The 57,671-nt window shown below is 35.1% G+C and carries 62 protein-coding genes (2 of these 62 running past the window's edge); 43 read left to right on the top strand and 19 right to left on the bottom strand.

Translation table 11 applies throughout. The features are described 5' to 3' along the window. On the bottom strand, positions 1-989 hold the 5' portion of the coding sequence (locus tag EXIGUO8A_RS16630; RefSeq protein WP_159304026.1) for a PQQ-dependent sugar dehydrogenase. It extends 199 nt beyond the left edge of the window; only the first 989 of its 1,188 coding nucleotides appear in the window; it begins with the start codon at positions 987-989; its stop codon lies off the left edge, out of view. A gap of 134 nt (positions 990-1,123) precedes the next feature. Next, on the bottom strand, positions 1,124-1,753 hold the full coding sequence (locus EXIGUO8A_RS16625) for an SDR family oxidoreductase (protein WP_159304025.1): 630 nt from the start codon (positions 1,751-1,753) through the stop codon (positions 1,124-1,126). Between the two features lie 193 nt (positions 1,754-1,946). On the opposite strand from EXIGUO8A_RS16625, the gene EXIGUO8A_RS16620 reads away from it, so the two are divergent. Continuing rightward, positions 1,947-2,234 carry a hypothetical protein gene (locus EXIGUO8A_RS16620; RefSeq protein ID WP_159304024.1) on the top strand — a complete coding sequence of 96 codons (288 nt, stop codon included), beginning with the start codon at positions 1,947-1,949 and terminating at the stop codon, positions 2,232-2,234. Between the two features lie 65 nt (positions 2,235-2,299). Here the strand turns inward: EXIGUO8A_RS16620 and EXIGUO8A_RS16615 are convergent, their stop codons facing one another. Further along, complete coding sequence (locus tag EXIGUO8A_RS16615; RefSeq protein ID WP_159304023.1) at positions 2,300-2,716, bottom strand: OsmC family protein; 417 nt, start codon at positions 2,714-2,716, stop codon at positions 2,300-2,302. 31 nt (positions 2,717-2,747) lie between these two features. Next, a complete protein-coding gene (locus EXIGUO8A_RS16610) occupies positions 2,748-3,857 on the bottom strand; it encodes an alkene reductase (RefSeq protein WP_159304022.1) in 1,110 nt (369 codons plus the stop codon). A gap of 212 nt (positions 3,858-4,069) precedes the next feature. Between EXIGUO8A_RS16610 and EXIGUO8A_RS16605 the strand changes: the two genes are divergently transcribed. The 5 genes from EXIGUO8A_RS16605 to EXIGUO8A_RS16585 all read left to right on the top strand — a co-directional run bounded on the left by EXIGUO8A_RS16605 (position 4,070) and on the right by EXIGUO8A_RS16585 (position 8,601). Then, on the top strand, positions 4,070-6,319 hold the full coding sequence (locus tag EXIGUO8A_RS16605; RefSeq protein WP_159304021.1) for a TonB-dependent receptor: 2,250 nt from the start codon (positions 4,070-4,072) through the stop codon (positions 6,317-6,319). Positions 6,320-6,398: 79 nt separating this feature from the next. Continuing rightward, positions 6,399-7,241: a helix-turn-helix domain-containing protein gene (locus EXIGUO8A_RS16600; protein ID WP_159304020.1), complete on the top strand. Its 843-nt coding sequence runs from the start codon at positions 6,399-6,401 to the stop codon at positions 7,239-7,241. A 90-nt stretch (positions 7,242-7,331) separates the two neighbouring features. Continuing rightward, a complete protein-coding gene (locus EXIGUO8A_RS16595) occupies positions 7,332-7,508 on the top strand; it encodes a hypothetical protein (protein WP_159304019.1) in 177 nt (58 codons plus the stop codon). A gap of 109 nt (positions 7,509-7,617) precedes the next feature. Continuing rightward, the gene (locus EXIGUO8A_RS16590) at positions 7,618-8,151 is read left to right on the top strand and encodes a carboxymuconolactone decarboxylase family protein (RefSeq protein WP_159304018.1); all 534 of its coding nucleotides are present in this window, start codon (positions 7,618-7,620) and stop codon (positions 8,149-8,151) included. A 63-nt stretch (positions 8,152-8,214) separates the two neighbouring features. Further along, the gene (locus EXIGUO8A_RS16585; RefSeq protein WP_116769036.1) at positions 8,215-8,601 is read left to right on the top strand and encodes a hypothetical protein; all 387 of its coding nucleotides are present in this window, start codon (positions 8,215-8,217) and stop codon (positions 8,599-8,601) included. Between the two features lie 66 nt (positions 8,602-8,667). Here the strand turns inward: EXIGUO8A_RS16585 and EXIGUO8A_RS16580 are convergent, their stop codons facing one another. Beyond that, complete coding sequence (locus tag EXIGUO8A_RS16580) at positions 8,668-10,221, bottom strand: DEAD/DEAH box helicase (RefSeq protein WP_116769035.1); 1,554 nt, start codon at positions 10,219-10,221, stop codon at positions 8,668-8,670. 117 nt (positions 10,222-10,338) lie between these two features. On the opposite strand from EXIGUO8A_RS16580, the gene EXIGUO8A_RS16575 reads away from it, so the two are divergent. Beyond that, complete coding sequence (locus EXIGUO8A_RS16575; RefSeq protein ID WP_159304017.1) at positions 10,339-10,926, top strand: pseudouridine synthase; 588 nt, start codon at positions 10,339-10,341, stop codon at positions 10,924-10,926. Here the strand turns inward: EXIGUO8A_RS16575 and EXIGUO8A_RS16570 are convergent. Both EXIGUO8A_RS16570 and EXIGUO8A_RS16565 read right to left on the bottom strand, forming a co-directional pair. Continuing rightward, positions 10,892-11,854: an EamA family transporter gene (locus tag EXIGUO8A_RS16570; protein ID WP_159304016.1), complete on the bottom strand. Its 963-nt coding sequence runs from the start codon at positions 11,852-11,854 to the stop codon at positions 10,892-10,894. The two genes, EXIGUO8A_RS16575 and EXIGUO8A_RS16570, sit on opposite strands and share 35 nt — an antisense overlap. Positions 11,855-11,869: 15 nt before the next feature. Beyond that, positions 11,870-12,328 carry a cold-shock protein gene (locus tag EXIGUO8A_RS16565; RefSeq protein WP_036154395.1) on the bottom strand — a complete coding sequence of 153 codons (459 nt, stop codon included), beginning with the start codon at positions 12,326-12,328 and terminating at the stop codon, positions 11,870-11,872. 888 nt (positions 12,329-13,216) lie between these two features. Between EXIGUO8A_RS16565 and EXIGUO8A_RS16560 the strand changes: the two genes are divergently transcribed. After that, positions 13,217-13,363: a hypothetical protein gene (locus EXIGUO8A_RS16560; protein ID WP_159304015.1), complete on the top strand. Its 147-nt coding sequence runs from the start codon at positions 13,217-13,219 to the stop codon at positions 13,361-13,363. Between the two features lie 245 nt (positions 13,364-13,608). Here EXIGUO8A_RS16560 and EXIGUO8A_RS16555 read toward each other — a convergent pair whose 3' ends face one another. After that, on the bottom strand, positions 13,609-14,391 hold the full coding sequence (locus EXIGUO8A_RS16555; RefSeq protein ID WP_159304014.1) for a hypothetical protein: 783 nt from the start codon (positions 14,389-14,391) through the stop codon (positions 13,609-13,611). A 151-nt stretch (positions 14,392-14,542) separates the two neighbouring features. Between EXIGUO8A_RS16555 and EXIGUO8A_RS16550 the strand changes: the two genes are divergently transcribed. Continuing rightward, positions 14,543-15,172 (top strand): GntR family transcriptional regulator, encoded by a 630-nt coding sequence (locus tag EXIGUO8A_RS16550; RefSeq protein ID WP_159304013.1) that lies wholly within the window; start codon positions 14,543-14,545, stop codon positions 15,170-15,172. Positions 15,173-15,177: 5 nt separating this feature from the next. Here EXIGUO8A_RS16550 and EXIGUO8A_RS16545 read toward each other — a convergent pair whose 3' ends face one another. Beyond that, positions 15,178-15,777 (bottom strand): hypothetical protein, encoded by a 600-nt coding sequence (locus EXIGUO8A_RS16545; protein WP_159304012.1) that lies wholly within the window; start codon positions 15,775-15,777, stop codon positions 15,178-15,180. Positions 15,778-15,780: 3 nt separating this feature from the next. Continuing rightward, entirely contained in the window at positions 15,781-16,269 is a 489-nt protein-coding gene (locus tag EXIGUO8A_RS16540) for an RNA polymerase sigma factor (protein WP_159304011.1), read from the bottom strand. A gap of 146 nt (positions 16,270-16,415) precedes the next feature. Between EXIGUO8A_RS16540 and EXIGUO8A_RS16535 the strand changes: the two genes are divergently transcribed. Continuing rightward, complete coding sequence (locus EXIGUO8A_RS16535; protein ID WP_164674097.1) at positions 16,416-16,562, top strand: hypothetical protein; 147 nt, start codon at positions 16,416-16,418, stop codon at positions 16,560-16,562. A 3-nt stretch (positions 16,563-16,565) separates the two neighbouring features. Here EXIGUO8A_RS16535 and EXIGUO8A_RS16530 read toward each other — a convergent pair whose 3' ends face one another. The 3 genes from EXIGUO8A_RS16530 to EXIGUO8A_RS16520 are packed head-to-tail and all read right to left on the bottom strand — an operon-like array spanning position 16,566 to position 19,288. Continuing rightward, positions 16,566-17,657: an amidohydrolase family protein gene (locus EXIGUO8A_RS16530; RefSeq protein ID WP_159304010.1), complete on the bottom strand. Its 1,092-nt coding sequence runs from the start codon at positions 17,655-17,657 to the stop codon at positions 16,566-16,568. Between the two features lies 1 nt (position 17,658). Next, positions 17,659-18,276, bottom strand: coding sequence for a nucleotidyltransferase family protein (locus tag EXIGUO8A_RS16525; protein WP_159304009.1), 618 nt, complete (start codon positions 18,274-18,276; stop codon positions 17,659-17,661). A 1-nt stretch (position 18,277) separates the two neighbouring features. Beyond that, entirely contained in the window at positions 18,278-19,288 is a 1,011-nt protein-coding gene (locus EXIGUO8A_RS16520; protein WP_159304008.1) for an XdhC family protein, read from the bottom strand. A gap of 207 nt (positions 19,289-19,495) precedes the next feature. On the opposite strand from EXIGUO8A_RS16520, the gene EXIGUO8A_RS16515 reads away from it, so the two are divergent. Continuing rightward, positions 19,496-20,587 (top strand): vWA domain-containing protein, encoded by a 1,092-nt coding sequence (locus tag EXIGUO8A_RS16515; RefSeq protein WP_159304007.1) that lies wholly within the window; start codon positions 19,496-19,498, stop codon positions 20,585-20,587. A 202-nt stretch (positions 20,588-20,789) separates the two neighbouring features. Then, positions 20,790-21,620: an OmpA/MotB family protein gene (locus EXIGUO8A_RS16510; protein ID WP_159304006.1), complete on the top strand. Its 831-nt coding sequence runs from the start codon at positions 20,790-20,792 to the stop codon at positions 21,618-21,620. Positions 21,621-21,692: 72 nt separating this feature from the next. Here EXIGUO8A_RS16510 and EXIGUO8A_RS16505 read toward each other — a convergent pair whose 3' ends face one another. The 4 genes from EXIGUO8A_RS16505 to EXIGUO8A_RS16490 are packed head-to-tail and all read right to left on the bottom strand — an operon-like array spanning position 21,693 to position 25,783. Continuing rightward, complete coding sequence (locus EXIGUO8A_RS16505; protein ID WP_159304005.1) at positions 21,693-23,156, bottom strand: M14 family metallopeptidase; 1,464 nt, start codon at positions 23,154-23,156, stop codon at positions 21,693-21,695. 13 nt (positions 23,157-23,169) lie between these two features. After that, positions 23,170-23,844 carry an N-acetylmuramoyl-L-alanine amidase gene (locus EXIGUO8A_RS16500; protein ID WP_159304004.1) on the bottom strand — a complete coding sequence of 225 codons (675 nt, stop codon included), beginning with the start codon at positions 23,842-23,844 and terminating at the stop codon, positions 23,170-23,172. Further along, positions 23,841-24,266: a 3D domain-containing protein gene (locus tag EXIGUO8A_RS16495; protein ID WP_159304003.1), complete on the bottom strand. Its 426-nt coding sequence runs from the start codon at positions 24,264-24,266 to the stop codon at positions 23,841-23,843. The genes EXIGUO8A_RS16500 and EXIGUO8A_RS16495 overlap by 4 nt, the downstream gene beginning before the upstream one ends. Positions 24,267-24,271: 5 nt before the next feature. Then, positions 24,272-25,783, bottom strand: a complete 1,512-nt coding sequence (locus EXIGUO8A_RS16490) for an FG-GAP repeat domain-containing protein (protein ID WP_159304002.1) — start codon at positions 25,781-25,783, stop codon at positions 24,272-24,274. Between the two features lie 106 nt (positions 25,784-25,889). On the opposite strand from EXIGUO8A_RS16490, the gene EXIGUO8A_RS16485 reads away from it, so the two are divergent. The 3 genes from EXIGUO8A_RS16485 (at position 25,890) to EXIGUO8A_RS16475 (ending at position 28,490) form a co-directional block, all read left to right on the top strand. After that, positions 25,890-26,291: a DUF2452 domain-containing protein gene (locus EXIGUO8A_RS16485; protein WP_159304001.1), complete on the top strand. Its 402-nt coding sequence runs from the start codon at positions 25,890-25,892 to the stop codon at positions 26,289-26,291. 59 nt (positions 26,292-26,350) lie between these two features. Then, entirely contained in the window at positions 26,351-27,685 is a 1,335-nt protein-coding gene (locus tag EXIGUO8A_RS16480; RefSeq protein WP_159304000.1) for a serine hydrolase domain-containing protein, read from the top strand. Between the two features lie 358 nt (positions 27,686-28,043). Beyond that, complete coding sequence (locus EXIGUO8A_RS16475) at positions 28,044-28,490, top strand: hypothetical protein (RefSeq protein ID WP_159303999.1); 447 nt, start codon at positions 28,044-28,046, stop codon at positions 28,488-28,490. Here EXIGUO8A_RS16475 and EXIGUO8A_RS16470 read toward each other — a convergent pair. Further along, a complete protein-coding gene (locus tag EXIGUO8A_RS16470) occupies positions 28,459-29,301 on the bottom strand; it encodes a 1,4-dihydroxy-2-naphthoyl-CoA synthase (RefSeq protein ID WP_116770107.1) in 843 nt (280 codons plus the stop codon). The two genes, EXIGUO8A_RS16475 and EXIGUO8A_RS16470, sit on opposite strands and share 32 nt — an antisense overlap. Before the next feature lie 184 nt (positions 29,302-29,485). On the opposite strand from EXIGUO8A_RS16470, the gene EXIGUO8A_RS16465 reads away from it, so the two are divergent. The 27 genes from EXIGUO8A_RS16465 (at position 29,486) to EXIGUO8A_RS16335 (ending at position 55,381) form a co-directional block, all read left to right on the top strand. Next, the gene (locus EXIGUO8A_RS16465) at positions 29,486-30,214 is read left to right on the top strand and encodes a phosphatase PAP2 family protein (protein ID WP_159303998.1); all 729 of its coding nucleotides are present in this window, start codon (positions 29,486-29,488) and stop codon (positions 30,212-30,214) included. A 108-nt stretch (positions 30,215-30,322) separates the two neighbouring features. Next, on the top strand, positions 30,323-31,084 hold the full coding sequence (locus EXIGUO8A_RS16460) for an SDR family NAD(P)-dependent oxidoreductase (RefSeq protein ID WP_201304132.1): 762 nt from the start codon (positions 30,323-30,325) through the stop codon (positions 31,082-31,084). A gap of 108 nt (positions 31,085-31,192) precedes the next feature. Further along, positions 31,193-31,756 (top strand): DUF2911 domain-containing protein, encoded by a 564-nt coding sequence (locus tag EXIGUO8A_RS16455; protein ID WP_159303997.1) that lies wholly within the window; start codon positions 31,193-31,195, stop codon positions 31,754-31,756. A 114-nt stretch (positions 31,757-31,870) separates the two neighbouring features. Then, the gene (locus EXIGUO8A_RS16450; protein ID WP_159303996.1) at positions 31,871-33,205 is read left to right on the top strand and encodes a carboxypeptidase-like regulatory domain-containing protein; all 1,335 of its coding nucleotides are present in this window, start codon (positions 31,871-31,873) and stop codon (positions 33,203-33,205) included. Positions 33,206-33,291: 86 nt separating this feature from the next. Continuing rightward, positions 33,292-34,155: a helix-turn-helix domain-containing protein gene (locus EXIGUO8A_RS16445; protein ID WP_159303995.1), complete on the top strand. Its 864-nt coding sequence runs from the start codon at positions 33,292-33,294 to the stop codon at positions 34,153-34,155. Between the two features lie 107 nt (positions 34,156-34,262). Continuing rightward, the gene (locus EXIGUO8A_RS18820; RefSeq protein ID WP_236564506.1) at positions 34,263-35,717 is read left to right on the top strand and encodes a nuclear transport factor 2 family protein; all 1,455 of its coding nucleotides are present in this window, start codon (positions 34,263-34,265) and stop codon (positions 35,715-35,717) included. A 172-nt stretch (positions 35,718-35,889) separates the two neighbouring features. Further along, positions 35,890-36,513, top strand: coding sequence for an O-methyltransferase (locus EXIGUO8A_RS16435; RefSeq protein WP_201304131.1), 624 nt, complete (start codon positions 35,890-35,892; stop codon positions 36,511-36,513). A 1-nt stretch (position 36,514) separates the two neighbouring features. Then, positions 36,515-36,712 (top strand): hypothetical protein, encoded by a 198-nt coding sequence (locus EXIGUO8A_RS16430; protein WP_159303994.1) that lies wholly within the window; start codon positions 36,515-36,517, stop codon positions 36,710-36,712. Between the two features lies 1 nt (position 36,713). Further along, the gene (locus tag EXIGUO8A_RS16425; protein ID WP_159303993.1) at positions 36,714-37,340 is read left to right on the top strand and encodes a ferric reductase-like transmembrane domain-containing protein; all 627 of its coding nucleotides are present in this window, start codon (positions 36,714-36,716) and stop codon (positions 37,338-37,340) included. An 89-nt stretch (positions 37,341-37,429) separates the two neighbouring features. After that, on the top strand, positions 37,430-38,278 hold the full coding sequence (locus EXIGUO8A_RS16420) for an SDR family oxidoreductase (RefSeq protein WP_159303992.1): 849 nt from the start codon (positions 37,430-37,432) through the stop codon (positions 38,276-38,278). A 73-nt stretch (positions 38,279-38,351) separates the two neighbouring features. Beyond that, a complete protein-coding gene (locus tag EXIGUO8A_RS16415; protein WP_159303991.1) occupies positions 38,352-39,077 on the top strand; it encodes a siderophore-interacting protein in 726 nt (241 codons plus the stop codon). A gap of 51 nt (positions 39,078-39,128) precedes the next feature. Further along, entirely contained in the window at positions 39,129-40,118 is a 990-nt protein-coding gene (locus tag EXIGUO8A_RS16410; protein WP_159303990.1) for a 2-hydroxyacid dehydrogenase, read from the top strand. Between the two features lie 21 nt (positions 40,119-40,139). Continuing rightward, the gene (locus tag EXIGUO8A_RS16405; protein ID WP_159303989.1) at positions 40,140-41,099 is read left to right on the top strand and encodes an NAD(P)-dependent alcohol dehydrogenase; all 960 of its coding nucleotides are present in this window, start codon (positions 40,140-40,142) and stop codon (positions 41,097-41,099) included. Between the two features lie 144 nt (positions 41,100-41,243). After that, positions 41,244-42,290: a hypothetical protein gene (locus EXIGUO8A_RS16400; protein WP_159303988.1), complete on the top strand. Its 1,047-nt coding sequence runs from the start codon at positions 41,244-41,246 to the stop codon at positions 42,288-42,290. A 99-nt stretch (positions 42,291-42,389) separates the two neighbouring features. After that, complete coding sequence (locus EXIGUO8A_RS16395) at positions 42,390-43,490, top strand: polysaccharide lyase family 7 protein (RefSeq protein WP_159303987.1); 1,101 nt, start codon at positions 42,390-42,392, stop codon at positions 43,488-43,490. Between the two features lie 138 nt (positions 43,491-43,628). Then, positions 43,629-44,420 (top strand): hydroxyethylthiazole kinase, encoded by a 792-nt coding sequence (thiM, locus tag EXIGUO8A_RS16390; RefSeq protein ID WP_159303986.1) that lies wholly within the window; start codon positions 43,629-43,631, stop codon positions 44,418-44,420. Further along, a complete protein-coding gene (gene thiE / locus EXIGUO8A_RS16385; protein WP_159303985.1) occupies positions 44,413-45,054 on the top strand; it encodes a thiamine phosphate synthase in 642 nt (213 codons plus the stop codon). The genes thiM and thiE overlap by 8 nt, the downstream gene beginning before the upstream one ends. Then, positions 45,033-45,686: a thiaminase II gene (gene tenA, locus EXIGUO8A_RS16380; RefSeq protein ID WP_159303984.1), complete on the top strand. Its 654-nt coding sequence runs from the start codon at positions 45,033-45,035 to the stop codon at positions 45,684-45,686. Before thiE ends, tenA begins: the two co-directional genes overlap by 22 nt. Then, a complete protein-coding gene (thiD, locus tag EXIGUO8A_RS16375; RefSeq protein WP_159303983.1) occupies positions 45,674-46,486 on the top strand; it encodes a bifunctional hydroxymethylpyrimidine kinase/phosphomethylpyrimidine kinase in 813 nt (270 codons plus the stop codon). The genes tenA and thiD overlap by 13 nt, the downstream gene beginning before the upstream one ends. A gap of 55 nt (positions 46,487-46,541) precedes the next feature. Beyond that, entirely contained in the window at positions 46,542-47,114 is a 573-nt protein-coding gene (locus EXIGUO8A_RS16370; protein ID WP_159303982.1) for a Crp/Fnr family transcriptional regulator, read from the top strand. Between the two features lie 157 nt (positions 47,115-47,271). Further along, a complete protein-coding gene (locus EXIGUO8A_RS16365; RefSeq protein WP_159303981.1) occupies positions 47,272-47,703 on the top strand; it encodes a hypothetical protein in 432 nt (143 codons plus the stop codon). Between the two features lie 51 nt (positions 47,704-47,754). Then, positions 47,755-48,333: a Crp/Fnr family transcriptional regulator gene (locus EXIGUO8A_RS16360; RefSeq protein WP_159303980.1), complete on the top strand. Its 579-nt coding sequence runs from the start codon at positions 47,755-47,757 to the stop codon at positions 48,331-48,333. 76 nt (positions 48,334-48,409) lie between these two features. Beyond that, a complete protein-coding gene (locus EXIGUO8A_RS16355; protein WP_159303979.1) occupies positions 48,410-48,853 on the top strand; it encodes a DUF1569 domain-containing protein in 444 nt (147 codons plus the stop codon). Positions 48,854-48,862: 9 nt separating this feature from the next. Next, positions 48,863-49,510, top strand: a complete 648-nt coding sequence (locus tag EXIGUO8A_RS16350) for a hypothetical protein (RefSeq protein ID WP_159303978.1) — start codon at positions 48,863-48,865, stop codon at positions 49,508-49,510. 158 nt (positions 49,511-49,668) lie between these two features. Beyond that, positions 49,669-50,856, top strand: coding sequence for a M24 family metallopeptidase (locus EXIGUO8A_RS16345; protein ID WP_159303977.1), 1,188 nt, complete (start codon positions 49,669-49,671; stop codon positions 50,854-50,856). A 353-nt stretch (positions 50,857-51,209) separates the two neighbouring features. Further along, positions 51,210-53,393: a T9SS type B sorting domain-containing protein gene (locus tag EXIGUO8A_RS16340; protein WP_159303976.1), complete on the top strand. Its 2,184-nt coding sequence runs from the start codon at positions 51,210-51,212 to the stop codon at positions 53,391-53,393. Between the two features lie 1,007 nt (positions 53,394-54,400). Further along, positions 54,401-55,381 carry a PLP-dependent cysteine synthase family protein gene (locus tag EXIGUO8A_RS16335; RefSeq protein WP_159303975.1) on the top strand — a complete coding sequence of 327 codons (981 nt, stop codon included), beginning with the start codon at positions 54,401-54,403 and terminating at the stop codon, positions 55,379-55,381. A 17-nt stretch (positions 55,382-55,398) separates the two neighbouring features. On the opposite strand, the gene EXIGUO8A_RS16330 is transcribed toward EXIGUO8A_RS16335, so the two are convergent. Next, complete coding sequence (locus EXIGUO8A_RS16330; protein WP_159303974.1) at positions 55,399-57,243, bottom strand: PLP-dependent aminotransferase family protein; 1,845 nt, start codon at positions 57,241-57,243, stop codon at positions 55,399-55,401. A 267-nt stretch (positions 57,244-57,510) separates the two neighbouring features. On the opposite strand from EXIGUO8A_RS16330, the gene EXIGUO8A_RS16325 reads away from it, so the two are divergent. After that, on the top strand, positions 57,511-57,671 hold the 5' portion of the coding sequence (locus EXIGUO8A_RS16325; protein WP_159303973.1) for an AraC family transcriptional regulator. It continues 709 nt past the right edge of the window; 161 of the gene's 870 nt are visible here — the first part of the coding sequence; its start codon is at positions 57,511-57,513; the stop codon falls past the right edge of the window.

The following is a 57,671-nucleotide window of genomic DNA, read 5'->3' as shown; positions in this document are numbered from 1 at the left end:
ATTATTCGGTAACCTACTTTTTTACTTCTGTTCCAAGATCCATGTTCGGCAATAAATGCTTTTCCTTTATATTCTGCTGGAAACATATTTCCGGTATAGAATTTAATACCTAATGGAGCAACATGGGCATCTAATTGTAATGCCGGTTCCACAAAATCAGAACAAGGATGTAAATCTCCGAATTCTGGGTCTTTAACTATACCACCATGACAAAAAGGATAGCCAAAATGCTGTCCTGCTTCGGTTACTGTATTCAATTCGCATGGAGGGATATCATCGCCCAACATATCACGACCGTTATCTGTAAACCACATTTGTTTAGTGTCAGGATGCCACGTGAAACCAACAGAGTTACGTACGCCTCTAGCATAAATTTCACGGTTAGTTCCATCAGGATTCATTCTTGAAATAGTAGCGAACCGATCATCTTCATCCGTTCTATTACAAATATTACAAGGTGCACCTACCGGTACATATAATTTATCATCAGGTCCAAAGGCAATATACTTCCATCCGTGGTGAAATTCCGTCGGAAAATCATCATATATTAATTCCTTTTCTAATTCTCCGTCCAATTGATCCTCAATATTTGGATATTTCCACAGATTACCTACCTGTGCCACATATAGATCTCCGTTTCTCATGGCAATACCATTAGGTACTTCCATAGTATCTAAAACCATTACATTATCAGCTTTAAAATCTCCATTGGTATCTTGTATGGCGTAAATATTATTTTCTGTTCTGGTACCAACAAAAAGGGTGCCTTCATCACCCATAGCCATAGAGCGTGCGCCATCTACTCCCCTTGCATAGACTTCTATTTGAAATCCTTCCGGTAGGTTTAATTCTAATAATGCCAAATCCATACTGTCCAATGCTACATTTTCAGCATTGTTCTGTGTATTTTCTTTCTTAGCTTCTTTACAAGAATGCAATGAAATTACCACCGTAATCGCCATTGCAAATTTTAAAAACGAAATTTTCATATTCTGGTTGTTTAGTATGGTGCAAAGATACGCATCGTTAATTGTATAAAGATGTTGAAAATTATAACACAAAAAAAAGCCAACCCTAATTAAATTAGAATTGGCTTAACATTCAACCAAACAACTTCTTTTTATTATGAATTTGCATCCATAGCCTTTGCTATTAAAGTATCTCCTTCGATAATTTCAAATGTGCGATTTATAGCAGCATCGTCATGTAAAGATCTTACTAAAGTTTGTGCTACATCATCTCTGGTAATAGATCCTCTTTTATTCAATTTATGCTCTAATTCAATTTTACCAGTACCCGAATCATTAGTCAATGAACCAGGTCTAACTATAGTGTACATAATGTTGGCAGATTTTAAATATTCATCTGCATTATGTTTAGCTTCCAAATATTGCTTTAATTCATCGCTCTCTTCGGGGTTATCTGCTCCCATAGAGCTCAGCATAACAAATTTCTTTACGTGAGCTTGTTTTGAGGCGTCAATAAGGCTCTTGGCTCCTTCTTGATCTACTTCCACTACTTTTTTACCGCCCGATCCAGCTGCAAATACTACTTTATCTATATTTTCTACCGTATGTGAAAGGTCTTTTTCCAAATCGCCCAAAACGGTCTTTATATTATCTTTTTTAAACTGCTCTTGTTGTTCTTCTTTTCTTACCATAGCAATAGGCTCAAAATATTGAGAACTTTTTAAAAGGTTAACTATTTTTTTTCCTGTGGTACCGTTAGCACCAGCAACTAATACATTTTCCATTGTCATTTCTTTATATGCAAGTTAGCTAAATTCAATATGGGCTATTAACGTGTTAACCCAATTTGTTAATCCAAAAAAAGTGTTGAATTTTTCAGTAATACTATTACCGAAATGAGCACACATAACACTGCTTTGTGTTAAATGGTGAAGGATAGAAATACTAGCTTACAAACAACTTATTAAAATGTTATTTATGAAAAGTGAAGATAAAAATACAAGCTATAATTCTGATGTAACTGCAGATGACTTGCAGGCTTTAGGAGAAAAGGTTAAGAATACAAGAACAGACAAAGGTGATGATAGCCAACTTAACGATAGAGAAAAGGATGTAGATTTTGCTGGAAAAGATTTGGACATACCCGGAAGAGAATTACCGCAAAGTAAAACTCAAGAAACGTTAAAAGATGAGGAAAACCAATTGTATAGTCAAGGTGGACCTGGTAATGAAGATTTAGAGCGGAATAGAGATCACATAAAATAGTAATCAACACCTATAAAAATAAAAAAGCAGCCAATGGCTGCTTTTTTTATACTGTAAACAGCATTTTAACTTAAATGAGATTTCAGCTCGATTTCAGCCTTTAACAATTTTGAAATAGGACAAACCTCTTTCGCTTTTTCAGCAATTTCATTGAATTTATCGGCTTCTATGTTAGGCACATCACCTTTTAATTCAAGTATAACCTTATTAATTTCGCCGTCTTTAAATTGAACATTTGCCTCAACATTTAGCGAATTCGGTGTAAAACCTTCTTCGCCTAGTAAAAAACTTAATTGCATAGAGAAACAGCCAGCATGTGCTGCAGCTATCAATTCTTCTGGATTTGTGCCTTTACCGTTCTCAAATCTGGTATTGTAGGAGTATTGTGTGTCTTGTAGAACAGTACTTTCTGTAGTTAAGGTTCCTTCTCCTTCTTTTCCGCTACCTTTCCAAGTTGCGAATGCTTTTCTTATAAAATTCATATTAGAATAATTTACTAGTTACAATTTGTTTTTATGCGTGTTCTGGTTGTTGGTTGTATGTTGGATAATCTAAATACCCTTCTTTTCCTCCGGAATAAAAGGTGTCATCGTCCCAATCGGCTAATTCATATCCATTGGCAAAACGCTCTACCAAATCCGGATTGGAAATATATAATTTGCCATATGCAACGAGATCAGCGTTACCTTCTTCAATCACTTTATTACCTGACTCCTGATCAAACCCTGCATTGATCATTAAAGTACCATTGTAAAGTGGTCTAAAATGTTCAGCAATATTTTGTACTGCATACGGTATATTAGATACATCGGTGAAAGGTTCCGATAAGTGAATATATGCCAAGTTATAATCATTTAATTTTTTGATGATATATTCAAATGTTGGTATGGTTTCTTCATCCATGGTAATACCGAACATTCCGTCTAAAGAAGGGTTGAACCTTGCTCCTATTTTTTCTTGTGGTATTACTTCTTTTATGGCTTCTAAAACTTCAAAAAAGAAACGGGTTCTATTTTCTATGGTTCCACCGTATTCATCAGTTCTGTGATTAGAAGTTCCATTAAAAAATTGATGGAATAAATACCCATTGGAAGAATGTATTTCTACACCGTCAAAACCAGCTTCTACGGCATTCTTAGCTGCATTTTTAAAATCTTCAACTGTTTGTTTAATTTCATCTATACTCATGGCTTTAGGGGTAACCGTGTCTTTAAAACCTTCTGGGGTATAGCTTTGAGCGTTTGGGTTAATAGCCGACGGAGCTACAGGTAAGTCACCATTATGGAAATCTGGGTGAGACATACGCCCAACGTGCCATAGTTGAATAAAAATCTTACCCCCTTTATCGTGAACTTCTTTGGTAACTTTTTTCCATCCATCTACCTGTTCTTTGGTGTGAATTCCTGCGGTATTAACATAGCCAACAGCCTGCTTAGAGACTTGTGAGCCTTCCGTAATAATTAATCCTGCAGAGGCTCTTTGTTTATAATATGGTACATGCAAATCTTCTGTAGGTATATTTCCGTCATTGGCAGCTCTACTTCGTGTCATAGGTGCCATCACCACCCTATTTTTTAAGTCCAGATTTTTATGGTAAGGGGTTAATAATACTTGTGTGCTCATATATTTTATATTTTAAAAAATGCATAGTTTAAACCTCAAAGTTCCTACTATTAATGGTAGTATTTTGACTCTTATCGTTAAAACATTGTTATAAAGCGTAAAAAGAGGGAATTCTTTTTTACTAAGGCATATTTTTGATTTTAAAATTTTTAAAACCTTCTAAGTTTTTTGTCGTAAGTATTTTCAAAGACAACCTTTCTAAAACTAATTTTATGAATTCAAGTAGCAGGGTATTTAAACTGTTCAATCTCATTTTATTTTTCAGTATTATAACAAGCGCCAGTGCACAGAGCTTAAAAGGTAAAGTGACAGATAATAATGGTGTAGCCTTAGAAAATGTGGGCATTTTTAATCAGACTAGCGGGCAACATAGTCATACCAATTTATCAGGGTCATTTTCACTTCCTTCAACACAGGTAAACGATTCTGTATATTTTTCAAACTTAGGATTCAAAACCTTTGTGTTGGTGGTTGAACCAAAACATTTCAATGAAAATGTACAAATTGCTTTAGAGGAATCAAGTATCAATTTAGATCAAGTAGAAGTAATTTCTAAAGTTGATGCCATGAGTAGAATTGTAAATATTGATATACAGAATGATCCGGTAAAGTCATCACAGGAAATTTTGAGAAAAGTACCTGGATTATTAATTGGTCAGCACGCAGGTGGTGGAAAAGCTGAACAGATTTTCTTAAGAGGTTTTGATATTGACCACGGTACAGATGTAGCTATTAGTGTTGATGGTATGCCAGTGAATATGGTATCACATGCACATGGTCAAGGATATGCCGATTTACACTTTGTAATACCGGAAACTATAAACAACATAAATTTTGGTAAGGGATTGTATTACGCTGATCAAGGTAATTTTAATACTGCTGGCTATGTAGATTTAAGCTTGAAGAAAAGTATAGATGAAAGCATGGTGTCTTATGAAGCCGGACAGTTTAATACCAATAGATTCGTGGGGCTTTTTAAGGTATTGGAAGAAGGTAAAAGCGATGCATACCTAGCCTCTGAAATATATCTCACGGACGGACCATTTGATTCGCCTCAAAATTTCAATAGAATAAATGTATTAGGTCGATATAATTATAGGGATATAGGCAAGGAAGAACTTACGTTAACGGCTTCTCATTTTCAAAGTAAATGGGATGCTTCGGGTCAAATTCCACAAAGAGCAGTAGATCAAAACCTCATAGGGCGGTTTGGTGCCATTGACGATACTGAAGGAGGACAAACCAGTAGAACCAATGTAATGTTGAACCACACAAAATTTTTGGGTGAAGACCAATTCTTAAAAACTAGGGCTTTTATAAGCAAGTATGATTTTGAATTGTTCTCCAATTTCACTTTCTTTTTAGAAGACCCAGTAAATGGCGATCAAATACGACAGTATGAAGATCGAACGATTATGGGAGCTGAAACTGTTTTTGAACAGATCAATATAACTGTAAGAGAAGATGATATCTTTACCTATTCTGCTGGTGTAGGCTTTAGAAATGATAATGTAGATGATGTAACACTAGAGCATACGTTAAATAGAAAAACTGTGTTGGAGCAATATGCATTTGGCGACGTAGATGAAACAAATATGTACGGTTTTGTTGATGCGGAATATAAAACAGGAAACTGGACCTTTAATCCGTCTGTACGATTAGATTATTTCAATTTCGATTATGAGAACAAACTAAGCGAACTTTACGACAATAAAAGTGAAAGTAAGGCTAAAGTGAGTCCTAAGTTGAATACACTATACTCGGTAAATAGAAATTGGCAGCTATTCTTAAAAACAGGATTAGGATTTCATTCTAACGATACACGTGTAGTTACGGCAAACGAAGGTAGGGATGTATTACCGAACGCTTATGGTGTAGATTTAGGAACCATTATTAAACCTACAGATAAGTTGGTTTTAAATGCCACTTTATGGGGACTGTTATTAGATCAAGAATTTGTTTACGTAGGTGATGCAGGTATTGTTGAGCCAAGTGGTAAAACCCGTAGATTAGGACTTGAGCTTGGTGGTCGTTATCAAGTATTGAATTGGTTGTATCTATATAGTGACGTCAACTACACCTATGCAAGAAGTACAGAAGAAACGAGCGGTGAAGACTATATTCCCCTAGCACCCGATTTCACGGCAGTAGGCGGACTATCAATTACCGATTTAGACAATTTTTCTGGGAATTTGAATTATCGATATTTGGGCGATAGGGCTGCGAACGAAGACAATAGTATTGTTGCAGAAGGATATTTTGTAACGGACTTAAACCTGAACTACAATATTAAAAACTGGACGGTTGGTGTAATCGTAGAAAACTTATTTGATACAGAGTGGAACGAAACACAGTTCGCTACTGAAAGTAGATTGTTCAATGAAACAGCATCGGTTGAAGAAATTCATTTCACTCCCGGAACTCCGTTTTACTTAAGAGGAAAGGTTTCTGTGAGGTTTTAAAGAAGTTGTTGTTTAAAGGTTTTAAAAGGATGATTTGTTACTTCTGTAATGAATCATCCTTTTTTTAGACCAAAACTTCATGCAAGAAATTTTTAAAGATTTTAGTACCGGCGGATTACTTAAAGTCGGTAATGAAGTTTTATTGGAAAGGTATAGAAAACCCAAACAAGCTGAGCTCTACATTTTTGTTAGAACTACTAGTAACAAAGCCGAGATTACCGTTGATGGTATACCTTATATAATTTCAGAACATAGTCTACTTGCATTGACCCCAATTCAATTTATTCATTTTGTGGATGGTAAAGATTTGGTTGTTTATCAATTTAACCGTGAGTTTTACTGTATAAAAGATCATGATCATGAGGTAAGCTGCGCAGGACTATTATTTTTTGGCAATGCACATTTTCCATTAATAGATTTAGGAGAAAATGAACAACGAAAGTTTAATACCCTTCACGAGGTTTTTGTAGATGAATTAAATACGGAAGATACGATACAAGCAGAAATGCTACGTTTGCTAATGGCGCGTTTTATGATTATGAGTACAAGGCTGCTAAAGGCAAAAGAAGGATTTGGTAACGCTAACAGTGATGTAAAAATAGATTTGCTAAGAGCATTTAATGTTTTGGTAGAAGTACATTTTAAAGAAGAACATTCGGTTTCCTTTTATGCAAGTAAACTATTTAAGTCTCCAAAAACCCTTTCCAATACTTTTGCAAAATTTAAAACGACTCCGCTACAAATAATACATGAACGCATAGTGCTTGAAGCCAAACGGTTGCTGATCTATACCGATAAAACCGCTAAAGAGATTGCTTACGAGATTGGCTTTGAAGATGCATCGCATTTAAGTCGTTTGTTTAAAAAAATTACAAACCTCTCTCCTTCTCAATTCAAGAAACGCCTAGAAAAAACCAGTTAGGGAAGAATTGACAACTACAAGGGTAAAATTGCCCGTTTTAAGATTCATAATTGCTAGATCTTTGTACTGTAAAATTAAAACAGTAAAGACATGAATTTAAAACACAAATCAATTTTCAATTTAATAGAAATATTTACTTCTAGAAGAATAGAGGTGTCAAACACCGTCAATGTAAAAGAACATTGTGAACACAATCATATATCAGATTTCTATTGTGATTCTGATTCATCATCTAGATTAACACGAGTATTCAATTCATTGTTCTAAAGGAAAAATTGACAAGCCAATGGGAATTTCAAGCATGATAAATACCTGTTAGTCAGTCTACCTTTGTGACAAATTTAATTTCAAAATAAAATAATAAAAAAACATAATCATGAGCACATTTAATGTACCTACCAGAGAAGAAGTAAGCGAAAACAATCAAGCGATTTTCGACAATCTTAAAAAAGCTTTAGGCTTTGTACCAAATTTATATGCAACGTATGCAAATAGTGATACTGCATTAGAAAATTACTTAAATTTTGCAAATGCCAAAACTTCATTATCAGCTAAAGAGAAAGAAGTCGTCAATTTAGCAGTAAGTCAAGTAAACAACTGTATCTATTGTTTATCTGCTCATACGGCTATAGGTAAAATGAACGGATTCAATGACGAGCAAATTCTTGAGTTAAGAGCAGGAAAAGCATCTTTTGACTCTAAGTTGGATGCCTTGGCTCAATTAGCAAAAAACATTTCAGAGAATAGAGGGCGTACAGATGAAAAAGTTTTAGAAAACTATTTTGCTGCTGGTTATACAAAAGCAAACTTAATTGACACCATTTCCTTAGTAGGAGACAAAACAATATCAAACTACATTCACAGTACAACACAAGTACCCGTTGATTTTCCGTTAGCTCCTTCATTATAAACAATTTCACAACTAATTATTAATAAACATTAAAACGGGGTAACACCTATTAAATTTAAACACATGAAAAAAGTATTATCAATTTTAGTAATCGTATTAGCATTTTCTTTCAACGCAAACGCACAAGATAAAATGATGAAACAACCAGTTAAGAAAATTGCTTTAGAGCAAACAACTGGCGAATTCACGCAAAAATCAATTACAGTTAGTGAAGGCACTTATATTTTTGACGTTGCAAATAATAACGTAGGTAAAGATGTGGGTCTGGTTTTAGTAAAGAAAGGTATGGATGCCTCTAAACCAGAAAACCATATTCAAACTGCATATGTAACTGCGGCGGTGAAAAATAATACAGTAGGTCATTCTAAGGCTACAAAACTAGAAAAAGGGGAATATGTTTATTTCTGTCCTTTGAACCCTACACCACAATATAATTTAATTGTAGAGTAAACTAAAAGATCTTTTAAATAAAAAGGGCTGTTCATTTAAGAACAGCCCTTTTGAATTTTGTACTATTTAATCTTCTGGTGGATGACCATGAATTTCTTCAAAGACCTTATCAAAATTTTCGCGTAAGTATGCGTTTAATTTCTTTTGGTAATCGTCTTTTAACCAGCTTAAGAAATTATACGTGCTTTTACTGATACATTTTCCATAAACGTGTATTCTATTATCAATATCTTCTTTTAATAGCTTAGCCAATGCAATGGCATCATACACATCTTCACTATTTTCAATACATATGTAAGCGTGTTGAGCAATAGATCGTTCAAGAACTACTTTAGATGATTCACCCGCAAAAGTAGCTGTCTCGTAAGTCTCTTTTATATCAAAATACGTTTCCTTGGAGTTTTTGAACTCCGCCTTAACTTCTTCAGATAGGTCAAGTTTAAAATCGCTTTCAATGTCTTCATCGTCACGAATACGATCCATGTAGTAATTGGGAGATTTAAAAATGGCTCCCCAATCCAAATCTGCTCCCCAAGGACCAAATCTGTATAGATTGTTACCTAAATCAATAACCGTAAATTTAGATTTATTGTTCAATACCCTAGAACCTCTACCGATCATTTGGTAGTACAGCGTCAATGATTTTGTTGCCCTGTTAAGAATAATAGTATCAATAGTAGGTTCATCAAAACCAGTGGTTAAAATACTTACTGACGTTAAAATAGCATCAGGTGTTTCTTTAAACCATTTTAATATTTGCTTTCGCTGTTTCTTTGTAGCGGTATTATCAAGGTGCATAATGTTTAAACCTGCAGCTTGAAAAGTATGGTAAACCTGAATAGAGGTTTCAATACCATTATTAAAAATCAATGTTTTTTTACCTTTTGAATGTTTGGTATAAGCTTCTAAAAGCTTACTTAACATTGCCGGACTCGTATATAAATCAGCAGATGATTTAACGGTATAATCACCATTAGAACCAATTTCCAAAGAAGTTAGTCCCATATCATAATGAAACACTTCTGCCCTTGCCAAGAAATCATTGGCAATTAAGTTTTCTATAGTTTCGCCAGGTATAAGTTCATCATAGTTTTTGTTCATTGGTAAGTCCTTATTAGAACTTAACGGCGTAGCTGTTACGCCAAGAACAAACGAATTTTCGAAGAACTTAAATAACTTGGTAAAAGAATTGTAGTGAGCCTCATCTATAATAACCAAACCGACATCAGAAATATCTAATTGGTCATCGTTTAATCTATTGTTCAACGTTTCAACCATAGCAACATAACAGCTATAGCGCTCTTGATCATCAAGATTGGCTTTACTGTTTACCACTTTATTGACAACGCCAAAACTGGTTAACATGGCAGATGTTTGGTTGCACAGTTCAATACGGTGGGTCATTACCAAAACCTTTTTGTTATGGTTTTTAAGGTACTGACGTACTATTTCCGAAAAAATTACGGTTTTACCACCACCTGTAGGTAATTGGTATAGAAGGTGATAATCATCTCGTTCTGAATCGAACTTGTCAAATATTTGTTGAATTGCTCCTTGTTGGTAGCTGTAAAGTTCTTTATCTGTTTTTCTGTCCTGTAGTTCAAAAACTGTCTCTTGCATAAAATCTTCTCTGGAGTGTGCAAAGGTAACAATCTCGCTAGTTTATTACTAATTCATGGGTTAAAAAGGGTATCTTTTGCGACCATATGTAATAGAAATTAATTGTAATAGGTAAAATTGAAGGAACATTTTCATTTTAAAATATACAAACCAGTGGGTATGCTAAGCCAAATATCTTCCGGTGAAGACCGTCAACTCCGTAAAAAGCGATTTTTAAGTGAGCTTTTTAGTTTTCCTGAAGGAATAATGCCCATAGGTAGATTGGATGAGAAGTCGGAAGGATTGTTATTAATGACTACCGATGGGAAATTGAGCGATACCATTAATAGGTTGGGTATTGAAAAAGAGTACCTAGCCCAATTAGATGGCATCATTAATTCTGATGCGATTGAAAAAATCACAAAAGGCATTAACATTGGAGTCTTTGGCAAGAAATATACCACCAAACCTTGTTCCGTAGTATTGTTAAAAGAACCACCTACACTACCCGATGCACATTCTTCATTGAGAATAGGCAGGCATAGACCTACAAGTTGGATCAGCATAACTATTAATGAAGGTAAATTTCGTCAAGTACGTAAAATGACTGCTGCAGTGGGGTTTCCAACCCTTCGTTTAGTACGAGTACGAATAGGTACTATAAGGTTAGAACATATGAACCCCACAGAAGTTAATGAGGTAACTCTTGATCCGATATCTTTTTAGGAATACGTTTCCCTGAGAATCTAGAAAGAATAGTAAGGCTTTTTTTAGTGTTTATAAAATACACGCCAGTTAGTAAAACAACCGAAGCCATAACAGATTGTACGGTGATGGTTTCATTTAAAAAATACCATCCTAAAATCATAGCTACTATGGGATTTATATACGTAGATGTTGCTACTTTCTCTGGAGAAACAATACGAAGTAAATAATTGAACGCCGTAAAAGTAATGATACTGCCAAATGTAACTAAGAGTAGCATTGACCATAACACTTTTGGACTCCAAGTAACTGGTGATGTCCAGTTTTCTCCAAATAGTGTACTGATAACGAGTAGAGATAATCCGCTTGTTAGCATTTGATAACCGGTATTGACAAAGAAATTTTTGGGCAAGACAGCTTTACCAACAAATAGGCTACCATAAGACCAGCTAAGCATACAAATAAATATTAGTACCATACCCAATATGGCTCCTTCTTGAGCAATAACCTCTTTTTGACTTACTAATAGAAAAATACCGGTAATGCCTAGAATAACCCCAATGATTGACATGGGTTGAATTTTTTTGCCCTGCAAAACACGCATCATGAGCAATACCACTAAAGGTTGTGCCGATACTTCAAGTGCTGCAAACCCACTGTCCACATATTTTAAAGCCCAAACCACTACTCCATTCCCAAATGTAAGAAACAGAAAACCGGCAATAAAAGTGTTTTTAAATTGTTGCTTGGTGATTTTTAGTGAGAAGCCTAATAGTTTTGAAATAATAAAAATTAAGCTTCCGGCAGTCACAAAACGAATACCTGCCAACATAAAGGCAGGTAATTCGGTTACTGCAATTTTATTCCACAAATAGGTAGATCCCCAAATGAAATATATGGCAAAAAATGACAATACGACCAGAACGGTGTTACGTTGCATTTTTGCCATTGAAAATTTTGTGTACTAGATTTTCTTTACACGAACTGCGTTCATGCCTTTCATGCCTTTTTCCAGCTCGTAAGAAACCTTGTCGTTTTCCATGATTTCATCAATAAGTCCGCTAACGTGAACAAAATATTTCTCGTTATTTTCAGCGTCGATAATGAAACCAAAACCTTTGGTAGTATCAAAGAAAGAAACTTTACCGTTTCTTACCGGATCAAACTCTTCTACATCTCCTTCTTCTTTCTTTGGAATACCTAGAACGATATCTTCTGCTTCAATTTCTACTTTCATAGCAGGATCTGGCGGTGTATCTACCAGGTTTCCATTGAAGTCTACATAAGCAAGAGGAATACCAGAAGTACCATTTTCTTTTGCAGCCGCTTTACGGGCTAGCATTTTTTTCTTCTTTTCTTCGCGCTTCTTTAAGCGTTTTTTTTCTTTTTCAGTTTTATTAAATGTTTGTTGCGATTTTGCCATTCGTAATTTTAATGATAATAATAGATTTTACTGTAAAGGGATTGAAATACGCAGTGACGTTGATAACCAATGGAAAGCTTATGGGTTAACTACGATGTCATTTGTTGTAAGGTCATTGCAGATATTATATGCATCCCTCTAAAGTTCTACAAAGATATGATTTGTATTTCAATTATTTAGCATTACTGGCACTCAAACTGCCAAAGTTTTAAAAGACTTAAAGTTAAATTCAATTTTAAGATACATTATAATGAATGATTTTACTTTTTAAGACTTAAAAAGTTCCATTTCACCTGTCCGTCAATTCCTAATTACAATTATAACTGTTAAAATTTAAAATTTAATGATAATTTTAAATGACTGAATATCAATTATTTAGTGTGATATCAGTTTATTAAATTGTTAAAAACAGTACCTTTTTATGCATAGTACTGTAACAAAAATTATTAATGGTCGTCTAGTAAGTATAACAGAATTATTAATCATCAATTAAAAACAATATATCATGAGAACTTTTATTAGAAACACACCAACGGAATCAAGAAGAAATGCCTTTTTAACTGCATTTAAAAACAGTAAACGTGTTCAATGGGTAGCTAGCAGACAGTTTACACATTAATATTCAGCACACATCACATCAAAAAACAATCAATCATCAATCCATCTGACTAATCACCAGATTTAAAAACGAACATCATGAGAACTTTTATTAGAAACACACCAACGGAAACAAGAAGAAACACTTTCTTTTCAAGCTTTAAAACAAGTAAGAGAGTACAATGGGTAGCAAGTAGACAGTTTACACATTAATATTCATCACACATCACATCAAAAAACAATTAATTATCAATCCATCTGACTAATCACCAGATTTAAAATACGAACATCATGAGAACTTTTATTAGAAACACACCAACGGAAACAAGAAGAAACACTTTCTTTTCAAGCTTTAAAACAAGTAAGAGAGTACAATGGGTAGCTAGCAGACAGTTTACACATAAATATTCATCACACATCACATCAAAAAACAATTAATCATCAATCCATCTGACTAATCACCAGATTTAAAATACGAACATCATGAGAACTTTTATTAGAAACACACCAACGGAAACAAGAAGAAACACTTTCTTTTCAAGCTTTAAAGCAAGTAAGAGAGTACAATGGGTTGCAAGTAGACAATACACCCATTAAAAATTTAAAATAATTCTTTGAGTTAGCTAAAAAAAAGGGATAAGACTTACAAGTCTTATCCCTTTTTCAATGTTTATTATTTTGATTTAATCCTCTAATGTAATTTCTTCTTCTACTCCATTTGGGTAGGTAAGCAAGGCAATATTATCACAAGTGCTATCTCCAAAATCAACATTTACTGATAGTCCGTTTTTAGAAACATCCATATCACCACTAGAAACATAAGAACAAGATATTTCACTTGTTAATGCGTTATTAACGTTTACATTATAAGTGTTACCTTCAAAAACAACGGTCCAACTGCCTTCGATACTATATGTAGTGGTATCATTAAATGCAATTGTTGTAGACTTGGTTCCGCTGTCAGCTATAATAGAGCCATCTTCCATTTCTACGGTCATTTCACTGGTAACCTGAAAAGTTATGGCGCTATCACTTGAATTTGTACTGAATGTAAATGATCTGGTTCCATTAATTTTTATTTCACCGACGTAGAAGTCAACATAGCTTGCTGTAAAAGAACCAGTTTCTCCCTGTTGGTCATAAGTAACGCTTAAAGTACCATTTACATTTTCTGTTCCATTTAATACGCAGTTATTAAAGGTTGCCACATAGCCGGAATCTGAATAGACGGCACTATAACATTCATTACTTGTAGATTTACCTGTACTTCCGTTATTTGAAGATAACTCATATAATGCCAGATCAATACCACCGGTAATTTCATCGGTTTCTAGAACCGCTTTTAGTTCAGTTTGGGTTAATGTTACCTCTTCTGCAGTAGTATCATCATCACTACAGCTATAGGCCATTAATAATACTCCGGATAAAAGAATACCCTTTTTTAAATGGGATGTTAGATTTTTCATGTTTAATTGTTTGTAGGGTTGTATAGTCAAAACGATAAAAACGCTTACATAGTATGGTCTAAGGGTACTTTTACAGACTATAATTCCATCATTTATAATAATGTTATCGATATACCAGTTATAACCGTATACGATATACTATATTTAATGTATGCTAGTTAAAATAAATTTGAGGGATCAAGTGCGCGATTACCTTTTGTCTGAAATGATTACCGGCAATTTGAAAATAGGCAAGACCATTAATTTGGCGGCACTTGCCAGGCATTTAAAGGTTAGTGTTACCCCTATTCGCGAGGCATTGACCCAACTTCAACAAGCACATATAATTAAAGCGATACCCAACAGAGGTTTCATAATTGCAGAACTAGACGTAGAAGAAGCGGAAGATTTATATGAATTGGTAGCTAATTTGGAGGTAATGGCGATTGAAAATTCTGAATTTAACGAAGAGCACATCATAAACTTAAAGAAGCAACAAGAGGTTTTTGAAAATGCGCCAAATGCTATAAGTAGAATTCAAGCTGATCTTGAGTTTCACAGGTTGCTCACCAAAGGTTATAAAAACGAGTTGGCATTAAAAATTCTGAATGACCTAAAAACACGTTTGTTCTTCTATGAACATGCTTTTACTAATGATGATTCTTTCTACAACAAATCTGATAACCAGCACGAGGCGATAATTTCTGCCATCGCAGATGATAATGTACCAACCGCCTCTCTCCTATTGAAAATGAATTGGATGCTGATTTTAAATTATATTCAAAAGAAGCTTACCGAATAATTCGCTTACTCCAAATCTTGCAAAAGCTCTTGTGCAGATTGGGTAATCTTTTTATACCCTTTGTATGCCCAATTACAGAAAAAAGCCATGGCAACCAATGTTATGGTCAAAGTAATAATTTGTTCCGTTTTTAAACTATTTAGAAAAACGTTCTTGTTAGAAATTATTTTTGAGGTTACCGGTACAATGAAAAACAAGCCAATAAAACCAACCACAATTCCGATCTGTTGCAACCTGAGCAATCTATTTTTTGTATGCACGTATACTTTAAGGTTCTCTTTGTAAGATCCTTTTAAAATATCGATATTCTTGATTTTTTTTAGAGTTGATAACACTGAAACCGGCAATACAATTAAAAACAAGAGCGTAAATGCACCACATGCCTGCAAATACCAAGTATCTAATTTGTTAAAGTTAAAGATTACAAATAATGCGATTGCGAAACATACCAATGCGCCTAAAGATTCGTACTTGGTAATAGTAGTGAATTTGTTCTGATATTTCTGTTTTGTCATGTCTAATATGATTTTGTTCGTTAATTTCTTTTGTTGGTCTAATTCATTGCTCATTTTTGTCCAAGCAGATTGTAGTTGTTCTAATTCCATGATTTATTTATTTGTCATGTTCGTTTTTAATTTTTTCTTTACTCGAGATATTTTGGTACCCACATTACTGGCACTCAAGCCCGTAATCTGTGCTATTTCATTATAACTTTTACCTTCTAGCAATAGAAAAATGAGTCCTTTTTCTAACGTATTCAGGTGTTTTAGATGCTGATAAAGTAACCGTAATCGTTCTTCGAAAACTTCGTCATGGGTATCAGATTCGTTAATAAAGACTTCAGCAACTGGAACGGAATCTGGTCGTCTCTTTTTCTTTTTTATAAATGTGATAGATGTATTCATTGCCACGCGATACATCCAAGTTGTTATTTTGGCATCATTACGAAACGAATCAAAATATTTCCAAAGTTGAAAGACTACTTCTTGAAAAAGGTCTTCTTGATCTTCCTTATTATCAGTGTAAATTGAAGTTACCTTATACAAAAGTCCTTGATGTTCTCGTATTAAATTTGTGAAGACCACTTCTTTCTGCATCTCTTAAAACTTATTTCCCCATTAGTATGTTGATTTTCTCATTTGTCACACTTTCAGGTAAATTCTTTTTTAAATTAGGGTAAATTAATTCTAACTCGTACAACATGAGACACATATGTACGTTTTATTAAAAAAATATACACGATATGCAGTTTTTAAATCCTGAGATAGAAGCATTGACAAAAAGAAAAAGCACACAAAGCTTGGTCAAGAAACAAGTTTCATGTGGCATTTTTCAAGATGTAAAGGATATTCCTGTAGTTGAAGAAACCGTTGTACTGAAAAAGGTATAGGTTTTACTCTTCGAACAAAGAAGTATCTAAACCGGGAATAAGGTTTAGCGCGTTTTGGTAGTACAATTTCCTCAACACTTTGTCGGGTAAATTTAAACCGTACATTGCCCAAAAAGCATGGTATTTTTTATAGTATGGAAAATACTCGTCATTACTTTCAAGTACCCTAAAATAGGTTGGAAATTCTTCTGGTTTCCAACTATCCTTACCAAATAACACTCTGTCTTGATATTTAACAAAGAAAGCTCTGGCATTCTGTGGTTGCCTACCTAATTCTGCAATTACAGCAGAAATACCTACGTTCATATTAGGCATTTCATCTAATAGTTGACCTAGTTTTTCAAGGTCGTTGGCGTGCCACCCCATATGGGCATTAACAAATTTTGTCTTTGGATGCTTTTTGAACACATTATGCTGCTCTTGAATAATTTGTTCGAACGGAGCAGGGTCTGTTGCGCTACGTTTTCTTCTTGGATGTGTTTTTAATTCTAACCAGCGTTCATTTTTTGCATCCATATCATCCCAAAAGGACTTTGGGTCTGCTGCATGAATTAAAACCGGAACGCCCATTTCTGCACATTTTGCCCAAATAGGGTCTAAACGGGGATCATCTATTGCCAAACGTTCACCATTGGCATCTTTATTTCTTAATCCCAAACTTTTAAAAACCTTTAAGCCTTTTGCTCCATTCTTAATATCCTGTTCCAATTGTTTCGCTGCTTGTTCTCCCCATGCCATATCTTTGGCACCTTCAAAATCTACATTGGCAAATACCACAAATCTATTTGGATAACTTTTGTTGATGTTATCAACTTTCTCTTTTAAACTTTCACCTGATCTACCACTTAAGTTCACCATTATGGCTTCGTTCATAGCATTCATATGCTCAATTAATCCGTCGAGAGCTGCTACAGACATATCTCTTTGGTGACTGTGTATGTCAATGAACGGAAATTTTGCTTTGGTGATTTCAGCTCCTGGAACTATTAATGTTGACGTTGGGTTGTATTCTTCAAAACCCATTTCTTGAGCGAAGAGTGGTGATGTTGCTAGAACTATAATACTATATAGAAGGGTAGTCTTAAGTTTGTTCATATTATATCTTTGTTTTATTGGTATGTGCCATTAATTGTTCATATTCTGCATTAGTATCAATATCAATAATTTGCTTATTTGCTTGCAAGGAAATTATGGATTCGGACTGCTTATTTAAAAATAGCTTAGCTCCGGAATCACCTTTTAGTTTTGACAATTCCGAGAAATATATTTTTGGAAACAAAGCAGGCACCCCTACTCTTTTACCGTAATTTGTACCTATAATTTTTTCAGGATGCTTCTCAAATTCATTAATAACTTTGTTTAGGTATTCATGGGAAAGTAAAGGTTGATCGGCGAGACAAATTAAAATACCGTCATAGGTTTCCTGCTGTTGTAGCTTCACCTTAACTGCATGTGCAATACTATTTCCCAATCCTTCAGCCCAATTGGTATTTGTTATTACATGAACATCCAAATCATTTAGTTGACACTGATTTGATATCAATTCGGCATTAGAACCCAAAACAATAGTAATGTTCAAAACATGACATTTTTGAACAGTTTTTATGGTTTCTAAAAGAAAGTTAGAATCTTTCCAGGGCATCAGTTGCTTAATGCCTTTCATTCGTGTAGAAGCACCGGCAGCCATAATAAGAACAGCAATTTGTAACGGCATTTTAATGATGTATTTCTTTCAATTTATCTTTGAGCATCATAGGTTCGGTCTTTCTAATCACCGTTAATATTTCAGCTAGTATAGATATTGCAATTTCCTGCGGTGTTTCTGCTCCGATGTTCAACCCTGCAGGACCGTGTATACCTTCCACAAAATCAAGGTCAATATCCATATCCAATTCCATTAATTCCGACAATAATTTTTCTCTTCTTCTCGCCGGGCCTAAAACGCCTAAATAAGTTGGTTTACAATCTTTAAGAGTCAATAGATACTTTAAGTCTTTTACATAACTATGCGTCATTAATAGCACAGCGGTATTAGCATCGACAGTTTCTACCGGAAAGTCTTCGGGTTCAAAGTTCAACAACGAATCAATTCCGGGGAAATCTTCTAAGGATTTATCCTCTTTTGGCGTAACGGCAACACTTACCTCCCAGCCCATGCTCAACCCAAAATGCGCTAACTGCACGGCATCATGTTCCCCACCAATTAATAAAAGTCGTTGACAAGGATTCATCGTCTGCGAAAAGTGTAAAGCTGATTTTTGTGCGGTTGTATTTTGATTTAAAGAAAAGTTTTTATCGTTAAGCTTAATAAAAGTACCATAACCACTGAGCTCACCATATGTTTTTTCATACGCCGTTCGTAATTCGAACGATTGTCTATTCTCTATAACTTGGTCAAAAGCATATAAGCAATCATTGTTTGGGGCAAAAGGCTCTAACAATAGGTATAGAATACCTTCGCAACCCAACCTGTACCTGCCATCGTAGGTCATTAATTTTGAGGTGCCATTTTGAAAAACCGATTGAGCCTGAAATAAAACCTCTTTTTCTACACAGCCGCCACTTACCGCACCGATCATTACATCATCTTCACGTATTAGCATTCTAACACCAGGTCTACGATAAGAAGAACCGTCTAAATCGACTACGGTTGCCAAAACGCATTTGATATTAGCCGACTTGGCAATTCTATATTCTTTAAAAATGTTTTTAAACTCGTGGGTCATTCATTACCGCTTTACACCTTCTAATGTAGTAAAATTAAGGCTAATATTCTTATTATTTATTTTGTATAAACCTAATGAAATATAGGTGTTTTGATTATTTGGAACTTACAGGAATACGCTTTAACAATCTTTAACATTAATTTTAAGCTTCACTATAATTTAAATTAACATTGTGCGTTCTGCTAGTTGAACCCGTAATAATTGAATATGAAAAATTTTTTAAAAACATTCAGTGTGTTTTTTATGGTTACCCTACTAGTTTCTTGTGGTAACGCAGATGATGATGTTAGCTTGGATTTGAATACAGGTGACGGACTTGGAGAAGGTACCGTAGTTGATGAATGTTTAGGATTGGAAGAAGGTGAATTAGTACTTTCAATACAAGATCAGTATACAACATTACCAGGTAAGGTATCTGTATTTTTCAAAGTGTCCGATACCAGTGGAAATCCTGTTCCGGGGTTAACGGCAGATCAATTTACTATTTATGAGCAAGGTAGAAATGATGATTGCTTCAATACTATTTCAACCTCAGAATCATCGGCACGTATTTCACCAAATTCACAGATTTTCTCTAACAACACCTTACTTGTTTTAGATTTAAGTAATAGTGTTTTAAGTAGCAGTTTAGAAGAATTAAAATTGGCTTCCACTAGTTTTATTGATGCCGTAATGCCAGCAACGGCTCAAGAATCCGTACAAATGGCTATCTACTGGTTTGATGGAGAAGATGAACTGCATTTGTTAAATGAGTTGACCCCATCAAAAGATGAATTAAAAATAGCTGTTGACGGAATCACCGATGACATTAGTAATGACCCATCAACCGATTTATACGGAGCGGTAATTAAATCGACCGATATAGCGTCTGATCTAATTAACGTATCAACACAAGATGATAAAATTGGCGCTGCATCGGTAGTGATATTTACAGATGGTACCGATCAAGCTTCTCGTTATACCGAAGATGCCGCATTGGATAAAGTGGAAGATGCAAATGCCAACATTTCCTTCTTCAGTATTGGATTAGGAGCAGAAATAGATACAGAAGTACTAACGGCTGTTGGTAAGACTGCCAGCGTATTCGCTACGAACAAAGATGAATTAGAAGCAACCTTTAGAGATATCTCCGACAAAGTATCTGAAAGAGCAAATAGTTTTTACTTATTTGAATATTGCAGCCCTAAAAGAGATGGTAGTGGTGAGAATAATTTAGCCATAGAAATCAATACCGGTTCTAGACAAGGAGCAGTACAAACCAAGTTTAGTGCAAACGGATTTACAGGAGGTTGCGAATAACAAACTCACTTTCAAATTATACAAAGAAGCATGAAAATGCTTCTTTTTTTGCTCTTTAGCGAAATAGCAACCCCTTGAAAATCATTTTGTTGTGCCAGCATTTTATAGGGCTAAACGGATTGAGTTAAAAATTTAAACATCCGTATTTCTGTTTAGGCCGTATATAAAAGCGATTAAACTAATATTAATTAAAAAGAACAAGATGAAAAGATTATCCTTAGTTACTATAGTATCTATAACGCTTTTAACTTCATGTGTTTCTAAAAAGAAATATGTTGCCTTAGAAGATAACTTATCTCAAACCCAAAGTACTTTACAAAAGACTCAAGTTGAAAAAGAAGAGTTAGAATCTCAAATGGCACGTATAGAAGCACGTGTTGAGGAGTACAATTCTAAAATCAATTCATTAAAGGAAATGAACGATAGCCAATTCACAACTGTTGATGATGTTGCCGTAATGAGCAATAACACAAAGGCTAAAATGAGAAATACGTTGAAAAATGTTGATCCTGCAAAATTAGCAGGTGCTAAAACATTACAAGATTCAATGAACTTGGCAGTTTCTTATAAATTGAAGCAATCAATTTCTGATGAAGGTGAAGATATCGACGTTAGTATTGATAAAACTGTAGTAATGATCAATATTTCTGATGAGTTATTGTTTAACACAGCTAGTTATAGAGTTAGTAACAAGGCAGACAATATTCTTAAAAAATTGGCAGATGTAATTAAGTCTGAGCCAAGTATGGAAGTTATGGTAGAAGGTCATACAGATTCTAGAACGATCAACACTCCTATGGTTACAGATAACTGGGATCTAAGTGTAAAACGTGCTACATCAATTGTACGTAAATTACAGAAAGAGTATGATGTTGACCCTTCTCAATTAATAGCTTCAGGTAGAAGTAGTTACTTGCCATTAGTGGAGAACGATACTAAAGAAAACATGGCAAAAAACAGAAGAACCAAGATCGTTATCTTACCTAACTTAGATAAGTTCTTTGCTCTTTTAGATGCTGAAGATACCTTGTAAGAACTTCGGTTCTATATAGATAAAAAGGGAAGCAAATGCTTCCCTTTTTTTATGCTCAAAATATTGAATTGACTATCTAAAGATCATACCATTTGGCACATTGATAGTATTCTCTTTTAAATTGACCAGAAAGCCGTTGATGATGGCATATTCAATGACTCCCGCTTTTTCCAAAAAGAATGTAGGGTTAATACCTGGCATTAAATTAAGTTCTGGAACTTTATATTTTTCACCTATTAAATGAACGGGAAAAGGAGAATTAATATGTTTTGATGGAAATGAAGATAAACGTATATAACCGTAGCCCTGCTTTAATACATCTTTAAAATTTAACGCTTTTACCTCTTCAAATGAATTTAAGGTTTTAGGATAAGCTTTCGCTTGTTTAATGGTATAACCAGATGCATCTAGGGTTTCATATCCGTAATATGTAGAAAGATCACCTTGGTCTAACATTCGGCTACTATACCAAAAAGATTTGTGATCTGGGTAGTCTACTTCAATTTGGTTCATACCCAAATCAATGATATAGTTATTACCCTTTAGCTTATACGTAGCTCCCACAATTTTTAAATCGAACAATTTTCTATCGTTCTCGGGAATTTTCTCATATTCCTCAATAGCTATATTTTCATATGATTTCTTCGCTATCGTATAGATCGCAGATAATATGGAAACGTAGTTCAATTTTCTAATTTCCTGCTTTTCGGTATCTTCAGGATATCCACCAGATTCAATAAGAATTGTACTTGTTCCCCATTTTTGAATGTTATCACCAAAAGCCCTAGGTTCAAAATCATCATTATACCTACCTACTTGACCAGGGGCGTATTTTTGAAGTATTTCGTTCATGAACACAATAATCTTCATGGCATTGCCACGGGTTTCATTAATGTCTTTTTTATAATTATATGCAGGTGCTAAATAAGATATTGTAGCAGGCTTTTCTGTACGTTCTGCATTATAATATGTGCTTTGGTCATGAAGATTGAATCCGAAATCGGCATCAAGACTATCTCGTACTCTTTTTAATGTTTGAGATTCTGGAGACTGTAAGCGCAAAGCATCCCTGTTAATATCTACTCCTAAAAGGTTACGGCGTTGATATAGTTCTGCCCCATCAGGATTCAACATTGGTAAGAAGTGAACGGTCAAATTAGCAAGGATTTCTTCTTTTTCCTTAGAGAAATCCGGACTTTCAAAGAAGTTTAAAATATCGAATATTGCCTGTGTAGCCGTGGATTCATCACCATGCATTTGAGACCAAAGAAAAACATTGGTATCTCCACTGCCGATACTGATTAGGCTTAAGTCTTTTCCACCTATAGATTTTCCAACGGTAGAGACTTTAAATGTTTTGTTCGCAGAAATTTCAGCTATCAATGGCTGAATATCCGCATGCTTTATGCGTCTTTTGCCTATGGTACTTTCCTTATAGTTCTCATAAGTATCATACAATTGTGTGGTAATATTATCGGTTTGGCAAAGAGCCGATAATGAGCAAAGAAAAATAGTTGCTAGTAAAATATGTTTCATTTGGGTCATATAGTTAATTAATTTCGTTCGATGTGTTTGTTGGTACTTCCTTGAAGTTTAAATTCTTTACGGCTTTTCTAACCTTATTCATAAATTCAGGACCTGGGTCGGTTTTTTGGGTACGGTAGCCTTCATCTTGTTCTAACCACAGTGGATGATTTTCAAATAACGTATACTCATAATGACCGATTAAATAGTCAATGTCATATTTATCCTTTAAATATTCCACTAACCAAATATTAGATTTTAACTGTGCTTTTGTTAGCGGCAATTCTTCTGTGCCACCAACATTCTCTATACCAATAGCGCAATGGTTAAGACCAATAACGTGCCGTGCCATAGTAGTTTCTGGCAATAATTGATAAATGGTACCATCTCTATCGACCATAAATTGCGATGAAACATTTAAACCGCTTACATTTTTAATATCGGGTCTCCAATTGGGCAAGGTTGCTGGATCAAAAGCTTCGAAAGACTTTTCAAATGTGGGTATTACCGTCCAATGTAATACGATCATATTTGGGTCGATCTCTGGTGAATCTTGCTGCAATCCGTATCTGTTCTGTAAATATTCTAAAGTTAAAACTTTTCGTTCTTCATTAAAGGTAATGGGGCGTTCAACAATTGGTTTTGTAGTGGAACATGAGCAGAAGCCTAATAACAAGAAGTAATAAAGGTATTTTTTCATTCTAATAGTTGTTCTGTACTGTCTTTTTCAACAGCATATAATATGGTAATTTTTCTTCTACCCCACTCTTTTGCTTTCTTAATGTTCTCGCCCATATAGATATCTATTCGGTTTCGCCAACGTGAGTGCATTTTGTCTTTCACAAGATAGACACCTTCAAAAGTATCGATCTTTACCATTGTATTGTACAAAAGTCCTTTTTTTAGCAAATCGCGAGAAACAGCGATCCATTTTTGACCGGGCTTTATAGAATCTCCCCAAGCTGTTATTGCCGGATGCTCATATGATGTTTGATACGGAAGCGAATTATACGCGGTAGCAGTTACCTCAATTGGCACCCAGTTATATTTATCATCCACGGGTTTATCTACACAACTCAAGGTTATTATGAGGATAAATACAATGGATAACTTTTTTATCATACCTACTAATGTAGGGTATTTTCTAAAATTAGTAAATCGGTATAGCTTTCATTCCATGTTTCTTCTAGATGCTTAGGTACCGGTGTAAAAGAAAAACTAAGTGCACTCAAAACAATATCATCATCACCATCACCGTCGATATCGCCAGCATCCATTAAAAACCATCTGCCTAATTGGGTATTGTTAAAATGCTCTTGTGAAAAGTTATAGGATTCACTGTCTTTATTTTCTAAATACACAAAATTATAGTCCGGATGATTGTCAAAATCTGGAAAAGTAGCTAATAAAGCAAAATCCATATCACCATCTTGATCAAAATCGTTGGCTATAATTCTAGTAGCTCCGTTTAAAGGATGAAAGTAGGTTTCCTTAAAATTATTGTGGCCATCATTTAAATGTATGCGCATGCCGTGGTAAGGCTTGTTTACAAAAGATTTATCGGCATTATCACCGTTAACGGTAATGATATCGTCATATCCGTCATTATTGTAATCAACAAGTTCAAACCAACTAGAGCCATAAACCGGACTGAACCGTAATACCTTTTCCGCTTCAAATTTTAAATTTTCTTGTTGGTATAATATATAGACCGATTCATCACCTTGAGCAAACAGCACTACCAAATCTTCTTTACCATCGTTGTTCATATCTTTAGGTATTACCCTTAATGCACCTGGTAAAGCTAGTAGTACTTGTTTTTCATAAAACCCAAATTCATTTTTCTTCAATAAGGTCAATTGTCCTCTTAGGTCTCCAAACTCGCAAATAACAATTTCCTCACTACCATTTTTATCAAGGTCTAAATATAACGTGTGTACAGGTCTATGTAGGGAATCCTGCAAAATAGCCGTTTCACTTCCCTTTCTTAGAACAGTTTCTCCTCTTGGTATTTCATTGGGGTCCATTTTACCCATATTGGTAACATAAATACTATCATGTAAAAGTCGTACATTGATAATGGCAGAATTAAAGTTTCCTAAAGATGTATAAGATTTTTTATCGAGATTATAACTGTTCAATTCGCCATTTCGAGTACCGGTTACTATGTTCCCTTCTTTTGTATCGATATTTAAATAAGTAATTAAGCTACCTTTTATACTGTCTAAACGAATTGGTGTCGTATTAAAAGTGGTTAACGGTTTGCTTTCAATGATTTCATTGTTATTTATTAGACTATCTGGAGCCAGGTTGATTATATATTCCTGCAGTAATTTCCAATCTTCTAATGGTATTATAGGTATTGAGGGATAGGTGCCGGTCTTAATAACTGCAATTTGCTCATGAAAGGGTAATTTGTAATACGGATGTTTTCCTGCGGTTTTGATTCCCATTCTAGCCCCCATTTCTGGAAGCACCTCATTTTTCCAAATATCTTTCGGTAAAGATGCTATATCCGGAGCAATATGACAACTGGCGCAGTAACTGGTAAATAGGGCTTGTTCCCTAGATGGTTTCTTTGTATTACATGAAAAAAATACACCCAATAAAAACCCGTAAAAGCATAATTTTAAATTCATTAATTAAAATGATTAATTATAGTGAATAATATGAAAATGGAAGATACCTATACCCTTAAAATCCTGCAAGGTATAAATGAAGGCTTTTCTTTAAATTTGTAGTACTATGAAAAAAGAAAAAAAACCCGATAATGTAGTCTTTAACGAAGATTCACAAGAATATCATGGAAAGCTTCTTCCATTTGCAAGTGGTGTAGCTGCCCCAAAAATTACACCTCCCGATGTCACCTCATGGAAAAACACCAATATTATAGGTGCCAATAACCAGTTTAAGGCAAAGTACGAAGCACTACAAGAGGCGTACAACAAATTAATGGACGCCTTTGAATACAATAATTTGGTCTACAATGCTAAATTCAGTTTTGAACCTATTGTTGGTAAGGAATATCATTTATATAGAGCCAAAGATGAAAGTACCTTTCTTTCGTTGATTTTACCACAGGAATGCAATTTTGATCATTTAGGAAGCTTTAAATTATCTGCAGATAAAACTTGGCAGAAATTATAGGTCTAGTTTATAAAATACAAGTACTCTTTCCCCTCAGTTAGAACATTAAAATAATAAGAATGAAAAAAATTAAATTGCTTTTAGGTATTGCATTGGTCGGTATTATTGCTGCGGCATATTTTAATTATCCCAAGCTCAACCTTATTTCCGGTTATGCATCCAAAAGCATGGCGTCTAGTGTTTTTATAGCGGAAAGAGAACCGGTAGATATTATGTTGAACGATCATGAAATGCCTTTAATTAAATTGTCCGACTGTGAGGTTTCTACTGAAGATAACTCAGCTACGGCCAGTGTTTATGGTCTTATGCCAAGAAAAGCGGTATATAAAGAAGGTTTAGGTGCGGTATTGACGAACGAGGAGTTTTCTGAACATAATTTCGATATCGTACCAAATAGAATTAAAGTACAAGATACCCTGCCTTTCCCATTTGGTAATAACGGCATAAAGGATACAGTATTGGCAAATGTTGATTATGATAAGTTAGAGGTTGCTTTTGAAAATGCTTTTAAAGATCCAGAGCAGAGAACACGATCGTTATTGGTAGTTCATAAAAACCAAATTATAGGTGAAAAATATATAAGAGGATTTTCAAAGGATACAAAAATATTAGGATGGTCCATGACCAAGAGTATTTTGGCAACTCTTTACGGAATTTTAGAGTACAAAGGTGACATGAAGATGGATTATAAGCCGTTTGCCGATGAGATACAAATGAAAAATTTAAAGAACAACATTACCATTGACCACCTATTACGCATGCAAAGTGGTTTGGAGTGGGAAGAAAACTATTTTAAAATATCTGATGTTACCCGCATGCTTTTTCTAGCTTCTGACATGACGGTAGCCCAACGCAATAAAAACGTTATTGCTGCCCCAACCGAAGTTTGGAACTATTCTTCGGGCACTACAAACTTATTGTCGGGTATTTTACGTGAGCAGTTTGCTACGCATCAAGAATATTTAGATTTTCCGTACAAAGAATTAATCGACAAAATAGGAATGAATTCGATGGTATTGGAAACCGATTTATCGGGTAACTATGTACTTTCTTCTTATGCATGGGCAACCACGCGAGATTGGGCAAAATTTGGTCTTTTGTATTTAAATAAAGGTATGTGGAACGGTGAACGTATTTTTTCGGAATCGTGGGTGGACTATGTTTCTAAACCAACCGAAAACTCTGACGGAGTATATGGAGCACATTTTTGGCTAAATGCAAATGGTAAATACCCAGACATACCACGAGACCTGTACTCTGTAAACGGATTTCAAGGTCAGCGAATTTTTATTATACCATCTAAAGACCTAGTTGTAGTACGCACTGGTTTGGAAGAACAAACAGATGAGCAATTTAATACGCTGTTAAAGGAAATCATTAGGTCTATTCGTTAAAGGATGTATAGATAAGGGCACTCGTGGGGTAAAACCACAAATCTTAAGGAACTCACAACAGAAAGCGTTAACGTGACAACAATAGTTTCTAAAAACTAGAGATCCTACATACATTTACACTGTTGTTAAAAACGAAATAAAATTTTTTCATTTTCATATAGTGTTCTCGTAAAAGAGTCTGATCTTCATTGATCGGACTCTTTTTAGTTTAGGGTGGTTTTTGTTTTTAGTTTTGAGATAAAAAAGTATGAAGTAAAAAGTACTAAGTATTAAGTACTCCTTAATTAATTCGGAAACGCTTCGCGTTCCAACAATCTCTTTAAGCCTTTAGCCTAAAAAAGTTCATTTTCCCTGGAAAATGAACTTTTTTAATACAACCATCAACGGACAACCATCAACGGACAACCATCAACGGACAACCATCAACGGACAACCATCAACGGACAACCATCAACGGACAACCATCAACGGACAACCATCAACGGACAACCACCATCAACGAACAACCATCAACGAACAACCATCAACGAACAACCATCAACGAACAACCATCAACGAACAACCATCAACGAACAACCATCAACGAACAACCATCAACGAACAACCATCAACGAACAACCATCAACGAACATCAACGGACAACCATCAACGGACAACCATCAACGGACAACCATCAACGGACAACCATCAACGGACAACCATCAACGGACAACCATCAACGGACAACCATCAACGGACAACCATCAACGGACAACCATCAACGGACAACCAACTTACGGTAGCCAATTATCCTTTCCAAAATTAGGTTTACGCTTTTCCAAAAATGCGTTTCTTCCTTCTTTTGCTTCTTCTGTCATATAGGCTAGTCTTGTGGCTTCACCGGCAAAAACTTGTTGACCCACCATACCATCATCGGTTAAGTTCATTGAGAACTTCAGCATTTTTATAGAAGTTGGTGATTTTTCCAATACTTCTTGTGCCCATTGAAAAGCAGTGTCTTCTAACTCCTCATGCGGAATTACGGCATTTACCATACCCATTTCAAAAGCATCTTGCGCAGAATAGTTTCTTCCTAAAAAGAATATTTCACGAGCCTTTTTCTGTCCCACCATTTTTGCTAAATATGCAGAACCGTACCCACCATCAAAACTGGTTACATCGGCATCGGTTTGTTTAAATATAGCGTGTTCCTTACTGGCTAGAGTCATATCACAGACCACGTGCAAACTGTGTCCGCCACCAACGGCCCAACCTGGTACTACGCAAATAACCACTTTCGGCATAAAACGTATCATTCGTTGTACCTCCAGAATATTCAGTCTATGCTGCCCATCTTGCCCTACATAACCTTTCTCTCCCCTAGCCTTTTGATCACCACCGGAACAGAATGACCATATGCCGTCTTTTGTAGATGGTCCTTCCGCAGAAAGCAAAACAACACCTATAGAAGTATCTTCTTGCGCATCATAAAAAGCTTTGATCAACTCGCTAGTGGTATGTGGTCTAAAGGCATTACGAACATTAGGTCTATTAAATGCGATACGTGCCACTCCTTCACACTTTTTATAAGTTATATCATCAAATTCTATGGCAGTTTTCCAATTGGGTGATTTCATATTTTCTAACAATTCTATTATCGCATAAAGATAAGGGTTCAAAGTATACTCGTCCAAATTTGAATGCAACCAAGCTCTACATAAATTCAAGAGGTTAACTCAATCGAGTTAGATATCAATTTGTTTGAAACACTAGTTTTATCCAATAACTATTATGTTTACCCTTAAATTAAGATTCTAGTTCATGAAACAATCACTATTTGCATTTATAAAATCTCTCAGGCAATTCCTTGAGAACAAGCTTAACCAATACAATACTACCTTACCCTATGTTATTACGGTAATTATTGCGCTTGTTATAGTGGTTGGCGGTATAAACTTATTTGTTGAACTAACGGATACGCTAAAAACCGAAATGCTCGCCAATTATGATACCGCTATTACAGATTATGTTATTTCTCATCGAACACCAACATTAACGGCATATTTTAAGTTTATGACCAATGTAGGTGACACTTATGGTTATTTGATAGTGTTGACCATTTTCCTGTTGATTTCCTTATTGGTTTTTAAACGTTGGAAATATGTTGTTCAAGCAACTTTGGTGCTAGCTTTGGCAACCATTTCGAACATGATGTTAAAAAGATTCATTGATCGCGCAAGACCGGGAATTGAACATTTAGTATCAGTAGAGACCTTAAGTTATCCCAGCGGACATGCCATGAGTGCCATGGCATTTTACGGTTTTCTTATTTTTTTAGTGCTAAAATTCAAAATTCAGAAGACCTTTAAATACTTGTTGGTGCTGTTATTGACGGTTCTCATATTAAGTATAGGTATTAGCCGTATTTACTTAGGTGTACATTTTCCATCGGACATTGCAGGTGGATTTATTGCCGGATTTATTTGGGTAGTTTTCTGTGTACTTGTCTTTGATTTGATCCAATTGTTTAGACGCGATCCAAAAACATAATGAATATAACTTTAATGTTAATATAACGTAGCTAAGCTTTTAATCGGTGTTGATTTCAATACCTTAGAGTAAGGCAAAAGCTCAAAAGAATTACAAACAACAAAAATTATGTCGACAACTAAAATAGCATTGGTAACAGGCGGTAGCCGTGGAATAGGAAAGAATATAGCTTTAAAAATCGCCGAAAAAGGATTGGATGTAATCATCACATATCATTCTAAAAAAGCAGCTGCTAATGATGTTGTAAAAGAGATTGAAAAATTAGGACAAAAAGCAAGGGCGTTACAATTAGATACAAGTGATACCTCTAATTTCTCTAGTTTCTTTAAGAGAATTAGCATGTATTTGAATGAAAATTATCGCTCAGCTAAATTTGACTATTTGATAAATAATGCGGGAACAGGAATTTACAAGCCATTTTTAGAAACTACAGAAGCTGATTTTGATGCTATGATGAACATTCATTTAAAAGGTGTTTATTTTTTTACGCAGCATGCAGTTGAACAATTGAATGATGGTGGCGGAATCATTAATATATCTTCTGGTCTGGTACGGGTAACCATACCTGGTTCATCTGCATATGCAAGTATGAAAGGTGGTATTGATGTATTAACAAAGTTTATAGCAAAAGAATTAAGTTCCAAAAAAATAAGAGCAAATGTGGTGGCACCTGGTGCTGTAGGTACCGATTTTGGTGGTGGTGCCAATAAAGACAATGAAGAAAGACGTCAAAAGATAAGCAGTAATACAGCTTTAGGTCGCGTTGGCGAACCAGAGGATATTGGCGGAATTGTAGCTTTTTTATGTACAGAAGATGCCGGTTGGATCAATGGTCAGCGAATTGAAGCAACCGGTGGGTTAATGTTATAGGTAAATACATTTTAGAAATCGCACATATACAAAGTGCTTGCATTTATATAATCGTTAAATTTAAGAACAAACTAAGACACCTAATTTAATGCCTCTAATATAAAAAAAATGATACTGTTTTCTTTTTGCATTGGTCTGTTCACCACTGTAAGCTTGGCGCAAGATTTTAGAGGTTTGGATAAGAGTCCGCTAGACAGAGCCTATTTACCCGACCATTTTGCTCACGACATAAAGTTCGCTCCAGAAAGAAATTTACCTGATTCTCCCATTCTTAAAGTCGATTACAGCAGACCTCAGAAAAAAGGACGACAAGTTTTTGGTGGCATGGTCAAATACAATGAATTATGGCGATTAGGAGCCAATGAAGCTACAGAAATAAAAGTCTACAAAGATGTGCGAATGGATGGTAAATTACTACGAGAAGGCACGTATACCATGTACGCTATACCCACAGAAGAGGTATGGACCATAATTTTCAACAAGGCAGTTGATCAATGGGGACATTATAGCTATGATGAAAAAAATGATGTTTTACGCATTAACGCACATGTGCTACATAATAGTAATCCGGTAGAAGAGTTTTCTATACAATTTGAAGACTCAGAAAACGGAATAGCCTTAATGTATATTGCTTGGGATATGAACCGGGTCGAGATACCAATAAGTTATTAAAATTAATTATTGAAATGTATTTAATACTCAATAAAAAAAGCTAAAACATCAATTAGTTGAAATAACAAGAAACTATAAATCCCCCAATTTTTATTAAAAGAAATTTAAAACAATATGAAATTATCATTAGTCTTATTTTTTACTTTTTTTACAGTTATTGGGCAGAACATTGAAGGGACCATTTTAGATGCAGAAACAAATCAACCCATCGAATTTGTAAATATTTATGTTAAGGAAGGTCAAATTGGCACTACTTCTGATGGAATGGGAAAGTTTAATTTAATATCAAACAGTGAACTTAAATCTACACAAATGGTATTTTTTACCATTTTAGGTTATCATCCTAAATCATATTCCGTATTAGAATTAGAAGAGCGGAATTATGTTGTTTACTTGCAAAAAAAGACCGAAAACCTTAACGAGGTTACCTTGTCTGGTAATCGCAAAAGAAAACCAAGCATAGCCTTTACCAAATTAGCTTCTTTACCAGTTGGCGTTCATAATTTTGGATCTACGATAGTTAATGGTAATATATATATTCATGGAGGTGATAAAACATTTTTTAGACATGAAATTAGAATTGCACTAGAAAATTCACTGACTGCAGAAGAATTTATGCGTAAAATACAAAATAACCAAAATTGGAAAAACCATAGTGACGCTTTACAGATTTATGATATTGAAAATGATTCATGGGACATTTCAGATTTGAAGTTTAGAAAAAGGGCATATCATCGCATTACCACTGTTAAAAATCATTTATATATTATAGGTGGTAAAAGATTGTCAACCAATAGAATGCATGAATATTTAGATGATAAAATAGAAGTTTTAAATCTTAGTGACAGTACAATACAAATAGATCATATCAATCCACATCAAGCATTAAATTTTGCTGCATTTTCTATTGAAGATAACATAATTGTTATGGGAGGTTCAACTAAAAGAAAATTAGATGGTCCTAAAACATATTCTAATCTATCTCGCCTCTATAACACTAAAACGGGCTATTGGTATGATTTACCAAATATGACAACTGCAAAGGAAATTAATGGTGTTACCATAGGTAATAAAATTTACCCTATTGGAGGGTATAAAGAAAAACCATTAAAAGAAATTGAATCATTTAACCTAGAAACTGGTGAGTGGCAAATTGAAAACGAATTACCATTTGGTTTAGCAAACCCAGCTATAACAAGTTATAAAAACACTATCTACATTTTTGATCATGGTAAAATTTATACTTTCAATACACTTTCTAAACGTCTAATAGAATTTAATATAGACCTAAATATTCACGAAGCCCAAATGCTTTATTATGAAAACAAACTATATATTGTTGGAGGCAGGTATGAAGAAAGGTATAAATCAGAACCATTAAACGGTTTATATTCCATACATCTAAATGAATTTGAAAATACCAAGGTTATTCAATCACTTAGCAAATAAGTAGTATTATTGTAGCTTAGTAAAAGACTATGTATACGAGCATTTAATTGTTGTTTGTAAGATTGTAATATTTTCGATCCCTTAAGTTGAAAAACATACCCGACATATCATTTCAAGATGCCGAAAACAAGTATAGTTTCGAATGTTTGAACTTAACACAGTTTTTTGCAAGAATACCTGAAATCGCAGACCACAACCCTACCCAACCACATAGAATTCATTTTTTTGCCTTACTGATCGTTACAGAGGGTAAGGGTACACATCAAGTAGACTTAAAGGATTATGCCGTTAAAAGAGGTTCGGTATTAAAGTTGGCAAAAGGTCAAGTTCATGCCTTTCAAAAAAATGCTGCTTATAAAGGATTTTTGGTGTTGTTTACAGAAGATTTTGTCATGAACCACTTCTCAAAATCCTCAATCAATATGATATCGCATCTGTATAATTATCATGTTACGTCCCCTATTTCACAAAACGAGGAGCTCAACCATTCTTTTTTACAGGAATTGAATACAGAACTTACAAATTCAAACACCTTTGCAAGAAACAATATAGTAGCCTCTTTGATCAATCTCTATTTACTGAGACTTGAACGGGAATATAATCAGCAATCACCTCAAAATAATATTAAGAACTATACGGTTTTTATAGCATTTAAAAATTTAGTAGAGCAAAATTATGCTACTACAAGAAATGTGAAAGACTATGCCGAAATGCTTACCATTACTACCAAACACCTAAATGAAGTGGTTAAGGAGTTTACATTGGATACAGCTAAAACCTTTATTGATGGCTATGTAATTCTTGAGGCCAAAAGATCTATTGTCAGTACAGATAATGGTTTTAAAGAGATAGCGTATGAAACTGGCTTTGACGAGCTGACAAATTTCACCAAATTTTTCAAAAAAAATGTTGGTGTTTCCCCTAAGGCATTTAGAACCAGTTCGGTATAATTACTCACATTTACCATTCTTAGTCTCATATTGATAACGGAATACCGTCATTCCCATTTTAGTTTTGCAGTGTAGAATTACACTTAAAATCAACTAAAATGAAAATTATGAAATCAAAATTATTTGCAATTAGTCTGTTTGCAATGGCAATCGCCAGCTGTAACAGCCCAGAAAAAAAAGTTGAGACTGTTTTAGAGGTCACCAGTTTCAATATCAAAACAACCGTAAGTGAATTGGAGTTTAATGAACTTGATGCTGAAATAGAAGAAACTTTTACAAGTAAGCAGCCTGGTTTTATAAGACGTCAAAGTGGTATTGACGAGCAAGGAAGATATGTGGTATTGGTATATTGGAAATCACTTGCCGATGCAGAAGCTTCAATGAATAAATTTATGTCAGATGAATCTGTTGCCAACTATGCGGGCATGATCGATGGTTCCACAATGAAAATGTCTCGTTTTACAACAACCGATGAATTTACGGCTACGAATAGCACATTTACAGAAGTAATGACCTTTGAATTAAAAGAAGGTGCCAATGTTGAAGCTTTTAATGCAGTAAATGACAGGGTTGGACCAGAATTCAGCGAAAAACAAACCGGATTTTTACAACGAATTACTGGGTTCAATGAAACCGGGGAACAAGTTGCTGTTGCGTATTGGGACACAAAAGCGCATTCAGATGCAGTAATCAATGATTTTATGAACGCTGCAGTAGCTAAAGAATTTATGGGAATGATGGTTCAGTCCACCATAGATATGATCAGATTTCAATCGCTTACTTCTTTGAAGAATGTTGCATTATCGAATAAAGATAAAGTAGTAGCTTTATTGAACAGCTTCAATACAGGTGACCAAACACCTATTTCTTACATTAATCCCAATAAGTACATTCAGCATAACTTAGGTGTGGCAGATGGCTTACAAGGTTTTGGTGAAATAATGCAACATGCCCCGGAAGGCGGATTTAAAGCAAATGTACTACGTGCGTTTCAAGATGGGGATTATGTGTTTACGCACACTGAATATGATTTCTTCGGACCAAAAGCAGGATTTGATATTTTCCGATTCGAAGACGGATTAATTGTTGAGCACTGGGACAACCTATTGCCTATTCAAAAGCCAAACCCAAGTGGAAGAACTCAATTTGACGGTGCAACAACTTTGGCTGATCTAAATAAAACAGAAGCGAATAAAGCCGTAGTTAGAGGTTTTATAGAAAATGTGCTATTAAATCATGAAATGGATAAAGTAGCCAATTACATTAACCCAACAACTTACATTCAACATAATCCCGCAGTAGCAGATGGCTTGGATGGTTTTGGGGCGGCTATGAAATATTTTGCAGAAAACGGATTAGTAATGCAGTATGATGAACTACATATGGTTTTGGGTCAAGGTAACTTTGTACTATGTGTTAGTGAAGGCAAATTCGGTAAGGGTGACCATACCGCTTACTATGATCTGTTTAGATTAGAAGATGGTTTAATAGTAGAACATTGGGATGTTATCGCTACGATACCTGCAAAATCTGAATGGAAAAACGAGAATGGTAAATTCTAATCCGCTCTAGAGAGTAAAACCCTAAAGGACAAGCCCATGAGGCATAAAAAGGAAACAAACTTTTAAATTCGAGGCAAGCCTCGGGGTATTATACCCTTTGGCGGTGCCAATAAAATTAATTGAAAAGGAATAGCCGTTAACACGGTTGTTCCTTTTAAAAGGTTCAAATATTATGATTGTAGCACACCAACAAATAGAATCTACATTGGCAGATTTGTTCGAAGATGCCAAATTTGACGAGATAAGAATAATGAAGGCTTTGGGGAAAAGCATTCTAGGTCCTATTCAACCAATACATTTTAAGGATACCTATCTGGCAATCTCAAAAAAGCAAGGGGAAGATGTAGTACAGCTCATAAAAGAGAATCGTATTAAAAATGTGGTTGAATTTGGTTCTTCATTCGGTATATCTACCTTGTATTTAGCCGAGGGAATTCTAGAAACAAATGGCACTATTGTTACAACCGAACTCATAGATTCTAAAGCAAAAAAAGCCATTGAGAATTTTAAAAATGCAGGTGTTGACCACCTAATAGAAATGAGAATTGGCGATGCTATAAATACATTAAAAGGGTATTCAGAACCTATAGATTTATTATTTCTTGATGGATGGAAAGATCTATACTTGTCCCTTTTTCAGATGCTAGAACCTAATTTTCATAGTAAAACAATAGTATACGTGGATAATGCAGAAATGCACGATACAAAACGATTTTTAAAAGCGATACAACTAACAAACAAATACCATTTAACACCAAAGTATGACGGTAAAGTGGTAATAATTAAATCTAAATAGTATGAGTGATATAAAAATTTGCCCAACATGTGGCAGCAAGTCGAAATTCAAAGAAAAAGATGGTGTAACAACGTACACCGCAGTACAAGATGATGAGGCATTCAAAAAAATTGGTCAAATGAAAAATGCAATGCAAAAATTTAAGGATAAAGCAGAAGCTTTGGAAAAAGAATTGAACGAATTAAAAGCTTCATTATAATATGACATTTTTGAAAAAGAATTATGGCTGGATCATTGTAACCATTCTTGCAATATTGCCAATGTTTATTTTAAGCAATTTGTTTAAAATAGATACTTCTAATGGTTTTGTTTTGACTTTAGCTGAAAATGGTGGTAAAGAAGGCATGTCAACTTTAGAAATGTTATATCATATCACAGGTGAATTTTCAATAAGATGGATGACAGCTGTATTGACCTTTACCCCTTTCTTTATCTTATTTGGTGTTAATAATCTATTTGTAAGACAAGCTATGGGCATTGCTACGGCAGTATGGAGTTTGTTACATTTTGTCATATTTATATGGGCAGAAGGTTTTTCAGAAACCTTTACCCAATTCAATTATGTAGCCGGTTTCATAGCTGTATTAATATTGATTCCGTTAATGTTCACTTCTAATAGAAAGTGGATGAAAAAATTAAAACGGACATGGAAAAAGCTTCAAAGTTGGGCATATGCAGCGATCATACTTAGCCTTTTACACGTAGCCATTTTAGAAAAAACATGGATTATTTATGCGGTTATCGTGGGTATTGGTTTCATAATTAGAATTCCGTCAGTAAAAGAAAAAATTATGAGCAGAAGAAAGAATAAAACTCAAGCAGCTTAAGAAAATTAAGTAGTTATTTATAAAACAGACAGTTGGTTCTGAGATAAGGAATAAATATAATCTCAATTAACGAGTAAAAATAGAATGAAATGAAAATAGCAGTAACATCGGCAAGTGGAAAATTAGGTGCATCAATTGTAAAGCATCTTATCAATTTAATAGGCAAAGAAAATGTCATTGGCATTGCCAGAACACCTGAAAAAGCTACATATTTAGATGTAGAAATCAGAAAAGGAGACTACAATAGCCGCGAAGATTTTAATGAAGCATTACAGAGTGTAGATGCCGTTCTTTTGGTATCTGGCATGGATGAACCTCAAAAACGAATTCAGCAACACAGAAATGTAATTGAAGCTGCAAAACAAAATGGAGTACAAAAAATAGTATACACCAGTATTGTCGGTGATGATGATAAAAATGCCTTTAGCCCTATCGTACAAAGTAATAGGCAAACAGAAAAAGATGTACAGGATTCTGGACTCAATTGGGTAATAGGTAGAAACGGAATTTATATAGAACCAGATTTGGAATATATAGATACCTATGTAAAAGAAGGAAGAATAGAAAACTGTGCGGGTCAAGGAAAATGTACGTATACCAGCAGAGAAGAACTGGGCTATGCGTATGCCAAAATACTCATTGAAGATAAACACAATGGTAATGTTTATAACCTAGTTGGAAAACCTGTTACACAAAGTGAGTTGGCCGAAAACATCAATAAGGTGTATGGCACAGATTTAATTTACAATTCTGTTACCGTTGAAGCCTATGCCGCAGAAAGAAAAGCTGCTCTAGGCGAATTTTTAGGTACCGTTATTGCCGGTATTTATGAAGGTATTAAAAGCGGCGCCAACGATGTACCATCAGATTATGAAAAGGCTGCAGGTAGAGAACATAAATCACTATTTGACATGATTTCTGAGTTTAAAGCACAATAACTAAAGAGTATAAAAGAGCAAAGTACATGTTGTTTAAAACATCTGTACTTTGCTTTTAATTTGAATACAAAATATGGGCATAGTCGAATCCATCATAAAAAAAGTTCTTGAGAAAGGAACCATCATAGAAAATACAAAACTGTCGGAATCTGTATATAAAATCCGGATACAGAGTGAAGACATTGCTTCGTATGATTTTGTGCCAGGGCACTTTATAAGATTAGGCGTGGGCATTGGACAGGATGAAATTTCTATGAAAGATAAAGTTAGGAGTTATAGTGTTTGGGATATCGATAAAGAGAAAAATACCATCGATATAGCCATAGCAACGCATAGCCAAGGTATTGGTGCAAAATGGGTAGAAAGCTGTACCCCTAATGATACTGTATATTTTAAATGGAAAAAAGGTAAGTTTTTGATTGACACCAACGCTGATAGCTATCTATTGATCGGTGATATATCCGCACTCTCCCATCTTTATATCATCAATAGAAACTTGCCGAATTCCAAACAAGTAAAAAGCTTTGTATATAGCCAAAGTAATGAAGATTTTTTCAAAGATATTTCGGATAACAAACCTTTCGATTTCCATGTGCTAAATGAAAATCCTTCCGTAGAAATAATCCAAGAATTAAATTCCATCGTTCCTGAGATGAAAGGTAATAAAATGGTATATATAGCGGGTGATAGTAGAGTTTGTATAGCATTGACCAATTACTTTAGAAAAGAACTGAACTGGAGTGCCAAACAAATAAAAACCAAACCTTTCTGGAATCCTGAGAAAAAGGGATTGGAATAGTAAATTGGTATAGCTAACTTTAAGATATTATTCATCATCAATATTATCTTAATGAACATAGCTGTTTTCAGTACCAAATCTTACGACCAAGAGTATTTTGAAAAGTATAATACCGAATACGATTATAACTTTTCATTTTATGAGACGGCATTAAATGCTGATACCGCAAAACTTTCGGCAGATTGCAATGTGGTATGTGTTTTTGTAAATGATGTGGTCAATGAAGAAACCATTAAAATACTGTCTTCAAATGGTATTCAACTTATAGCACTTCGATGTGCTGGCTATAACAATGTTGATTTAGAAGCTGCAGAGAAAGCAGCTATAAAAGTTGTTCGAGTTCCTGCTTATTCACCAGAAGCTGTTGCCGAACATGCCTTAGCATTAATTTTAACCCTTAACCGTAAAACGCACAAAGCCTACAACAGAGTTAGGGAAGGTAACTTTTCATTAAAGAACCTTATTGGTTTCAATTTAAACAATAAAACCATAGGCGTTATTGGAACGGGAAAAATAGGAACTACGTTCTGTAAATTATTAAAGGGATTCGGTTGTAAGATTATTGCGTACGATATTGCTGAGAATGAAGAACTAGTAGCCGAGGGAGTCGAATTTTTTCCTTTAGAAGAGGTGTTCGGTCAATCGGATATTATATCGCTGCACTGCCCTTTAAACAAGCACACCAAACATATTGTCAATGAAGATTCCATTGCTAAAATGAAAGATGGTGTTATGATTGTCAATACCAGTAGAGGCGCCTTGATCAAAACGGAAGATGCTATCGAAGGACTCAAAAATAGAAAAATAGGCTACTTGGGTATCGATGTTTATGAGCAAGAAGAAAATCTGTTTTTTGAGGACCTTTCTGAACATATTATTCAAGATGATATGATTTTGAGATTATTGAGTTTCCCCAACGTGTTGATAACTTCTCATCAAGCATATTTTACTAAGGAAGCCATGGATCAAATAACCACGATTACTTTAAAAAATATAAAATCATTTGAGACTGACAGTGAGCTAGAGAACGAGGTGAAGTAAATAAAATCAATTACAGATGACATGAAAGCATTTACCAGAAAAGTTTATGGCGGACCAGAAGTGCTACAACTAGAAGAAGTTGCCAAACCTGTTGTAAAGGATCATCATATTTTAGTTAAGGTGATGGCAAATTCGGCGAATCCGGCAGATTGGCATATTCTTCGTGGAAAACCCCTTTTTGCTCGGTTGTCATTCGGACTCTTTAAACCCAAAGAGCCCATTTTGGGTGCTGATTTTGCAGGTATTGTTGAAGAAGTAGGCACTAATGTAACAGCTTTTAATATTGGCGATAAAGTGTTTGGTGAATCAATAGAAGATGGTGCTTTTGCAGAATACCTAAGCGTAAAAAGTAGCGTTTGCGCAAAAATACCAGAGCATATAGATTTCCCAATAATGGCAAGTATTCCTATTGCCGCACAAACTGCTTACCAAGCATTAATTACTCATGGCAACTTACAAAATGGAGAATCTGTCTTGATTAATGGAGCATCAGGAGGTGTTGGTCATTTTGCAGTTCAAATAGCAAAAATTTATGGTGCTAAAGTAACTGCGATTTGCTCCAACAAAAATGTTGATTTTGTAAAGTCGATTGGTGCCGATAATGTCATTGCCTATGATAATGTAAACATTCATGAACACGATGGTAATTATGATGTAATTATTGATACACACGGAAACCTAAAGCATGCCGACTATAAAAGAATGGGTAAAAGAGGCGTAATTGTTGGTTTTACCACTATGAGTCATATGGTTGCTGTTCTTTTTAAAAATACATTAAGTAAGTTCCCTTTAACCCAATTTACGGCTGAAGCCAATACCCAAGATTTAGAAATTTTGGCATCTCTAGTAAAAGACAATAAGATTAAGGTTCATATTGAAAAGATATATCCATATACTCAAATATCAGATGCAATTACACATATAGAGAAAATGCGTACCCGAGGTAAAGTGGTAGTGGATTGGAATTGGAAGGAGGGCTAAACTAATACTAGGTTCCGCTTTTTTAAATATAATCAGCTATAAAAGTAAATGAGTTAGTTACTTGGTTCAAGCCAATTTTATTTTACAATAATAAATTCTATTTATCGTTTAATGTGAGTTTACATTAAACTAAATACTTTAATAATGAGTAGAATACTATTTTCCAGTATATTATTAATAGCTTTTAATATTCAAGCACAAAAGTTACCAAAAGACGCTTTAGATAGCAATACTGTTTTTATCTTTCATCCTCAAGCTTCTATTGATAACAGTGAAGAAACATTAGAACGTTTCAAAGATAATATTATCAAAAATGGATTTAATTTGGTTGGAAAATACATTCATACCAATAGTCAGGTTTCATTGAAGGAAATTGAATTTGATATTCAAAATAAGGACGTTAAATATATTTTTCTATTAACATATCATCATTTCAAAGGTCCAGATTACGACTTATTTTATTTTGAAAATGATTCTAATAAAAATCCTGAAATTTTAAATCCTAAAAAAGAGATTTTACACTTAAAACCTGGTTTCATAAATTCTTCATCAGATTATAGAGGCACAATAATAAAGAAATTAGAGAAAGAAGTAGCAAAACTAAAGTCTAATCATGAAGGTATAGATTCAAAAACTTATGATACAGAGCTTTTGAATAACCTAAGCTTTACTCAAGAAGAGTCAAGCTACCTTCTAGAATTAAATAATATAAATACAATTATTGATGGAATCTCATTTAAAAAAGAAGATCAGAGAATTCCAGATGATTTAGAGACTAGTAGACTTGCCGTTGTGGGTACAACCAAAGAAGAATATCACGCTACTAAAATTTTGAATTTGTATATAAAATCTGCTATTAAAAAATATCCTTTTGAATATGTATATTTTAAGAATTACGAAAATTATAAAGCTGCTGGTGGCGATGAAAATTTTGAATATAAACTTCAAATGACAAAAGGCAGTGCTTCATTCATTAGTTCATCTAAACCTAAATTAACTGGAACAGAAACGTATAGTAGGAATATGGGTAATGACAATGTAAACCCATCATTTAGTTCTGGAGGATCAAATTATGAAAAAGATTTATTTACCATTGTTCTTAGAAAAAATGATACCAATAAAAGATTTATAGTTTCTGAAAGAGATTTTGTAGGTAGAGCTATTAAAAATTTTATTAGTCAATTGAAATAATCTACTACATCGAAATTGACTACAGTACTAAAATAAGTGAGTTTTAAGAATGTATCAACTTAAACTATTCATACCTTATTGGTTCATTCCATAAGAAAAATGAAAAAGCATACAATTACCTTAACCTCATTACTATTCATATTTTGTTTCATAGGCTGTAAAGATGCAAGCAAGAAAGCTAATGATACTACAGAAGAAACTTCCATAGAAAATCAATCCGATGAAACCGTTTACGCAAGTGAAGTAATTCCGTTTTTCGATGATTGGAAATTAATTTTAAGCGATGGTTCTAATGTCGGTATCGCAAATGACTTTGAAAATAAAGATTTTTTCTATACCACAACTGATGGTAAAGATGAATGGGTAGTTTTTAAAGCACCCAACGGCGGTGAAACCCATGGTACATCAAATAATACGAGAACGGAGTTGGCCCAGATTAAAAAATGGTACCCAAAAACGGCAGATGATAAGCTAACCGCAACTTTAAAAGTAATGAACGTTTCATCTACGGGAGATGCCCGTGTTGCTTCAACGCACGCTGTGGTAGTGGGTCAAATTCACAGTGCCGATGCATTTGAGAACGAACCATTAAAAATATTCTATAAAAAATACCCTGGTCATACCAAAGGTTCTGTGTTCTGGCATTATGAGATCAATACTGCTGGGGATGATAATTCTGGCAGGTGGGACTACTCTACTGCCGTTTGGGGCAATGATTTTTCTGTTGTCGGTAAAACGGCAGATACCTACCCTGCAGAACCTGAAGATGGCATAGTGCTAGGTGAAGAATTCAGCTATGAGGTTGTTGTAAAGGACGGAATAATGAGCTTAAAGTTTATGAGTGACGGACACGAAACCAAAACGTTCACCAAAAATTTATTGGAATCAGAATACACTACAAAAGCAGATATACCAGAGCAAACCAAAAAATTATTCTTTCCCATAGGTCAAGACGGTGTAGAACGCAAAGAAGCATACGCTGGCGAAGGCTGCTTTTTTAAATTAGGAGCTTATAATCAAACCAACGGAAAATCACCAAATGAAAATATGAACTGGTGTTCAGGAGCAGAAACCCATGGCGGCGATATTAAAATGCAATATGCTGATGGTAACTACGCAGAGGTTTGGTTCAAAACAGCTAGTATTAGTGTTAGCGATGCAGCTGTATCAAACGAAGGGTATTTTACTAAAAACGATTAAATTGACCCCCAAAAGCGTATTTAAGACTATAGAATACTTCGTTAATAACTTATCAAAAAGGTAATACAGTATTATTTTCTATTTTTTTGAAAATGACGATCTTAGTTGTTCTATAAAATAACCGAATACAATTATTTAATGAGCAATATTTCATCCGTATTAGAACAAGTAAAAACTAAAGGACCATTAGTTCATAACATTACCAATTATGTGGTCATGAACAATACCGCCAATGCATTATTGGCAGTTGGTGCATCTCCTGTAATGGCACATGCTAAAGAAGAGGTCAAAGATATTGTTACTATTTCCTCTTCCTTGGTTATTAATATGGGTACACTTAGTGAAAAATGGGTAGAAAGTATGCTTATGGCTGCTGAACAAGCTAAAGCGACCAACACCCCGTTCGTATTTGATCCCGTCGGTGTTGGTGCGTCTGCATATAGAACAGAAGTTGCCCAAAAAATTATAGAGACAGCTACACCTAATGTAATTCGTGGTAATGCATCCGAGATTATGGCATTGGCAAAACTGACCAATTCCACAAAAGGGGTGGATAGTACTATGGATACCCAAGATGCCATTGAAGGCGCTACCCTACTAGCCAAAAAACTTAACAACACAGTGGTTATCAGTGGTGCCATAGATTATATCATAACTGCAGATACGGTTAGCAAAATTGAAAACGGGAGTCCGCTTATGGCTAAAATCACTGGAATGGGATGTACGGCAACTGCACTGGTAGGTGCCTGTTTGGGTGTGGAAGAAAATGCACATTTGGCTGCCGTTGCGGCAATGGCGATAATGGGCGTAGCCGGAGATATGGCAGATGAAAAGAGCGCCGGACCAGGGAGTTTTCAAATGTATTTTTACGATAGCCTTCACGAACTTTCACCAGAAGTCTTATCTGAAAAAGTAAAAACGAATGCTTAAAGTAGATTACGCTTTAATATTCGTGACGGATGATAGCATTAGGGATGACAATATCTTTTTTGCTATTCTAGAAGCTGCCCTAAAAGGAGGGGCAACCATTATCCAATTACGGGAAAAAAGTTGTGATACCGCTACCTTTTATAGAAGAGCGATTCGTTGCAAAGAATTATGCGACACCTATAAAATTCCATTGATCATCAATGACCGATTGGATATTGCATTAGCGGTATGTACCGATGGCGTGCACATTGGTCAGACGGATATGCCATATGATGTATCACGTAGATTAATGGGCAAAAGTAAGATTATTGGACTATCGGTAAGTAACACGGAACAAGCAGCAAAAAAAGATGCTCAGGCAGCAGATTATATCGGCATCTCCCCTATTTTCTCTACCAATACAAAAACAAATGGCCTAGCACAGCCATTGGGTATAGCGGGACTTAAAGCCATTAGAGAGTTGTATGCAAAACCCATTGTTTGCATTGGCGGCATCAATAAAAACAATACACAAGAAATTATAGAAAACGGTGCCGACGGTATTGCGGTTGTTTCGGCTATATCAAAGGCGGAACACCCAGAAGCGGCAACAAAAGAACTTAAAGAAATAGTATGCAAGACTGGTACAAACTAGCAAGAGAACAGACAGATTATATTCTAGAAGCCATAAAACAGCAACCCTTTATCAGAGAATTGATGAACGGTACTTTACCTTCAGATGTTTTTCAGTTTTACATTAATCAAGATGCTATGTACTTGGCCGAGTATAAAAAGGTACTTGCCACTTTGGGCGTAAAATGCCCACATGAAGACGACACACAGTTTTTTCTAGATTCGGCAACAGGTATTATACATGTAGAGAATGCGCTTCACCAAATTTTCTTGAAAGATAATGAGTTGGCACATGAGTCCTCACCTACTTGTGAACTGTACACCAGTTATTTAACACGAATGGTAGCAAATCGTTCATTGGAGGAAGCATTGGCGGCAGTATTGCCCTGTTTTACGATTTACAAAGAAATTGGAGATTACATACTAGAGCACCAGACCAATAAAGCGGACAATCAGTACCAAGATTGGATCGACACCTATGGCGGAGAAGAGTTCGCTACCTCGGTAAACAATGCTGTGGTAATTACGAATAAATACGCCGCAAACGCTTCGGAAGAAGTATTGCAAAAAATGAAAGCTGCCTTTGTAAAAGCATCAAAATTAGAATGGATGTTTTGGGATAGCGCCTATACCAAAGAAGCATGGAAAATATAAAAACATCATACAAAAGTGTATTGAGCATTGCCGGAAGCGATTCTGGCGGATGTGCCGGTATACAGGCAGATATTAAAAGTATTAGTGCCTGCGGAGCTTATGCCGCTACGGTAATAACGGCCACCACGGCTCAGAATACGCTAGGTGTAACAGATATACACGCTATACCCATTGCTCATTTGGAAAAACAACTGGATGCTGTTTTAAGTGATATTGATTTTGGAGCGATAAAAATAGGTATGCTTCATTCATGCGAGGTAATAAAGGTTGTCCAGGATAAATTAAGCGAATACAAGGCAAAGAATATCGTCTTGGATCCTGTAATGGTCAGTACCTCGGGTCACAAATTAATTGCTGACGATGCCATTGCTTGTTTAAAGGATTTTCTACCAAACGTCAATTTAATTACTCCTAATATTCCTGAAGCAGAATTATTAATTGACGAGAAAATAGTTAGTGATAACATGGAAGCGATGGCACAGAAAATTGGGGAACAATTTCAGGTGTCGGTATTGTTGAAAGGTGGGCATATAGATGATACTTCCTTTATAATGACCGATGTTTTTTATATTTATGAGACTAAAAAAGTTAAGGTAATTACTAACCCAAGGGTCAATACGAATAACATTCACGGTACAGGTTGTAGTCTTTCTTCAAGTATTGCGGCGTATTTGAGTTTGGGGCTATCCATGGAAGAAGCTATTACCAAAGGATGTAACTATGTAAACCAGGCCATTGCTGCAGGTAAAGATAAAATATTAGGTGAAGGTAACGGCCCGATTAATCATTTTGGGATATAAGCGGTATCTTAATTGTTGAAGACAAATTGGAATTGCTTGAATAAACATGCTATAAATGATTTACGATTTACTACTAGCGCATATTAATAACATTGTACGGTTAACCAAAACTGAACAAGAGCAATTCTGTAGTTACTTTCAACCCAAGTCCATAGCTAAAAAAGCGTATTTATTGCAACAAGGTGAAATTTGCAAGTTTGAAGGCTTTGTGCTAGATGGTTGTTTTAGAACTTTTACTTTGGATAAAAAGGGAAATGAGAACACCTTGTTTTTTGCTGCAAAAGATTGGTGGTTAATGGATATTGATAGTTTTATGAATAACAAACCATCTGAACTTAATATTCAAGCACTTGAGGACAGTGAATTGTTGATCATTTCTCAAACTGATAAAGAAAAATTATACGAAGCAATTCCATCAGCGGAGAAACTGTTTCGCATTATGTTCCAAAAATCAGTAGTTGCCTGGCAAAGACGATTGGTACGTAACCAGAGTTTGACAGCTAAAGAAAGATATCTTCACTTTACCTCAAAATACCCAGAAATCGCTTCAAAACTTACAGACAGGCAAACCTCTAGCTACTTGGGTATTACACATGAATTTTTGAGCAAGATTAAAAAGGAGTCCTAACTCCCACAATTTATTTTAACCGTGTAGGTTATTAACTGTTTCGTTAATAAGTTCTTACAAATTTTATAAGATTTATCTTCGGTTAATTAATATAATTTCGATCTTGGGTGCTTATCATAATCATTATGAATAACACATTAACCAAAATTTAAATGTAATGTTAAGAAAAACAATCATTATCCTTTTATTCCTAATAGCAAGTGTTCAAACAGGAAAAGCGCAAGAATTACAAGAGCAAGTTGAAGCTATTAATAGTTTTATAGAAGACCACAGCGAAAGTAATAGAAACTATTACGCAAAAATTAATGCTACGCAGGGAAACATCTATTTTTATAACGGTCTTCAGCATGTTATTGAATTGACTTTTGATGTTACAAAAATCGATGCCGAGAATATTAAAGTTGGAAAAAAAGGATTAACATTTTTTCCGAATGAAAAAGGTGATTTTGTAACTAAAAAATTTGCGACTTCCAAATCGACGATTGGAACAGCTTGGCTAAATGTAATCAAAATGAGTAAAAATGATAAAGCCGAACTCAAATCAATGATGAAGAAGTTTATCTTGGATTATCAAAAGGCAATGAATTAGTTTATTGAAAAGTTCTTTTTTACCTATTCACGTTTATGCTAAATCCATACAATGCAAAAAGACCATTTTTTAAAGAACATTTTTTCTTCGAACGCTTTTACAGAAGATGAAATAGGGCGAATTATTCCTAAATTCAAACAAATTAACTTTTCAAAAAATGATTATTTGTTAAGTGAAGGAACTACTGAAAATTACTATTGGTTCCTGGAGAAAGGTTATTGCCGTTCATATGTAAATGATACAAAGGGTAACGACATCACTACCAATTTTTACGGACAGGGAGATATCGCCATTGATTGGTCGTCATTTTTCTTAAGAAGTCCGACCCGCGAAAATATACAGGCATTAACAGATTGTATTTGTTGGCAACTAGATTTTGAAACTTTTCAACAATTGTTTCATAGTATTGAGGCATTTAGGGAACAGGGGCGTAAAACTTTGGTAGGTTCATATTTTGAACTTAAAAACCAAAGTGTTTCTTTTATAGCAGATGAAGCAAAAGAACGGTATTTACGATTATTAAAAGAAAAACCCCATATTGTTAAAAATGTATCATTACAGCACATTGCAACTTATTTGGGTATAACTAAATTCTCCTTAAGCAGAATACGAAAAGAAATTTCCTCATAACTCATTTTTTTGCCATAGGGCAATTTTTTACTCATTGAATCCGAATACTTTAGTGCTATAACCAATTATAAATAAAATGGATACAATTTTTAATGACACATCAATTACTGTTTTAACAGAACGTATTCAACAATTACAAGAAACTGACCAAGCACAATGGGGTAAGATGAACGCTTATCAAATGCTGAAACATTGCACATTGGGCGAAGAAATGTTTCAAGGAAAAAAGCAATATAAACGTTTGTTCATTGGTAAGCTATTCGGTAAAATGGCCCTAAAAGGAATTCTAAAAAACGGAAAACCTATGAAGAAAAACCAACCTACACATCCAGAATTGATCATTACAGGAATCGGCAATTTTAAAAATGAACAGCAAAATTGGATCAAGCTTTTAAAAGATTATAGTACATATTCAAATACAGAATTTTTACACCCCTTCTTTGGAAATATGTCTAAGCAAGAAATAGGCGTTTTTGTGTATAAACATACTGACCATCACTTAAGGCAATTCGGAAGATAATCTTCTAGTATGATAGCTATCTTATTTTTAATCATAAGCCTTTTATCCCTTCTATTTCTATATCAGGGAACGGGAAGAAATAAAAGGCTTTTATTGTATTTTATCGTATGGCAAATAATAGTAGGTATATTGGCATATCTGCGAGTATTTATGGACTATCCTATACTGTTTCCTTTTGTGATTTTGGTAACATTTTTATTTTTGATATATGGAATTAGAGCCGTGACAATTAAACACATAACAACCAATTACTTATTAGCAAACCATGTATTAAGAATACCCGTAGAATTAATATTATATCAACTTTATTTAGAAGGTGTTATTCCTAAACTTATGACCTATGAAGGATATAATTTTGATATAGTCATAGGGATTAGCGCTCTCATTATTTTAGGATACCTATTGCTTACTAATCGGAAATTAAAACCAAAGTTTATATGGTTGTGGAATATTATTGGAATAGTATTTTTACTTTTTATTGTAACCTTAGCAATTTTATCTTCTCCCCTACCCATACAGCAGTTAGCATTTGATCAACCCAATGTTGCTTTATTAATGTTTCCGTATTGTTTTCTTCCAACATGTGTGGTGCCAATAGTGCTGCTGTCTCACCTATTATGGCTAAAAAAGAATGCTTTAAAAAATACATACCTATAGAATTCAGTTTTTTTGGTTTAGCAAGACGTTAATAACTTGATTATAACTCATTTTAAAGCTGTTTGCTTTCAATTTTAAAAAAACGAACTTCGTTATCATCCGCTAAAAGGAATAATGCTCCTCTTAGTTCCACGTTGACGGTAATTAAAATCTGAAATTTGAAAATAAGTAAATTAGAATACAAGCAGAGAATAGACTCAATTAAAGAGAGGTTAAAGAAAGAAAAACTTGACACTTTAATCATTTCGGAAGAAGAAGATATTTATTATTTAACTGGATTAACTTACAAAAGTCTTGAAAGATTATTTCTATTAATAATTACGGCTAGCGAAATCAGTTTTATTGTTCCAAAAATGGAACTTGCTCATTTAAAAAAAGTGGATAATGTCGATAAAATAAAAAGTTATTGGGAATATCCTGCTCAAAAACCAGAACGTTGGAAGGATGTACTTCTTGAAATAGTAAAAAATAGTAAACTCATAGGAGTTGGGGCTAAAACACCTTTTGAGATTTCAACTTTTTTGAATTCGGTTAATCTTAATGTTGTAGAAAATTCAATATTGGAAGAACATAGATGGATAAAAAGTAATACAGAAATTGAGTTAATAAAACAAGCATCGAGATATTGTGATATTAGTATTGAGAAATTAAATAAAAATGCATATTTCGGAATGTCGGAACTTGAAGTTTTTTCAATTGGACGTTCTATTCAACAAAAAGTAATCAAAGAAACACCTTTTGACTATTTAGCCACAAATATTTTAGTTGCAGCTTGGCCTAGTAGAATTTCTTATCAGCCTCACGGAATACCAAAAGTATCAGATTTATTAGTTGAGGGCTCACATATTAGTTTAGCATTTTTAAGAGTAAATGGATATTCGGCTGAATTGGAAAGAACATTTTTTACAAGTAAACCAACCAAAGAACAGGAAGAAGCATTTGAATTGATGATGGAAGCTAGGAGAAGAAGTTATGCTGTATTAAAAGCAGGTGTTATTGCAGAAGATGTAGATTTAGCTGCGAAACAATTTTTAATTGACCAAGGATTAAAAGAAAACTTAATGCATAGAACAGGTCACGGAATAGGTTTAGGAAATCACGAAGGTCCTTATTTAGCAGAGGGAGACAAAACAGTTCTAAAAGAAAATATGGTGGTTAGCATTGAACCAGGAATTTATATTGAAGGCGTAGGAGGTTTTAGACACTCTGACACAGTATTAGTAACTAAAAATGGTTATGAAATATTAACGAACTGTCCTGATGACATTAAAAGTTTAACTTTTACCAACTTAAAACCAATACAAAAATTAAAAGGAAATATTATCAAGAAAATGTATGGTATATAAATAACTGCCGCCAACGCAGTAAAAAAAATACTGGTAAATACTAGTTTATGAAAGTCCTCCCGGACTTTCTAACTCTGATTTGTTTACTGGTTTTAATGATTAAATCACGCAACTTTTCTTATACCACAACGATAACGAAACTACTCCTACAAACCACCTATTTTTAAGTTTTAGATTTAAAACGTAAACGCAATCAAAAATCCATGCAAATCTAAGCGTAGTCGAGTACCTAAGTACATTGTCAAATCTCACTGTAGTAACTCCAATTACAGCATTCACTTATTTAAAAGATGCATTCGCTGAATTTATTTGATAAACAACAGGCACTTAAATAGATTTAGTAAAAAAACACGTTGGTCACCAAACACCATCTATTACTGTTCTGTTGTCTTATTATTACCACCCAAGCCTACACCCAATTATGTGAAGGGAGTTTGGGTGATCCCGTTGCCGAGATCAATTTTGGTTCCGGCACTAGCGTAGGTGCAGCTCTAGGTACCGCAATTACGGCTTTTACCTATAGCAGTTCTGGAGAATTGGACGAAGGCGAATACACCATTGCAAATAGTACCAGTGGTTTAAAAGGCAATGCATGGCACGTAACAGGTGATCATACGGGCGATACTAATGGATATATGATGGTCATTAATAGCGCGGTACTTTCAGAAGAGGGTGTTTTTTACAGAAAATCCGTCACCGGGCTTTGTGGTAATACTACCTATGAATTTTCGGCATGGCTCATGAATGTAATGAACCCAAGTGCGGGTACCGATGAATACCACCCAGATGTTACCTTTAGGGTCAGTGACACCTCGGGTAATATTCTAGGATCTTATAATACTGGAGATATACAACAAACAGCAACGGGTACTTGGGTGCAGTATGGCTTCTTTTTTACCTTGGATAGCGACACCGAAGTGGTCATTACCATTCTCAATACCGCACCGAGTGCACACCCGGGAAATGATATTGTTTTAGATGATATTACATTTAAACCCTGCGGACCAACAATTACGAATTCCATTGATAATGAGTCAGGCACCAACTTGGTGGTTTGCCAAGATGCAATAGTAGACTATACTTTTAAAACGGAAATATCTGCAGGATACTCAGACCCACGTTTTCAATGGCAGTTTTCTGATGATTATGGTGATAGCTGGAATGATATTGCAGGAGAAACCACCACCGATTTTCATTTTACGGATACCAGCACAGCAGGCGATTATTTATATCGGGTAAGTGTAGCAAACGGAGATAATATAAACAGCACTACTTGTAGAATAGCATCAGATGAATATTATGTAGAAGTTTTAGAAAAACCAGAAGCATTGGTAGGTGAAAGCGAGCAATTTTTTTGCACCACGCAATACCCAACACTTCAAAATATAGAAGTCAGTAGCTCAGCCATTTGGTACGATACTTTAAATGATGGGAATATTATACCTGAAACCACCAGTTTGGTTGATGGCAATACCTATTATGGCGCACAAGAGACCGTTAATGGTTGCGAAAGTGAAGAGCGAATTGCCATAACCGTACAAATTGTAACACCATCTTTAGCATTGAACGATATCACCATTGATGTTTGCGACACCGATAATGATGAAGTAGAATTGGTAGATGTTACGGCATACGAATCAGAATTATCAAATTGTACGGACTGCCAATATAGCTACTACAGTACGCATACAGGTGCAGAAAATGCTGTTGCGGAAGATGAAATAGCACAAGCTACGTCGTATATGTGGAATGTTGAGAATCCCACAGTGTATGTCCGTATTGTTTCGGGTGACAAATGTTCTCAAGTTGCGGAAATCACTCTGAGTCTAATCAAAACGCCCATCATCGCATTAGGTGATTATATAGGATTATGCGAAGCCGATGAGAGTGTCACCATCGATGCCGGCTTTGGATTTGATAATTATGAATGGTCCACCGGGGAAACTACGCAGACCATTACAGTAACTACGGATAACATTGGAGCCTATTGGGTTAGCGTAACGGAAGACCACGGCACGTACTCTTGCAGTACCACCAAAAATTTTGAAGTGGTATTATCTAATGTTGCAACCATTTCCAATTTTGATATTCAAGACTGGACAGCCAATAACAACAGTATTGAAGTAATTTTATCTGATACCAGTCTGGGCGATTACGAGTATTCCCTAGATAATTATAACTACCAAGACAATGCCTTGTTTACCGACTTACTACCGGGAGAATATACGGTGTACGTAAGAGATAAAAATGGTTGTGGTATTACCCAAGACCTTGCATATATTTTATATTTCCCGAAATTCTTTACCCCAAATAATGATGGCATCAATGATGAATGGGTTATAGACTATGCAGATACCGAACCTGCTTTGAGCGTTAAAATATTTGATAGATATGGCAAGTTCCTAAAACAGCTGAACGGAACTTCTTCTTGGGACGGCACCTATAACGGGCACACCATGCCAGCATCTGACTATTGGTTTGTAGTTACTCGTGATGATGGTACTAGTTTAAATGGGCATTTTACATTAAAACGGTAGGAGTTAATTAGTGCTTGGTTTTCAGTTGACACTATTAGTATTCAGTATTCAGTTTTTCATATTCTGTGCCGGCATCATAGTTATATATCAATTAAACAGATAGCTTCGTTACGGTCACTTTGACGAATAAAAACATCTTTGCGAGGAGCTTTTCGCGAGGTAGCAATCTGTTGAAGATATGTTTCAGTGTTGAGTAACAGTTTTCAGTGTGCTGCCTAAGTTATTAGTACCACTGTCAGTCTGAGCGTAGTCCATGACTCTTGATAGTTAAAAGAATCATTCCGTGGTCCTAAACCTTCGACTTCAATAAGGCTGACACTACGTTTTTTGAGAATGTCACTTTGAGTGGCTTTTTGGTTGAAGCATCGCGAAAGCCAAATAGTTGTATCGAGAACCTTGGTACACAAAAGGGTTCTCGATACTAATTTCTCGTTCCTCGAAATTCACTCGAACTGACAATTCAATAATGGAATATTCTCGTATTACAAATAAACAGATAGCTTCGCTCCGCTCACTATGACAAATAAAAACGTCTTTGCGAGGAGCTTTTCGCGACGTGGCAATCTGTTGAAGATATGTTTCAGTGTTGAGTAACAGTTTTCAGTGTGCTGCCTAAGTTATTAGTACCACTGTCAGTCTGAGTGTAGTCCATGACTCTTGATAGTTAAAAGAATCACTCCGTGGTCCTAAACCTTCGACTTCAATAAGGATGACACTACGTTTTTTGAGAATGTCACTTCGAGTGGCTTTTTGGTTGAAGCATCGCGAAAGCCAAAAAGTTGTATCGAGAACCTTGGTACACGTAATGGTTCTCGATACTAATTTCTCGTGCCTCGCAATTCACTCGAACTGACAATTCAATATTGGAATATTCTCGTGTTCCAAGTAAAAAGATAGCTTCACTCCGTTCGCTATGACGAAAAGCTGAAATCAAATATTGATGTATCTGCAACAGTTTTGCTTTGGTCAATCTAGTTTTATACATTTGAATGACTTTAAAAACAGCTATGGAATACGCAGAAAATATACTTGAAACAATTGGTAATACTCCCCTTGTGAAAATCAATACGCTTACGGCGGAATTACCTTGTTTGGTATTGGCTAAGTACGAGACATTTAACCCTGGTAACTCAGTTAAAGACCGTATGGCGTTAAAGATGATCGAAGATGCCGAAGCTGATGGTAGACTAAAGCCTGGTGGAACCATTATAGAAGGAACCTCTGGAAATACGGGCATGGGACTGGCATTGGCTGCCATTGTAAAAGGTTACAAATGTATTTTTGTACTGGCGGATAAACAGTCGAAAGAAAAGTGCGATATATTACGTGCTGTAGGTGCACAAGTTGTGGTTTGCCCAACCGCAGTAGAACCAGATGACCCTAGATCTTATTATTCGGTTTCCAAAAGATTGGCAGAAGAAACTCCAAATAGTTGGTACGTAAATCAGTATGATAACTCTAGTAACGCAAAAGCGCATTACGAAAGTACCGGACCCGAAATATGGAAGCAGACCGAAGGTAAAATCACTCATTTTGTAGTGGGTGTGGGTACCGGAGGAACCATATCTGGCGTTGGCAAATACTTAAAAGAGCAGAATCCAAATATTAAAGTTTGGGGAATAGATACATATGGTAGCGTATTCAAGAAATACCATGAAACGGGAATTTTTGATGAAAAGGAAATCTACCCATATGTAACCGAAGGCATTGGTGAAGATATTCTGCCAAAAAATGTGGACTTCAGCATTATAGACGGTTTCACCAAAGTAACCGATAAAGATGGTGCGGTATACACGCAAAGGTTGGCAAAAGAAGAAGGCATGTTTTTAGGAAATTCCGCTGGATCTGCCGTTAAAGGCGTGTTGCAGTTAAAAGAACACTTTACCAAAGATGATGTTGTGGTGGTATTGTTTCATGACCACGGTAGCAGGTACGTAGGTAAAATGTTCAATGATGAATGGATGCGCGAACAAGGCTATATAGAATAGCCCTGCCCTACCCAGTTTTAAATACTTTCAACAAACTTTATAAAGACCTCTTTATGGCGTTCTAAATCCATATTTGGAGAAAGTGACACACGTGCTATATAATCTTTATCATCCTCTTTGGTAGTACCTTGTGTAGATGTTGCCGGTATTGTCCAGTAGCACCCTTTCAACTGTCCGTAACTAACACAGTACTTACTTTCATTAGGTATTTCAGTTATCATTAAATGAATCAACCTATCGTTCATTTTTCTTTTATACGCCTCCCTTTCTTCTGGGGTATTTCCTTTGGTAGGCAGATCCAATGAAAAGACAGATGGGGTAAACCCTTCTTCTGCCAACTCATCGGAAACAAAATTGATTTTAGCCGCTGGCAACGTCTCTGCAATGAACTGTACAAACTCACGCGTATTGGCATACGCATCATTAATTCGTTGGTTCATAGATGGCATTTGCTGCGCAAGAATTTCCAATTGTAGGTCTGTTGCTTCATTATCACAAAGATCAAGATGCAATGCTATTTTATTCATTAAGTCCTCTCCCTTTATATTGGCGATGCAGTAACCAGCGGTACATTTACCACCACTAGGAAATTTAGATCCGCTCGCAAATGAAATGGTTCTAACGGAGGAAAGAATATCGTCATCCCCTAAAAAATGGACATTAGGGCAAAACGTTTGATCCAAAATAAAAACAGGATCTAAAGCCTCTCCTCCACTTGCAGTTTTTCGTTTTGCACTTAAAACCGCCCTTAGTTTTTGAAGGTCGGGAACTTCAACTCTCGGGTTTGTGGGTATTTCTGCAATAATATATGGTATGGCATCCTCTTTAGCGATTTGCCCTAAAACGGTATCGATACTTTGCACCATATCATTATCTCCGTCTACCAGTAAATCCACAATTTCTATGGCATCACTACAAGCGGCAACTCGCCTAGCCTGATCATTGGTACCACCATAGCAATTTGGCGGAACAACGATTTTAATCGCCTTATCCTTATAGTTTTCTAAAGCATAATCTACCAAGCCCATCATAATGGCATATTGAATGGATAGTCCGCTAGACGCCACCAATGGGTTGGTTGTAGTTCCACAAATCTCTCTAATTAATTGGTGCACCTTCTCTTTATGTTCTGCGAAATGATGATTTTTATTTTCTACGGATGTACCTTGCACGAGGGACTGTAAGGCACTAAGGCAGTTTGCGGGAGTCATGGCAACGGTTTCCCTACGTCTAAAATGTTGAATATCTGAGATGAACTTTTTGTTTTCATCTCCATTAACCATTAATACACTACCTAAATGATCGTACATATGTACATAAAAATCTATGTTCGACGCTAAGTTCGATTTGGAAATTTCATCTTGTTGAGCAATGAAAATGGTGCTACCATCAAAGGAATCAACATTTACGGGGTCATCTATCTTTTTCAGTTCAAACGAAAAGCCGTAAACCGTTTTTAGCACATTCAAATCAAAAGAACCGGGCAGCTCGTTCACGTAAGTAATAAGTGTATTTCTATGTTCTAAATGATTTTTTCTTAGGATAGCTAAAACAGGAGCAGTTTTAGACTGAAAACTGATGACCTGCTCAGCTGGCAACCCGTTTAAATTACCAATTACCCATTCTAAAACACAAGACAACGGGTGACCCAATCGAATATAGTCATAGGCAGTTGGTAAATTACTCAAAGCAGCTACATCGGAATTCCCTTCCTTCGCTAAATCAATAAACTGATATAAAAATTGAACTTTTGCCAATTCCTCATTATAAATATCCAACCGATGGGTCGTTAGGTTCAACCAATCTTGTGGCATATGTTCAATGACCTTTGTAATACAATTTAGCATTTTATCCACTTCCATTCTTAGCATTTTTAGATAGCACGAAATTACGCAATAATTGGTGTTATTTTAAGTATTCAACTAGCAGGATCAGTTTACAGTTATTAGTTTTTAGTAGGCAGTGGTAGTTGGCATTTTTAATTAACCATTTCGTTAATAACTTGATTACAACTCATTATGTAAGTACTTGCTTTCAATTTTTGAAAGAACGAACTTCGTTATCATCCGCTAAAAAGAATTGAAACTCTTCTTAGCTCCACGTTGTGCACAATATAAAAACACCAATAAGTGATAAAAAAGGAGTTTGAAAAATTACTTAAGAAGTATGATAAAAAAATTGTAATAGACAAAATTATTGATGGTAGATACCAAACCTTAAATAATGATGGAACATCACTACATCGCCATATTTTTTATCAAATTGTCTGGATTGAAAACGGTTCAGGAGT

Origin of the sequence: Maribacter litoralis (assembly GCF_902506355.1) — a bacterium.
Classification (GTDB): domain Bacteria; phylum Bacteroidota; class Bacteroidia; order Flavobacteriales; family Flavobacteriaceae; genus Maribacter; species Maribacter litoralis.
Note: the sequence above shows the minus strand (reverse complement) of the source record. Positions and strands in the feature narration are given on the sequence as shown.

Excerpts from the sequence above, each read along its gene's own strand:
- EXIGUO8A_RS16570 (WP_159304016.1), bottom strand. The coding sequence starts at position 11,854 with ATGGCAAAAATGCAACGTAACACCGTTCTGGTCGTATTGTCATTTTTT.
- thiE (WP_159303985.1), top strand. The coding sequence starts at position 44,413 with ATGCTTAAAGTAGATTACGCTTTAATATTCGTGACGGATGATAGCATT.
- EXIGUO8A_RS16395 (WP_159303987.1), top strand. The coding sequence starts at position 42,390 with ATGAAAAAGCATACAATTACCTTAACCTCATTACTATTCATATTTTGT.
- EXIGUO8A_RS16560 (WP_159304015.1), top strand. The coding sequence starts at position 13,217 with ATGAGAACTTTTATTAGAAACACACCAACGGAAACAAGAAGAAACACT.
- EXIGUO8A_RS16405 (WP_159303989.1), top strand. The coding sequence starts at position 40,140 with ATGAAAGCATTTACCAGAAAAGTTTATGGCGGACCAGAAGTGCTACAA.
- EXIGUO8A_RS16500 (WP_159304004.1), bottom strand. The coding sequence starts at position 23,844 with ATGAAAAAATACCTTTATTACTTCTTGTTATTAGGCTTCTGCTCATGT.
- EXIGUO8A_RS16350 (WP_159303978.1), top strand. The coding sequence starts at position 48,863 with ATGATAGCTATCTTATTTTTAATCATAAGCCTTTTATCCCTTCTATTT.
- EXIGUO8A_RS16555 (WP_159304014.1), bottom strand. The coding sequence starts at position 14,391 with ATGAAAAATCTAACATCCCATTTAAAAAAGGGTATTCTTTTATCCGGA.
- EXIGUO8A_RS16520 (WP_159304008.1), bottom strand. The coding sequence starts at position 19,288 with ATGACCCACGAGTTTAAAAACATTTTTAAAGAATATAGAATTGCCAAG.
- thiD (WP_159303983.1), top strand. The coding sequence starts at position 45,674 with ATGGAAAATATAAAAACATCATACAAAAGTGTATTGAGCATTGCCGGA.
- EXIGUO8A_RS16580 (WP_116769035.1), bottom strand. The coding sequence starts at position 10,221 with ATGCAAGAGACAGTTTTTGAACTACAGGACAGAAAAACAGATAAAGAA.
- EXIGUO8A_RS16430 (WP_159303994.1), top strand. The coding sequence starts at position 36,515 with ATGAGTGATATAAAAATTTGCCCAACATGTGGCAGCAAGTCGAAATTC.
- EXIGUO8A_RS16625 (WP_159304025.1), bottom strand. The coding sequence starts at position 1,753 with ATGGAAAATGTATTAGTTGCTGGTGCTAACGGTACCACAGGAAAAAAA.
- EXIGUO8A_RS16475 (WP_159303999.1), top strand. The coding sequence starts at position 28,044 with ATGAACTTTTTTAATACAACCATCAACGGACAACCATCAACGGACAAC.
- EXIGUO8A_RS16420 (WP_159303992.1), top strand. The coding sequence starts at position 37,430 with ATGAAAATAGCAGTAACATCGGCAAGTGGAAAATTAGGTGCATCAATT.
- EXIGUO8A_RS16620 (WP_159304024.1), top strand. The coding sequence starts at position 1,947 with ATGAAAAGTGAAGATAAAAATACAAGCTATAATTCTGATGTAACTGCA.
- EXIGUO8A_RS16330 (WP_159303974.1), bottom strand. The coding sequence starts at position 57,243 with ATGGAAGTGGATAAAATGCTAAATTGTATTACAAAGGTCATTGAACAT.
- EXIGUO8A_RS16565 (WP_036154395.1), bottom strand. The coding sequence starts at position 12,328 with ATGGCAAAATCGCAACAAACATTTAATAAAACTGAAAAAGAAAAAAAA.
- EXIGUO8A_RS18820 (WP_236564506.1), top strand. The coding sequence starts at position 34,263 with ATGAAATCAAAATTATTTGCAATTAGTCTGTTTGCAATGGCAATCGCC.
- EXIGUO8A_RS16525 (WP_159304009.1), bottom strand. The coding sequence starts at position 18,276 with ATGCCGTTACAAATTGCTGTTCTTATTATGGCTGCCGGTGCTTCTACA.
- EXIGUO8A_RS16505 (WP_159304005.1), bottom strand. The coding sequence starts at position 23,156 with ATGAAACATATTTTACTAGCAACTATTTTTCTTTGCTCATTATCGGCT.
- EXIGUO8A_RS16615 (WP_159304023.1), bottom strand. The coding sequence starts at position 2,716 with ATGAATTTTATAAGAAAAGCATTCGCAACTTGGAAAGGTAGCGGAAAA.
- EXIGUO8A_RS16435 (WP_201304131.1), top strand. The coding sequence starts at position 35,890 with ATGATTGTAGCACACCAACAAATAGAATCTACATTGGCAGATTTGTTC.
- EXIGUO8A_RS16370 (WP_159303982.1), top strand. The coding sequence starts at position 46,542 with ATGATTTACGATTTACTACTAGCGCATATTAATAACATTGTACGGTTA.
- EXIGUO8A_RS16495 (WP_159304003.1), bottom strand. The coding sequence starts at position 24,266 with ATGATAAAAAAGTTATCCATTGTATTTATCCTCATAATAACCTTGAGT.
- EXIGUO8A_RS16455 (WP_159303997.1), top strand. The coding sequence starts at position 31,193 with ATGATACTGTTTTCTTTTTGCATTGGTCTGTTCACCACTGTAAGCTTG.
- tenA (WP_159303984.1), top strand. The coding sequence starts at position 45,033 with ATGCAAGACTGGTACAAACTAGCAAGAGAACAGACAGATTATATTCTA.
- EXIGUO8A_RS16470 (WP_116770107.1), bottom strand. The coding sequence starts at position 29,301 with ATGAAATCACCCAATTGGAAAACTGCCATAGAATTTGATGATATAACT.
- EXIGUO8A_RS16400 (WP_159303988.1), top strand. The coding sequence starts at position 41,244 with ATGAGTAGAATACTATTTTCCAGTATATTATTAATAGCTTTTAATATT.
- EXIGUO8A_RS16360 (WP_159303980.1), top strand. The coding sequence starts at position 47,755 with ATGCAAAAAGACCATTTTTTAAAGAACATTTTTTCTTCGAACGCTTTT.
- EXIGUO8A_RS16585 (WP_116769036.1), top strand. The coding sequence starts at position 8,215 with ATGAAAAAAGTATTATCAATTTTAGTAATCGTATTAGCATTTTCTTTC.
- EXIGUO8A_RS16595 (WP_159304019.1), top strand. The coding sequence starts at position 7,332 with ATGAATTTAAAACACAAATCAATTTTCAATTTAATAGAAATATTTACT.
- EXIGUO8A_RS16590 (WP_159304018.1), top strand. The coding sequence starts at position 7,618 with ATGAGCACATTTAATGTACCTACCAGAGAAGAAGTAAGCGAAAACAAT.
- EXIGUO8A_RS16485 (WP_159304001.1), top strand. The coding sequence starts at position 25,890 with ATGAAAAAAGAAAAAAAACCCGATAATGTAGTCTTTAACGAAGATTCA.
- EXIGUO8A_RS16540 (WP_159304011.1), bottom strand. The coding sequence starts at position 16,269 with ATGCAGAAAGAAGTGGTCTTCACAAATTTAATACGAGAACATCAAGGA.
- EXIGUO8A_RS16610 (WP_159304022.1), bottom strand. The coding sequence starts at position 3,857 with ATGAGCACACAAGTATTATTAACCCCTTACCATAAAAATCTGGACTTA.
- EXIGUO8A_RS16550 (WP_159304013.1), top strand. The coding sequence starts at position 14,543 with ATGCTAGTTAAAATAAATTTGAGGGATCAAGTGCGCGATTACCTTTTG.
- EXIGUO8A_RS16515 (WP_159304007.1), top strand. The coding sequence starts at position 19,496 with ATGAAAAATTTTTTAAAAACATTCAGTGTGTTTTTTATGGTTACCCTA.
- EXIGUO8A_RS16480 (WP_159304000.1), top strand. The coding sequence starts at position 26,351 with ATGAAAAAAATTAAATTGCTTTTAGGTATTGCATTGGTCGGTATTATT.
- EXIGUO8A_RS16605 (WP_159304021.1), top strand. The coding sequence starts at position 4,070 with ATGAATTCAAGTAGCAGGGTATTTAAACTGTTCAATCTCATTTTATTT.
- EXIGUO8A_RS16365 (WP_159303981.1), top strand. The coding sequence starts at position 47,272 with ATGTTAAGAAAAACAATCATTATCCTTTTATTCCTAATAGCAAGTGTT.
- EXIGUO8A_RS16600 (WP_159304020.1), top strand. The coding sequence starts at position 6,399 with ATGCAAGAAATTTTTAAAGATTTTAGTACCGGCGGATTACTTAAAGTC.
- EXIGUO8A_RS16530 (WP_159304010.1), bottom strand. The coding sequence starts at position 17,657 with ATGAACAAACTTAAGACTACCCTTCTATATAGTATTATAGTTCTAGCA.
- EXIGUO8A_RS16415 (WP_159303991.1), top strand. The coding sequence starts at position 38,352 with ATGGGCATAGTCGAATCCATCATAAAAAAAGTTCTTGAGAAAGGAACC.
- EXIGUO8A_RS16545 (WP_159304012.1), bottom strand. The coding sequence starts at position 15,777 with ATGGAATTAGAACAACTACAATCTGCTTGGACAAAAATGAGCAATGAA.
- EXIGUO8A_RS16510 (WP_159304006.1), top strand. The coding sequence starts at position 20,790 with ATGAAAAGATTATCCTTAGTTACTATAGTATCTATAACGCTTTTAACT.
- EXIGUO8A_RS16425 (WP_159303993.1), top strand. The coding sequence starts at position 36,714 with ATGACATTTTTGAAAAAGAATTATGGCTGGATCATTGTAACCATTCTT.
- EXIGUO8A_RS16465 (WP_159303998.1), top strand. The coding sequence starts at position 29,486 with ATGAAACAATCACTATTTGCATTTATAAAATCTCTCAGGCAATTCCTT.
- EXIGUO8A_RS16410 (WP_159303990.1), top strand. The coding sequence starts at position 39,129 with ATGAACATAGCTGTTTTCAGTACCAAATCTTACGACCAAGAGTATTTT.
- thiM (WP_159303986.1), top strand. The coding sequence starts at position 43,629 with ATGAGCAATATTTCATCCGTATTAGAACAAGTAAAAACTAAAGGACCA.
- EXIGUO8A_RS16490 (WP_159304002.1), bottom strand. The coding sequence starts at position 25,783 with ATGAATTTAAAATTATGCTTTTACGGGTTTTTATTGGGTGTATTTTTT.
- EXIGUO8A_RS16335 (WP_159303975.1), top strand. The coding sequence starts at position 54,401 with ATGGAATACGCAGAAAATATACTTGAAACAATTGGTAATACTCCCCTT.
- EXIGUO8A_RS16460 (WP_201304132.1), top strand. The coding sequence starts at position 30,323 with ATGTCGACAACTAAAATAGCATTGGTAACAGGCGGTAGCCGTGGAATA.
- EXIGUO8A_RS16450 (WP_159303996.1), top strand. The coding sequence starts at position 31,871 with ATGAAATTATCATTAGTCTTATTTTTTACTTTTTTTACAGTTATTGGG.
- EXIGUO8A_RS16535 (WP_164674097.1), top strand. The coding sequence starts at position 16,416 with ATGCAGTTTTTAAATCCTGAGATAGAAGCATTGACAAAAAGAAAAAGC.
- EXIGUO8A_RS16355 (WP_159303979.1), top strand. The coding sequence starts at position 48,410 with ATGGATACAATTTTTAATGACACATCAATTACTGTTTTAACAGAACGT.